The following is a 54,933-nucleotide window of genomic DNA, read 5'->3' as shown; positions in this document are numbered from 1 at the left end:
TACTCCCGACTTGTTTACTCTTAAGAATGGTTTGTTCCAAGGTATGAGGGATAACAGATACTAAAAAGTTTACTTTGGAGACTTTAGCGACAGTCAGACTAATGCCGTCAATTGTAATAGATCCTTTTTCAACTATTAAATCTAAAATTTCTTTTTGTGTGTTGATTTGATACCATACAGCATTATCATCTTTTTTTATTGACGAGATTTTTCCTGTACCATCAATGTGTCCTGTAACGACGTGACCCCCAAGTCGACCGTTGACAGATAAGGCTCTTTCTAGATTCACCTCACTTCCATGTTTTAATAGAGTAAGAGCTGTTCGACTCCATGTTTCATTCATTACATCAACTGTAAAGGATTGATGATTGAAATGAGTAACTGTAAGACAGATACCATTTACTGCTATACTATCGCCTAAATGGATATCCGTTAATATTTTTGAGGCTTTAATTGATAGTTTACAATTACGAGAGTCTTTCTGTATTCTTTCAACTTTTCCGATTTCTTCAATTATTCCTGTGAACATGGATAAATCACTTCACTTTCTATGAGATAGTCATTTCCTATTTGAGAAAAAGCATAAGGTTTCAATCTAATAGCGTCATTTGGCAAAGAAATGCCTTCACCTCCGACAGGAAACTTGGCACTGCCTCCAAAAATTTTTGGTGCAATATATATTTTCAGCTCATCAACAATTTGTTGTTCCAAAGTACTCCAATTCATTAGACTGCCCCCTTCTAGAACTAGGCTATCAATCTGCATGTTTCCTAGATGTTGCATTAAACTCGATAAGTCTATATGATTGCCTTTTTTCTTTATGGAAAGTATTTCACAGCCATGATTTTGATATAGCTTCATTTTATTTTTGTCTTCAGAGGAAGTGGCAATGTAAGTTTTAATATCATTTGCTGTTTTTACGATTTTAGAGGTAAGAGGAGTTCGTAAATGTGTATCGCATATGATACGGATAGGATTTTTCCCTTCCTCCAATCTACATGTCAGCAAAGGATCGTCTTGAATAACAGTATTGACTCCCACCATAATTGCACTAACATGGTGTCGTAACTGATGCACATGCTTTCTTGCTTCTTCTTCAGTAATCCATTTGGATTGATTTGTTTTAGTGGCTATTTTTCCATCCATTGACATTGCATATTTCATAAAAACATAGGGTACATGCTGGGTAATATACTTTCTAAAACTTTTTATTAAGTTAAGACACTCATTTTCTAAAATTCCAACAGTAACTTGAAGATTATTTTCCTCAAGTATCTTTACTCCTTTTCCAGATACAATAGGATTACAGTCTAGGTTTCCAATGACTACTCTTGTAATACCACTATCGATTATAGCATCTATACAGGGAGGTGTTTTCCCGAAGTGACAACAGGGTTCAAGTGTTACATAAAGCGTCGCTCCGACAGGGGATTCTCTACAGTTTTTAAGAGCATTTCTCTCAGCATGTGGGCCACCAAAAAACTCATGATAACCTTGTCCGATGATGTGATTATCTTTTACAATAACTGCGCCGACCATAGGATTGGGATTGACGTAACCAGCCCCTTTTTGTGCCAGTTTTATTGCTAATTTCATATATTTTGAATCGCTCATCTCACTACCTCCAAAAAAAATATACCTTGAATAGGGGACTACTCAAGGCATACAAAAGAAAACTTATGCGATTAACAAAAATACTCTGAAATGACAAGTAATCATTTCAGAGCACGCAAAAAGCACAAATATACTTTTATCTTCTTTCATCCAGACTATACTGTCGGCTTTGGAATTTCACCAAATCATGCCTTTCGGCTCGTGGGCTATACCACCGGTAGGGAATTGCACCCTGCCCTGAAGATAGTTATTCAATTACAGATGATTATAGTACTTAATTTTGAATATGTCAACAGATAAATACCGATTGTTTTTGATATACTGTATTTGTGATAATCGATTCTCGCTCCTCGGATAAAGAAAATATGATATACTAGATAAACGAAATAAGAGAGAAGGAATACTATGTACGCATATTTAAAAGGAATCATTACCAAAATTACTGCCAAATACATTGTTCTTGAAACCAATGGTATTGGTTATATCCTGCATGTGGCCAATCCTTATGCCTATTCAGGTCAGGTTAATCAGGAGGCTCAGATTTATGTGCATCAGGTTGTGCGTGAGGACGCCCATTTGCTTTATGGATTTCTCTCAGAAGATGAGAAAAAGCTCTTTCTCAGTCTGATTTCGGTATCTGGGATTGGTCCTGTATCAGCTCTTGCTATCATCGCTGCCGATGACAATTCTGGCTTGGTTCAAGCCATCGAAACCAAGAACATCACTTACTTGACCAAATTCCCTAAAATTGGCAAGAAAACAGCCCAGCAGATGGTGCTGGACTTGGAAGGCAAGGTAGTAGTTGCAGGAGATGACCTTCCTGCTAAGGTAGCAGTGCAAGCTAGCGCTGAAAACCAAGAATTGGAAGAAGCCATGGAAGCCATGTTGGCTCTGGGCTACAAGGCAACAGAGCTCAAGAAAATCAAGAAATTCTTTGAAGGAACGACAGATACAGCTGAGAACTATATCAAGTCGGCCCTTAAAATGTTGGTCAAATAGGAGCAGAGCATGACAAAACGTTGTTCGTGGGTCAAGATGACCAATCCGCTCTACATCGCCTATCATGATGAGGAGTGGGGGCAGCCCCTCCATGATGACCAAGCATTGTTTGAGTTGTTGTGTATGGAAACCTATCAGGCAGGCCTGTCTTGGGAAACGGTGCTCAACAAACGTCAAGCTTTCCGAGAAGCCTTTCATGGCTATCAAATTCAAGCAGTCGCAGAGATGACCGATACCGAATTGGAAGCCTTGTTAGACAATCCAGCCATCATCCGAAATAGAGCCAAGATTTTTGCTACACGCGCTAACGCCCAAGCCTTTCTACGACTACAGGAAGAATATGGCTCTTTTGATGCCTATCTTTGGTCTTTTGTTGTGGGGAAAACGATCGTTAATGATGTTCCCGATTACCACCAAGCCCCAGCTAAAACACCCTTGTCTGAGAAATTAGCCAAAGATTTCAAAAAACGAGGCTTCAAGTTCACAGGCCCAGTCGCTGTTTTGTCCTTTATGCAGGCTTCAGGGTTGGTTGATGACCACGAGAACGATTGTGAGTGGAAGGGGCTTAAATGATGTCTAACAAAAATAAGGGAATTCTGATTTTTGCGATTCTCTATACAGTTCTCTTTGTATTTGATGGCGTTAAATTGCTGTCTTTCTTGATGCCATCTGCCATTGCAAATTATCTAGTTTATGTAGTTTTAGCTCTATATGGTTCTTTTTTATTTAAGGATAGATTGATCAAACAATGGAATGAGATTAGAAAGACTAAAAGGAAATTCTTCTTTGGCGTCTTAACAGGATGGCTTTTTCTCTTTCTGATGACTGTTGTCTTTGAATTTGTATCAGAGATGTTGAAGCAGTTTTTTGGGCTAGTCGGACAAGGTCTAAACCAGTCGAATATTCAAAGCACTTTTCAAGAGCAACCAATACTGATAGCTGTTTTTGCTTGTGTTATTGGACCTCTGGTAGAAGAATTAATTTTCCGTCAAACTCTATTGAGATATTTGAGAAAAAGTCTGCCAACTTGGCTGAGTATCTTTATAGCCGGCCTTGCTTTTGCCTTAACTCATATGCACAGCTTGGATCTATCCGAGTGGGTCGGTGCAGTCGGTTATCTAGGTGCTGGCCTTGCCCTTTCTATTACTTATGTGAAAGAAAAGGAGAATATCTACTATCCTCTACTTATTCACATGTTAAGCAACAGCCTCTCCTTGATCATTTTAGCTATCAGTAGTATGTGATGAAAATACCAGTAATGATACTGAGAAAAAGCTGAGAAACTTTTCCCAGCTTTATTTGTTATAGTCAAAGCGAATGACTTGTTCCTGTGTATCTACATGAGCATGGACTCCGAAGGGAACAATGGCTCTTGGAGTTGCGTGGCCGACATTTAGATTATAGATAATCGGGATATTGCTGTCAATAATATCCAATAGTGCCTCTTTATAGTCGTCATAGAAAGTTTCATCCATAGGTTTTCCGACCAGGAGTCCACTGATGACCGCGAATATGCCAGTGTTCTTTAAAGTCTGCAACATCTTTTTGAAGTCTCCTGGATCAGGCTTTTCTTCGCTTGTCTCTAGCAAGAGGATCTTTCCTTTCCAGTCTGACAAGTCAGGGAAAAGTTTGTATTGTTGGCAGAGCTCCGTGCTGTCTGCGTATCGAGAGTTGTCAAAGATATCGTAGAGGGATTCTAGGCAACCACCGAGGATTTTCCCCTCGAACTGGGCATTTCCTTGCAACAACTCAAAACCGGTATTTGCATGACTGACACGAGGTGTCCCCAGAGCCTTGGGACTAAAATCAGTTCGTTCATCATACCAAACGTCACTAGGGCGGATTTCTGAGATTCTTCCCGTATCAATCAATTCTTTGAAGTAGTGAAGGCTATAGGCTAGCATTTCTTTGTCTAATTCACAAATGTCTGCTAAGAAGGATTGACCATAAAAAGTTTTGATTCCTAGTTTATGCAACATGAGATGGTTCATGGTTGTATCTGAGAAGCCAAGAAAAATTTTTTGTTTGATAACCTTTTGTAGTTGGTCATTTTCAAAAAGATAAGGTAGTAAGCGATAGGTATCGTCTCCACCGATGGCACATAGGATCATATCGATGCTATCATCAGAAAAGGCATGAATCAAATCCTCTGCACGAGCTTCAGGATGGTTCTTGATAAAGTCTAATCCATTTAGCGAATGGGGCAAAAAGATAGGATTGAGTCTCAGGTCCTTGAGACGTTGGACACCCAAGTCCACTTCGTGTTTGACAAAATCCTCTCCGATAATGCCACTAGATAAACTAACAATACCAATAGTAGAAACCATATCTCATCCTCCTAGAAATAGATTGAGCCTATTTTATCACAAAATATAAGAGAAAGCTATGTGGGATTTCAGAAGAATACTTTTAATACTCTTCGAAAATCTCTTCAAACCACGTCAGTTTTATTTGCAACCTCAAAGCTGTGCTTTGAGCAACCTGCAGCTAGCTTCCTAGTTTGCTCTTTGATTTTCATTGAGTATGAGCCTATTTTATCACAAAAGATTAGATGGAGCTATGTGGATGTCAGAAGAATACTTTAAAATCAAAAAAGTAAGTGAAAAAGCAACCGCACCTGCAGTTGCTTTTATCGTTTTCTTATTCTTGATAGCGTGTTGGTCCTGCACTTGCACTACGGATATTCAAGCGTTTCTTGAGATAGAAGCGAAGGGCTAGGAGGGCTGCTCCAATAATAGCTAGTGGCAATGGATCCAGTACTGGGTTAAGGCTAGCTGGTAGGAAGCTTGTTGCAAAGAAGACAAGCAACCAAAGGAACATAGAAGCTAGGATAACTAGTACAGATTTCCAGAAAGGTGGACGTTGACTGCGATCCATATCTGGTCCATAGTATTGGTAAACAAAGTAGTACATCAAGTAGAAGGCAAATCCACCAACCAGTCCAACTAATAGAAGAGTAATCAATCCATAGCCGAAAGCTTGATCTGCCGCAAAGAAGGTTGTGAGGGCGCTGACAAGAGCAAAGAGGCTAGTGATGAAAAGAGCTGAGTCCATAATCATGAGTTTTGGATCATCATTTTCTTTTGGATGCTCTTTTTCGTACTGCTCTTTGACAGTGAAGCTATGAGCCCAATGAGTTGGTGCGCCGTATAGGGAACGGGCAGTTGTACCTTTAGATTGCTCCTCAAGGATTTGGGGAATGACTTCCTCAAAAATAGTCTGGATTTCAGCGTCTGTTTTCCCATCTTTGATGAATTGTTGGGTAGCAATGTGGACAAACTCTTGGTTTTTCTTAGTTAATTTTTGTAGATCAATCTGAGACATAGGAACTCCTCTTAGAACCATTTTTTATGGATGAGATAGAGAGTGAGCGAGACACTCATAGCAAAGGCGATAAAGACGATTAACCAGAAGGCATTTGGCTCTCCGTTTAGGGGGATTTCATTATCCTTAAAGTTCATCCCGTAGGCAGAAAAGACCATGGTTGGGATGGACATGACGATGGTCACAAGAGCCAAGGTTTTCATGATGTTGTTCTGGTTGTTAGAAATGATAGAGGCGAAGGTCTCTGTCATAGAATGCAAGACGTTTCCATAAATGTCTGCCATCTCGATGGCCTGTTGGGTTTCAATCAGGGTGTCTTCAAGCAGGTCTTCGTCCTCAAGGTATTTCTTGATATTGCTGGTTGAACTGGTCAATTTCTTAATCACGCGCTCATTTGTTTTGAGGGAGGCTTTGAAATAGACGATAGTTTTTTCCAATTCCATGAGCTCAATCAATTCTTCATTACGAGTTGATTGATGCAGTTGACTTTCGATTTGTTCACTCTTACGGTCAATCGAACGAAGGGCTGTTAGGTAAAGTTCTGCATTGCGATAGAGAATCTGGAAGATAAAACGTGAGCGCATGAAGGTATAGAAATTACGCAAACGACGGTTGATAAAGACATCAAGGACAGGTAGTGGTTCCAAACACGTAGTGATAATGGTTTCCTCAGTGATGATAATACCAAGCGGTATGGTTACGTAGTAGGTGCGGTTATTTCTTTCCTCCGTGACCGGCACGTCTACGATAATCAGGGTATACTCGTCTTCAATGGTAATACGAGACATTTCTTCCGCATCGAGCGGTGCTCGAAGGTCGGCAATATCAATATCGAAGGTGTTGGCGATTTCGAGTGATTCATTTTGAGTCGGATTGACGAGATTGATCCAAGTACCCGGTTCAAGCGTATCGATCTCTTTAAATTCAGTTGTTGTAGAGAGAAAAACTTGTTTCATATCCCTTATCCTTTCTCATTTTTCAGATTTTTTCACACCGTACTATTATACTACAAAATCGGCCTTTTGGGTAATAGAATCTCACTTTTTTTGGTATAATGGTAAGCAATAATGGACTAGAAAGAACAAAGATGCAAGATAAAATTGTCATTCATGGGGCGCGTGCCCATAATTTAAAAAATATTGATGTGGAGATTCCGCGAGACAAGTTGGTTGTCGTGACTGGCTTGTCAGGTTCAGGGAAGTCCAGTCTGGCTTTTGATACCCTCTATGCGGAGGGACAACGTCGCTATGTAGAGAGTTTGTCCGCCTACGCTCGTCAGTTCTTGGGAAATATGGAAAAACCAGATGTAGATGCTATTGATGGTCTCAGCCCAGCTATTTCCATCGACCAGAAAACGACTAGCAAAAACCCTCGTTCGACGGTGGGAACAACGACTGAAATCAATGACTATCTGCGTCTTCTCTACGCACGTGTGGGGACGCCTTACTGTATCAAGGGGCATGGAGCTATCAAGGCTTCTTCGGTGGAGCAAATCGTTGATAAGGTTTTGGAGTTACCTGAACGCCAGCGCTTGCAGATTTTGGCCCCTGTCATCCGCAAGAAAAAAGGTCAACATAAGAGTGTTATCGAGAAGGTTCAGAAAGATGGGTATGTCCGTGTCCGTGTGGATGGGGAAGTCTATGATGTGACCGAAGTGCCAGACTTGTCCAAGAGCAAGCAACACAATATCGATGTCGTGGTTGACCGTATTGTCATCAAGGAGGGCATTCGTAGTCGTCTCTTTGATTCCATTGAGGCTGCCCTTCGTATCGCAGAAGGCTATGTCATTATCGACACTATGGACGATTCGGAGTTGCTCTTCTCTGAGCATTATGCCTGCCCAGTTTGTGGATTTACTGTTCCAGAGTTAGAGCCACGTCTCTTCTCCTTCAATGCTCCTTTTGGCTCTTGTAGTGAGTGTGACGGTTTGGGCATCAAGTTGGAGGTGGATACTGATTTGGTAGTGCCAGACGCCAGCAAGACCTTACGTGAGGGAGCGCTAGCACCTTGGAATCCTATCTCATCCAACTACTATCCAAACATGCTAGAGCAGGCTATGACGACCTTTGGAGTGGATATGGATAAGCCTTTTGAGGACTTGTCAGAAGAAGATAAAAACTTGATTCTATACGGCTCAGATGGCAAGGAATTCCATTTCCACTATGAGAATGAATTTGGTGGCGTGCGCGATATCGACATTCCGTTTGAGGGAGTTATCAATAATATCAAACGTCGTTACCATGAAACCAATAGCGATTACACTCGCACTCAGATGCGTCTCTACATGAATGAGCTGACCTGCGGAACCTGTCAAGGCTATCGTCTCAATGACCAGGCCTTGTCTGTCCGTGTGGGCGGCCAGCAAGGGCCACATATTGGAGAAATCTCAGACCTGTCTATCGCTGACCACTTGGACTTGGTGAGCCAGCTGACCTTGTCTGAAAATGAAGCCATCATTGCTCGTCCCATTCTCAAGGAAATCAAGGATCGTTTGACCTTCCTTAATAATGTGGGTCTTAACTATCTAACCCTGTCACGTTCAGCAGGAACCCTTTCAGGTGGGGAAAGTCAGCGCATTCGTTTGGCAACCCAGATTGGTTCCAACCTATCAGGCGTCCTCTATATCCTAGACGAGCCGTCAATCGGTCTTCACCAGAGGGACAATGATTGCCTGATTGCCAGTCTGAAAAAGATGCGTGACTTGGGCAATACTCTTATCGTGGTGGAACACGACGAAGATACCATGCGTGAGGCTGATTATCTGATTGACGTTGGTCCTGGTGCCGGTGTTTTTGGTGGTGAGATTGTTGCAGCAGGTACACCTAAGCAAGTGGCTCGCAACAGCAAGTCTATCACAGGTCAGTACTTGTCAGGCAAACGTGTCATCCCAGTACCAGAAGAGCGCCGTGTCGGAAATGGTCGTTTTATTGAAGTGATAGGAGCGCGTGAGAACAACTTGCAAAATGTCACGGCTCGCTTTCCACTAGGAAAATTTATCGCAGTGACAGGTGTGTCGGGTTCAGGGAAATCGACTCTAATCAACAGCATTCTCAAAAAAGCCATTGCCCAGAAGCTCAATCGTAATTCAGACAAACCTGGTAAGTTTAAGACTATTACAGGTATTGAGCATGTCGACCGTTTGATTGATATTGACCAGAGCCCTATCGGACGGACGCCGAGGTCTAACCCAGCTACCTATACAGGAGTTTTTGACGATATACGTGACCTTTTTGCTCAGACAAATGAAGCCAAGATTCGAGGCTACAAGAAGGGGCGCTTCAGTTTCAACGTCAAGGGAGGTCGCTGTGAAGCTTGCTCAGGTGACGGGATTATCAAGATTGAGATGCACTTCTTGCCAGATGTTTATGTGGCTTGTGAAGTTTGCCACGGAACCCGCTATAACAGTGAAACCCTAGAAGTTCACTACAAGGAAAAGAATATTTCGCAGGTCTTGGATATGACGGTCAACGATGCGGTAGAATTTTTCCAACACATTCCGAAAATTCAACGCAAACTCCAGACCATCAAGGATGTAGGTCTAGGCTATGTGACCTTGGGACAGCCAGCTACCACCCTTTCTGGGGGAGAAGCCCAACGTATGAAGTTAGCTAGCGAACTCCACAAACGCTCGACAGGAAAATCTTTCTACATTCTGGATGAGCCGACGACAGGGCTTCATACAGAGGACATTGCTCGCCTGCTCAAGGTTTTAGCTCGCTTTGTAGACGATGGCAATACAGTCCTCGTCATCGAGCACAATCTGGATGTTATCAAGACGGCAGACCATATCATTGACTTGGGACCTGAGGGCGGTGTCGGTGGTGGAACCATCATCGTAACAGGAACTCCAGAAGAAGTAGCTGCCAACGAAGCCAGCTATACAGGACACTATTTGAAAGGAAAGTTACATCATGAATAAACGCGTACAAGCATTTCTAGCTAAAATGCAAGAAAAAGAACTAGATGGTATCATCATCAACAATCTTAAAAACGTCTATTATTTGACTGGTTTTTGGGGCTCAAACGGAACAGTCTTTATCAGCCGTGACCGTCAGGTCTTAGTGACAGACTCTCGCTATATCATCGCAGCTAAGCAAGAAACCAGTGGTTTTGAGATTGTGGCTGATCGTGATGAATTGGCTGTCATTGCAGGAATTGTTAAGGACATGGGCTTGACTCGTATCGGTTTTGAAGATGAGATTTCAGTGTCTTATTACCACCGTATGCAGGCAGCTTTTGCAGGTTTGGACTTGCTTCCACAAACTCAGTTTGTGGAAGGTCTTCGTATGATTAAGGATGAGGCAGAGATTGCAGCGATTCGCAAGGCTTGTTCTATCTCAGACCAAGCTTTCCGCGATGCGCTTGACTTTATCAAACCAGGAAAAACTGAAATTGAGATTGCCAACTTCCTTGACTTCCGCATGCGTGAGTTGGGAGCATCTGGCTTATCTTTTGATACGATCCTAGCTAGCGGTATCAATTCTTCTAAACCCCATGCCCATCCAATGCACAAACCAGTGGAGTTGGGAGAAGCCATTACCATGGACTTCGGCTGTCTCTATGACCACTATGTCAGTGATATGACCCGGACTATCTATCTAGGGCATGTTAGCGATGAGCAGGCAGAGATTTACAATACGGTTCTAAAAGCTAACCAAGCCTTGATTGACCAAGCTAAGGCAGGCTTAGGTTTCCGTGACTTTGACAAAATCCCTCGTGATATTATCATTGAGGCAGGTTATGGCGACTACTTTACTCACGGCATTGGCCACGGTATTGGTCTGGATATCCATGAGGAACCCTACTTTAGCCAGACTTCTACAGAAACTATTAAGACAGGTATGACCTTGACCGATGAACCAGGTATCTATATCGAAGGCAAATATGGCGTTCGTATCGAGGATGATATCCTGATTACAGAGGCAGGTTGTGAATTATTGACCCTAGCTCCAAAAGAGTTGATAGTCATTTAGTTGTTTGTCAAGAAAAAAGTACGAAAATGACGAAAAAAGTCAAAAAAAATTAAAAATAGGTCGCAAGTCGGATGTTTTTTATGGTATAATAGACTAAACTGATAGTAACATGTAGCGAAAGGGGTAGGTACATGATTAAAATTTATACAGTCTCAAGTTGTACTAGCTGTAAAAAAGCAAAAACCTGGCTTAATGCCCACCAGTTAAGTTATAAAGAACAAAACCTTGGTAAAGAAGGAATTACGCGAGAAGAATTACTGGATATTCTAACCAAAACAGATAACGGAATAGCCAGTATCGTCTCATCTAAAAATCGCTATGCCAAAGCCCTTGGAGTGGATATTGAAGATTTGAGTGTTAACGAAGTCCTCAATCTGATTATGGAAACACCTAGAATTTTAAAGAGCCCAATCCTTGTAGATGAAAAACGCCTGCAAGTTGGCTATAAGGAAGACGATATTCGTGCCTTCCTACCACGCTCTGTCCGTAATGTAGAAAATGCAGAAGCACGTTTGCGTGCAGCTCTATAAACATCAAGGCTGGGAGCAATTCCCAGTCTTATTCTATTTTAATTTCAAAAAGAAAGAAGAAAGAAATGAAAAAAATAGTTCTTGTTAGTCTAGCTTTCCTTTTTGTCCTGGTTGGTTGCGGACAGAAAAAAGAAACTGGACCAGCTACAAAAACAGAAAAAGATACGCTTCAGTCGGCATTGCCAGTTATTGAAAATGCTGAGAAGAATACAGTTGTAACCAAGACTTTGGTCTTGCCCAAGTCAGATGATGGTAGCCAGCAGACCCAAACCATTACTTACAAAGACAAGATTTTTTTGAGTCTAACTATCCAACAAAAGCGTCCAGTCTCAGATGAGCTGAAGGCCTACATTGACCAACATGGAGTGGAGGAAACTCAAAAAGCTCTTCTCGAGGCGGAAGAGAAAGACGACTCCATCATAGAAGCTCGTAAATTAGCAGGATTTAAGCTTGAAACCAAACTATTGAGCGCAACAGAACTTCAAACAACGACTAGTTTTGATTTTCAAGTTCTGGATGTCAAGAAGGCTTCTCAGTTAGAATATTTGAAGAATATTGGCTTAGAAAATCTTTTGAAGAATGAACCAAGCAAATATATTTCAGACAGATTGGCAAATGGTGCGACAGAACAATAGAAAATCCAAATAAATAAACTGCCTGAATTGTAGAAGGTAAGGAATTATGCTATAATGGTACTATTCTAAGGAAAGAGGGTGTTAGAATGGGATTTACTGAAGAAACCGTACGTTTTAAATTGGACGATTCCAATAAAAAAGAAATTAGCGAAACTTTGACAGATGTTTATGCTTCGTTGAACGATAAGGGCTACAACCCAATTAACCAAATCGTAGGTTACGTATTGAGTGGAGACCCTGCCTACGTTCCTCGTTATAATAATGCACGAAATCAAATCCGTAAGTATGAGCGTGATGAAATCGTTGAGGAATTGGTTCGCTACTACCTTAAAGGACAAGGAGTCGATCTGTAACCTATGAGAATTATGGGATTGGACGTCGGTTCAAAAACGGTAGGGGTGGCCATTAGCGATCCGCTCGGTTTTACAGCTCAAGGGCTTGAAATCATCCAAATCAATGAGGAGCAAGGCCAATTTGGTTTTGACCGCGTTAAGGAGCTGGTTGATACTTACAAGGTGGAACGATTTGTAGTGGGCCTGCCTAAAAACATGAACAATACAAGCGGACCGCGCGTAGAAGCTAGTCAAGCCTACGGAGCAAAGCTAGAAGAGTTTTTTGGTTTACCAGTAGACTATCAGGATGAACGCTTGACAACAGTGGCTGCTGAGCGTATGTTGATTGAACAAGCAGATATCAGTCGCAATAAGCGCAAGAAAGTCATTGATAAGTTAGCAGCTCAGCTGATTTTACAAAATTATTTAGATAGAAAATTTTAATATAAAGGAGAGGATATGTCACACGATCATAACCACGACCACGAAGAACGTGAACTAATCACACTAGTAGATGAGCAAGGAAATGAAACCTTGTTTGAAATCCTTTTGACAATTGATGGAAAAGAAGAATTTGGTAAAAACTATGTTCTTCTAGTACCAGTTAACGCAGAAGAAGACGAAGACGGACAAGTTGAAATCCAAGCTTACTCATTCATCGAAAACGAAGATGGAACAGAAGGCGAATTGCAACCAATCCCAGAAGACTCAGAAGACGAATGGAACATGATTGAAGAAGTCTTCAATAGTTTTATGGAGGAGTAAAAATGTTCAGTGAACATTTTTACCCTTATGCTAAAAATAAAGACCATAAGTAAGTCTGGGAGACTGTATCAGCCCAACTCCCAGAAATGGGGAAGAGTTGGAACGTCCTGTGGACGTTTTTAGCCCAAGTTAATATTCATAGTTGTTAGTGATTAGCTAACCAGGTGAGAGGTCGGGACGAAAATCCTGACCTCATTTTTTGTTATCTACGGAATTTTGCTAGATAATTGATTAGACTTTTGTCAAGGAGATGTGTATGTTTGAAGTAGGAGAATGGCTTTATAGTCGGATTGGTTTGAATTTTCGATCAGGTTTAGGCCGAATACAGCAAGCGGTGGATTTGTTAGGGAATCCAGAGAAGTCTTATCCTATTATCCATGTAACAGGGACTAATGGGAAAGGATCTACCATTGCTTTTATGAGGGAGTTATTTATGGGGCATGGCAAAAAAGTCGCGACCTTTACCTCCCCTCATATCGTCTCTATCAATGATCGAATCTGCATTAATGGGCAACCTATAGCAGACACAGACTTCATCCGTTTGGCTGAGCAGGTCAAGGAGATGGAAAAAACGCTTCTGCAAACCCATGACCAGTTGTCCTTTTTTGAATTGCTGACCTTGATTGCTTTCCTCTACTTTAGGGAGCAAGAGGTGGATTGGGTTTTACTAGAAGTGGGAATTGGTGGCTTACTTGACACGACCAATGTGGTAACTGGAGAGCTTGCTGTCATTACCTCCATCGGGCTCGATCATCAGGAGACTCTGGGTGATAGTCTGGAAGCAATCGCAGAGCAGAAAGCTGGTATTTTCAAGGCTGGTAAGAAGGCAGTGATTGCAAAATTGCCTTCAGAAGCTAGGCTTGTCTGTCAGAAAAAAGCCGAATCTTTAACTGTTAACCTTTATCAGGCAGGTCAAGATTTTTTAATGCTGAATGGTGATTTTTCAAGCTCTTTACTAAATCTTTCACAGCTGGACATAGGCTTAGAAGGAGTCTATCAGCAGGAGAATGCAGCCTTGGCGTTGCAAACTTTTCTTCTTTTTATGGGAGAAGGAAAGGAAGCTGTTGATGAACAGGCTGTAAGAAAGGCCTTGGAACAGACCCATTGGGCTGGTCGCTTGGAGCGTATTCGCCCACAGATTTATTTGGATGGTGCTCATAACCTCCCTGCCTTGACTCGCTTGGTTGAGTTTATCAAAGAAAAAGAGCAGGAAGGCTATCGACCTCAAATCCTCTTTGGATCCTTGAAACGTAAGGATTATCAAGGGATGTTGGGTTATCTGACTGAAAATTTACCTCAAGTGGAACTCAAGATGACTGGCTTTGACTATCAAGGGTCTTTGGACGAGACAGATGTAACAGGTTACCATGTAATTCCCTCTTACCGAGAATTTATCAGCAGTTTCGAAGAAAGGGCAGACGCTCAAGACTTGCTGTTCGTTACAGGGTCTCTCTATTTTATCTCAGAAGTACGGGGCTACCTGCTGGACCGTGAGCAGATAAATTGACCTCCTTTTTTGAACTTGTTATACTAGGGGAATTGCTGGTTAGAGAAAATTTCTCTAAATTGGTAGCAGAAAGGAAATCCATCATGAAATTAACAAGATTCACACTTTCTCTTGCTTCTCTAGCAAGTCTTAGTCTCTTAGTAGCTTGTTCACAAAGAGCTCAACAGATTCAACAACCAGCAGCTCAAGCGCAAACACAACAAACTCAGCAATCACAACCTACTGCTTCATCGTCTACAGAAAATACAAACCAGGTAGCAATAAGTTCTTCATAAAATGCACCTGAGGCTCAACCGACTGATATTGATGGGACTTATACAGGCCAAGATGACGGAGACCGTATCACTTTAGTGGTAACTGGAACGACTGGTACATGGACTGAGCTCGAATCTGACGGGGATCAGAAAGTCAAACAGGTCACATTTGATGCAGCAAATCAACGCATGATTATTGGCGATGATGTCAAAATTTACACTGTAAACGGTAATCAAATCGTCGTAGACGATATGGATAGAGACCCATCGGACCAAATCGTTTTAACTAAATAAGACTATGCAAGTAGAAAATAATCATAAATACTTGCCTTCTGTCGAATACCTGAGTTATACTAGTATCAATTACTTGTTTTTAGCATTCAAAATATCAAGGAGGAGATATGAAATATAGAAAATTTCAATTATTGATGTCCAAGTATGGCTTTAGTCTTTCGATTATGCTACTTGAACTTTGTCTGGCTTTTGGTCTCTTTCTTTATTTAGGACGCATGGCTCCCATTTTATGGATTACTGTTCTCATTCTACTGAGTATCATCACAATTATTTCGATAGTCAACCGTAATACGACTCCTGAGAATAAGGTAACCTGGTTATTAGTAGCCTTTGTGCCAGTATTTGGCCCCTTGCTCTATCTGATGTTTGGTGAGAGGAGATTGTCCAAAAAAGAAATCAAACAACTGAAGAAGCTAGACTCCATGCATTTCCAAGAAGCAAATAGCCAGCTACTAAAAGAGGAATTAAAAGAAAGTGACAAGGCGGCATATGGCGTCATCAAGTCCTTATTGAGTATGGATACCAATGCCGATGTCTATGATCAAACTGCCTCTACATTTTTTCCTAACGGAGAAGCTATGTGGAAAAAGATGGTAGAAGATCTTAAAAAGGCTGAAAAATTTATTTTCTTGGAATATTACATTATAGAAGAAGGTTTGATGTGGAATCGCATACTAGATATACTAGAGCAAAAGGTCGCTCAAGGAGTTGAGGTTAAACTGCTCTATGATGATATCGGCTGTATGGCTACTTTAACAGGAGATTATGCACATCGACTTCGTCAGCTGGGCATCGAGGCCCATAAATTCAATAAAGTTATTCCTCGTTTGACAGTGGCCTATAATAACAGAGATCATAGAAAAATATTGATTGTTGATGGTCAGATAGCTTATACAGGAGGCATTAACTTAGCCGATGAGTACATTAACCATGTCGAGAGATTTGGTTATTGGAAGGATAGTGGAATTCGCTTAGACGGACTAGCAGTAAAAGCCCTGACACGCTTGTTTTTAACCACTTGGTACATCAATCGAGGAGAGATTAGTGATTTTGATCAATATCATTTAGAAAATCATTCTATCCCAAGTGACGGTTTAACCATTCCATACGGAAGTGGACCCAAGCCAATTTTTCGAACGCAGGTAGGGAAAAAGGTTTATCAGAGTTTGATCAATCAAGCAACTGAATCGGTTTATATTACTACACCTTATTTGATCATAGATTATGATTTAACGGAGACAATCAAAAATGCTGCTATGAGAGGGGTCGATGTTCGGATTGTCACCCCTTACATACCAGATAAGAAGTTCATTCAGTTAGTCACAAGAGGGGCTTATCCAGACCTTCTTTCTGCTGGAGTTCGGATTTATGAGTATAGTCCAGGTTTTATTCATAGTAAGCAGATGTTGGTAGACGAAGATTTTGCGGTGGTGGGGACAATCAATCTCGACTACCGAAGCTTGGTGCACCATTATGAAAATGCAGTCTTACTCTATAAAACTCCTTCTATAATGGAAATAGCCCGAGATTTTCAAAATATATTTGCAGATTCTCAGGAAGTCTATCCTCATTCTATCAAAACGAGCTGGTATCAAAAGCTTGTAAAAGAAATCGCCCAGTTATTCGCCCCAATCTTATAAGAAATCTAGGACTTAGGAAATGACCGAGTCCTCTTTTTCTTGCTTTTTACGAATAAGAAGATGTAGGAGGAACGATGCTGACTCAGAAAGAAATAAACTATATCCTGACATTCAAACAGACACATTTACACCGCTTTCGGGAAATTGAAACCTTTGTGAAACTATGCAAAAAATCACTCAAACAGCCATCGCAAGCTGACAATCCTAGGACTTTTTGATATACTAAGACAGATAAATTGAATAGGAGAAACGATATGAGTGTGTATGGTAGAGTAAAAGAAGTTCATAAGGAGAATCGTGAACCTCTAGAATACCAAATCGAACAAGAATCGCATCATCGTGAATCAAGTCGTCTTCCTTTGGTGAAAATTTTACTATGGAGTACGCTTGTAACGGGGATAACTCTAGGAGTACCGCTATTACTTGATTTAATGAGTGCACAAGAAGTGCAGGATTTTTATGCAGGTTGGGCGCTTCATCAGACAGGGAAGATTTACAGCGACTATTATGGAAGTCAAGGTTTACTTTATTATTTGCTGACTTACGTGACTCAGGGCGGATTTTTCTTTGCCATCTTTGAGTGGTTAGCCTTGGTAGCAGGAGGATTTTTCCTTTTTAGATCAGCGGACACCTTGACAGAGCAAGGAGACCAAGCTGGACATCTGGTGACTATTTTTTACATGCTAGTTACAGGTCTTGCTTTTGGTGGAGGCTATGCGACTCTTTTAGCGCTTCCTTTCTTATTCGCAGCCTTTAGTTTAGTTGCGGCTTACCTAAGCAATCCAAGTCATGATAAGGGATTTGTACGGATTGGGCTAGCTTTGGCAGGCGGATTTTTCTTTGCTCCCTTATCATCGCTCCTGTTTATTGCTGTAGTGAGTTTAGGCTTGTTGGTCTTTAACCTTGGGCATAGACGCTTTGTGCATGGGTTTTATCAGTTTCTTGCAGTGGCTTTAGGTTTTTCACTTGTCTTTTATCCAACTGCCTACTATAGTGTTGCAACAGGAAGTTTTGGGGATGCCATTAGTGGTATTCGCTATCCCATTGACAGTATTCGCTTTGATTTCACTTCTAAAATTTTAGAGAATATGGCTTTTTATGGCTTGTTGTCCCTTGGTTTGGGATTTGTGGTTTGTATCTTTTTAGGTCTCTTTCAATCCAAACCCTCTAAACTATACGTCATTTCGGTTCCTGCAAGTCTTGTGACAATTTTAGGTTTGATTTTACTTTTCTTTTCACAAGAGCCTCTGCACGCTTCTTATTTGATGGTCGTCTTTCCTGTTTTTCTACTTTTATTGGTAACCAATATTAAGAGTCAACAGAGGGGGCGTAGTGTTAGACGAAGACGAAGAGAAACGCCAGTTAGTCTATGGAGTCGTTTCTTCAAAGGAAATCTATATCTGCCAGTTTTAGGGCTTGTCTATCTTTTGTCTATTCCTTTTTTGATGAAGTTAGTCCTTTATCCGGTACCTTATCAAGAACGTAATCGTCTTGCTGATTTGGTAAAAGAGGAGACAAATACGGAAGATGCTATCTATGCATGGGATGATACTGCGACTCTTTATCGTAAGAGTGAGCGCTTGTCGCCATCGGCGATTTTGTCTCCCGTGCACTATACAGCAACTGAGGAAAACCGGAATAAGCTACTCAATGACTTGAAAGAGAAACAACCCAAGGTGATTGTGGTGAATGACAAGGTGCCAGTCTGGTCTGAAGTAGAAACAATCTTGAAAGAAAATTACCAACAAGTAAAGACGGATTACTCAGAGTTTAAAGTCTATAAAATCAAATAACCAAATCAATATCTTGTGTATTTTTAAAAATTTTATGATTTTTACCACAAGATATTGATTTTTCTTTTTAGAGTGGTATAATACTTTTTAGAAAGAACATTTTAGAAAAGAGCATGCATATGATTGCACTAGAAGAAAAAATTACAATTTTGCCAACTCTCTTCGTCGAGAAACGAGATGGGAGACGTGTTGTATTTGATGTGGACAAGATTGACAAGGCTCTCCACAAGGCGGCAGACAAGGTTATGGATGTGACACCCTTGGTCGAAAAACGCCTCAATGCTCTGACCGAGCGAATTGTCACAGAAATTCATAGTCGCTTTCCAAAGGGAGTGAAGATTTATGAAATTCAAAATATCGTAGAACATGAACTCCTTGAAGCCAAAGAATATGCGCTGGCTGAGGAGTATATTACTTATCGGACGCAGAGGGATTTTGAGCGATCAAAAGCTACAGATATCAACTTTAGTATTCATAAGCTTCTTAATAAAGATCAGGCAGTTGTCAATGAAAATGCCAATAAAGACAGCGATGTCTTTAATACCCAGCGTGATTTGACAGCAGGCATTGTTGGGAAATCAATCGGACTGCAAATGCTTCCCAAGCACGTAGGCAATGCCCACCAAAAGGGGGATATTCACTATCACGATTTGGACTACAGTCCCTATACCCCTATGACCAACTGCTGTTTGATTGATTTCAAGGGGATGTTGGAAAATGGTTTTAAGATTGGAAATGCAGAGGTAGAAAGTCCCAAGTCTATCCAGACTGCGACAGCACAGATTTCTCAAATCATCGCCAACGTTGCTTCTAGCCAGTACGGTGGCTGTTCAGCTGACCGTATCGATGAAATCCTGGCGCCTTATGCAGAGAAGAACTATCAAAAACATCTCAAAGATGCAGAAGAGTGGGTCTTGCCTGAAAAACGGGAAGATTACGCTTGGAAGAAAACGCAAAAGGACATCTACGATGCCATGCAATCTCTTGAGTATGAAATCAACACCCTCTTCACTTCAAATGGACAAACACCTTTTACTTCGCTCGGTTTTGGTCTAGGAACCAATCGTTTTGAGCGGGAAATTCAAAAAGCTATCTTGAACATCCGAATCAAGGGACTTGGTTCAGAACACCGCACAGCTATCTTCCCTAAACTTATCTTCACGCTTAAAAGAGGACTCAACTTAGAAGAAGGGACTCCCAACTACGACATTAAGCAGTTGGCTCTTGAGTGTGCAACCAAGCGGATGTACCCAGATGTCTTGTCTTACGATAAGATTATCGAGTTGACAGGTTCTTTCAAGGTTCCTATGGGTTGCCGCTCCTTCCTTCAAGGATGGAAGGATGAAAATGGTGTAGAAGTCAATTCAGGTCGCATGAACCTTGGTGTTGTGACAGTTAACCTACCTCGTATTGCTCTTGAGTCTGAGGGCGACATGAATAAGTTCTGGGAAATCTTCAACGAGCGAATGAATATCGCAGAAGATGCTCTTGTTTACCGTGTCGAACGCACTAAAGAGGCGACACCAGCGAATGCTCCTATCCTTTATCAGTACGGTGCTTTTGGCCATCGTCTAGGTAAAGAAGAAAGTGTTGACCAGCTCTTTAAGAATCGTCGTGCGACCGTTTCGCTGGGCTATATCGGCTTGTATGAAGTAGCGACAGTTTTCTTTGGTAACAGCTGGGAAAGTAATCCAGATGCTAAGGAATTCACGCTAGACATCATTCACGATATGAAACGCCGTGTAGAAGAGTGGTCAGACCAATATGGCTACCATTTCTCTATCTACTCAACACCATCCGAAAGTCTGACAGACCGTTTCTGCCGACTAGATATAGACAAGTTTGGCTCTATTCCTGATATCACAGACAAGGAATACTACACCAACTCTTTCCACTACGATGTTCGTAAAAATCCAACACCGTTTGAAAAATTGGACTTTGAGAAAGTCTATCCAGAAGCAGGTGCGTCAGGTGGTTTCATCCATTATTGTGAGTATCCAGTCCTTCAGCAAAATCCAAAGGCCTTGGAAGCTGTCTGGGATTATGCTTATGACCGTGTAGGCTATCTAGGCACCAATACTCCGATTGACCGTTGCTACAAGTGTGACTTTGAAGGGGATTTTGAACCAACTGAGAGAGGGTTTGCTTGTCCAAACTGTGGCAATAGCGACCCTAAAACAGTAGATGTGGTGAAGCGAACTTGTGGCTACCTAGGTAATCCTCAAGCAAGACCGATGGTCAACGGGCGTCACAAGGAAATCGCTGCGCGTGTCAAACATATGAATGGTTCAACGATTAAAATAGCTGGGCATCAAGTAACAAATTAGAAAGAAATGAAATGGGAAAATATCAACTAGACGATAAGGGGCGCGCACAAGTGACCCGTTATCACGAGAAACACTCTAAAGATGGAGCTGGTAAGAAAGAACGCTTGCTTAGCTTCAGAGAACAATTTTTAAACAAGAACAAGAAAAAATAAAAGTGAGAGCCAGCTCTCGCTTTTCTCATAGTGGGAGGTAAGGATGGAATTACGCAGACCAAGATTAGCGGATAAGAAAGCTGTTTTAGATATGATGACAGAGTTTGAAAAATTTCAGTCGCCTCACGACGGCGGTTTCTGGGATACAGAGAACTTTGTGTATGAAGACTGGTTAGAAAGCAATCAGGAACAGGAAATGGGGATTAATCTGCCTGAAGGATGGGTTCCTGCAATTCAGTTAGTGGCTTTTTCTGAGAAAGGTCAAGCAGTTGGATTTCTTAATCTCCGGTTGCGCCTCAGTAACTTTCTACTAGAAGAAGGTGGCCACATTGGCTACTCCATTCGTCCATCTGAAAGAGGCAAGGGTTATGCAAAAGAGACTCTCCGTCAGGGCTTGCAAGTTGCTAAGGAAAAGAACATCAAGAAAGCTCTGGTGACCTGTAGCGTGAATAATCCTGCTAGCAGAGCAGTCATTCTAGCAAATGGTGGAATATTTGAGGATGCTCACAATGGAGTCGAGCGTTATTGGATAGAGGTAGCGAATGAATAATCCAAAACCACAAGAATGGAAAAGCGAGGAACTTAGTCAAGGTCGTATCATTGACTACAAGGCCTTTAACTTTGTTGATGGCGAAGGCGTGCGTAACTCTCTCTATGTATCAGGCTGTATGTTTCACTGCGAGGGATGTTATAATGTTGCGACTTGGTCTTTTAATGCTGGCATTCCCTATACAGCAGAATTAGAAGAGCAGATTATGGCAGACCTTGCCCAACCCTATGTTCAAGGCTTGACTTTGCTGGGAGGGGAGCCTTTTCTTAATACTGGCATTCTCTTGCCTCTAGTTAAACGCATCCGAAAGGAATTGCCAGACAAGGACATTTGGTCCTGGACCGGCTACACTTGGGAAGAAATGATGTTGGAAACTCCAGATAAACTGGAACTCTTGTCACTGATTGACATTCTTGTCGATGGAAGATATGATCGAACTAAGAGAAATCTTATGCTCCAGTTTCGAGGTTCGTCTAACCAACGAATTATCGATGTGCAAAAATCGCTCAAAAGTGGGCAAGTAGTGATTTGGGACAAGCTCAATGACGGAAAAGAAAGCTATGAACAGGTGAAGAGAGAATGAAGAAAAAGGACTTAGTAGACCAACTAGTCTCAGAGATCGAGACGGGGAAAGTCAGGACACTGGGAATATACGGTCATGGAGCTTCAGGTAAATCAACCTTTGCACAGGAATTGTACCAAGCTTTAGATTCTACTACAGTAAATTTGCTAGAGACAGATCCTTATATCACCTCAGGACGCCATCTGGTAGTACCCAAGGACGCGCCGAATCAAAAGGTGACAGCCAGTCTGCCAGTGGCGCATGAACTGGAGAGTTTGCAGAGAGATATCCTTGCCTTGCAGGCGGGTATGGATGTCTTGACAATTGAAGAACCTTGGAAGGCTAGTGAGGTCTTGTCTGGAGTCAAACCAATTTTGATTGTCGAAGGGATGTCTGTTGGCTTTCTACCCAAGGAACTCTTTGAAAAAACCATCTGTTTCTACACGGATGAGGAGACCGAATTAAAGCGACGCCTTGCTAGAGATACGACTGTGAGAAATCGTGATGCATCCTTTATATTGGCTAGCCATCAGATGAGACGGGAGCAGTATCTGCGATACTATAAAGAAACTGAGTCAAGGGCGGACATTCTAGTGGACCAATCAGAAGGTAAATTTGATGTCAAGAGGACTTAACTTATATGGAAGAAAATCCCTAATTTTAAAAAGAAAAAATAGGAAAACAGTTTCATCGTAAAAAAACGAAAAAACAGCAACAAATCCCTTGCAATCGCAGGGGCTTTGTGTTATTCTATTATGGTGCTGTAAATTACAGCTTTAGCTTTGATGCAAGAGGTTGCGACACGCTCGGTTGCATTGCCACGCAACACCGCGTCGGTTTTCTTGTGGAGCTAGCCTATTATCTTAAATAGACGAAAAGGAGAAAAAGATGGCAAACAAAAAAATCCGTATCCGTTTGAAAGCTTACGAACACCGTACGCTTGATACAGCGGCTGCAAAAATCGTAGAATCAGCTACTCGTACAGGTGCACAAGTTGCGGGTCCAATCCCACTTCCAACTGAACGTAGCCTCTACACAATCATTCGTGCGACTCACAAATATAAAGACTCTCGCGAACAATTTGAAATGCGTACACACAAACGTTTGATCGATATCGTTAACCCAACTCAAAAAACAGTTGATGCTTTGATGAAATTGGATCTTCCAAGTGGTGTAAACGTAGAAATCAAACTTTAATCTAAAATATAAAAGAGCAGAGGCTGGTGTTTCAATCTAATTGAACACGGGCTAAACTCGGTGTGAAAAAGATAAACTTCCTAGTGTCTGCTAGACACTGCGTCAGTTTCCTATTTTCACTTTGAGTTTGACGCCCTTTGTATCTTAGACCTGAGCATAAAAAACGCTCGTTAAAAACTTTTTGAATAAAAAATATAGAAAAGGAACTATTTTCTCATGACAAAAGGAATCTTAGGGAAAAAAGTGGGAATGACTCAAATCTTCACTGAAGCTGGCGAATTGATCCCTGTAACAGTTATTGAAGCAACTCCAAACGTTGTTCTTCAAGTTAAAACTGTTGAAACAGACGGATACAACGCTATCCAAGTTGGTTTTGGTGACAAACGCGAAGTATTGAGCAACAAACCTGCTAAAGGACATGTAGCGAAAGCTAACACGGCTCCTAAGCGCTTCATTCGTGAATTCAAAAACGTTGAAGGCTTGGAAGTTGGTGCTGAAATCACAGTTGAAACATTCGCAGCTGGAGACGTTGTTGACGTAACGGGTACTTCTAAAGGTAAAGGTTTCCAAGGTGTTATCAAACGCCACGGACAATCACGTGGACCAATGGCTCACGGTTCTCGTTACCACCGTCGTCCAGGTTCTATGGGACCTGTTGCACCTAACCGCGTATTCAAAGGTAAAAACCTTGCAGGGCGTATGGGTGGCGACCGCGTAACAATTCAAAACCTTGAAGTTGTACAAGTTGTTCCAGAAAAGAACGTTATCCTTATCAAAGGTAACGTACCAGGTGCTAAGAAATCTCTTATCACTATCAAATCAGCAGTTAAAGCTGGTAAATAATAAAGAAAGGGGAAATCAGTCACAATGGCAAACGTAACATTATTTGACCAAACTGGTAAAGAAGCTGGCCAAGTTGTTCTTAGCGATGCAGTATTTGGTATCGAACCAAATGAATCAGTTGTGTTTGATGTAATCATCAGCCAACGCGCAAGCCTTCGTCAAGGAACACACGCTGTTAAAAACCGCTCTGCAGTATCAGGTGGTGGACGCAAACCATGGCGTCAAAAAGGAACTGGACGTGCTCGTCAAGGTTCTATCCGCTCACCACAATGGCGTGGTGGTGGTGTTGTCTTCGGACCAACTCCACGTTCATACGGCTACAAACTTCCACAAAAAGTTCGTCGCCTAGCTCTTAAATCAGTTTACTCTGAAAAAGTTGCTGAAAACAAATTCGTAGCTGTAGACGCTCTTTCATTTACAGCTCCAAAAACTGCTGAATTTGCAAAAGTTCTTGCAGCATTGAGCATCGATTCTAAAGTTCTTGTTATCCTTGAAGAAGGAAATGAATTCGCAGCTCTTTCAGCTCGTAACCTTCCAAACGTGAAAGTTGCAACTGCTACAACTGCAAGTGTTCTTGACATCGCAAATAGCGACAAACTTCTTGTCACACAAGCAGCTATCTCTAAAATCGAGGAGGTTCTTGCATAATGAATTTGTATGATGTTATCAAAAAACCTGTCATCACTGAAAGCTCAATGGCTCAACTTGAAGCAGGGAAATATGTATTTGAAGTTGACACTCGTGCACACAAACTTTTGATCAAGCAAGCTGTTGAAGCTGCTTTCGAAGGTGTTAAAGTTGCCAATGTTAACACAATCAACGTAAAACCAAAAGCTAAACGTGTTGGACGTTACACTGGTTTTACTAACAAAACTAAAAAAGCTATCATCACACTTACAGCTGATTCTAAAGCAATCGAGTTGTTTGCTGCTGAAGCTGAATAATCTAAGGAGGAAATATCGTGGGAATTCGTGTTTATAAACCAACAACAAACGGTCGCCGTAATATGACTTCTTTGGATTTCGCTGAAATCACAACAAGCACTCCTGAAAAATCATTGCTTGTTGCATTGAAGAGCAAGGCTGGTCGTAACAACAACGGTCGTATCACTGTTCGTCACCAAGGTGGTGGACACAAACGTTTCTACCGTTTGGTTGACTTCAAACGTAACAAAGACAACGTTGAAGCGGTTGTTAAAACAATCGAGTACGATCCAAACCGTTCTGCAAACATCGCTCTTGTACACTACACTGACGGTGTGAAAGCATACATCATCGCTCCAAAAGGTCTTGAAGTAGGTCAACGTATCGTTTCAGGTCCAGAAGCAGATATCAAAGTCGGAAACGCTCTTCCACTTGCTAACATCCCAGTTGGTACTTTGATCCACAACATCGAATTGAAACCAGGTCGTGGTGGTGAATTGGTACGTGCTGCTGGAGCATCTGCTCAAGTATTGGGTCAAGAAGGTAAATACGTTCTTGTTCGTCTTCAATCAGGTGAAGTTCGTATGATTCTTGGAACTTGCCGTGCTACAGTTGGTGTTGTCGGAAACGAACAACACGGACTTGTAAACCTTGGTAAAGCAGGACGTAGCCGTTGGAAAGGTATCCGCCCAACAGTTCGTGGTTCTGTAATGAACCCTAACGATCACCCACACGGTGGTGGTGAAGGTAAAGCACCAGTTGGTCGTAAAGCACCATCTACTCCATGGGGCAAACCTGCTCTTGGTCTTAAAACTCGTAACAAGAAAGCGAAATCTGACAAACTTATCGTTCGTCGTCGCAACGAGAAATAATATTAAACTAGTCGCTTAAGCAACTAGTAAATCCGCCAGCTCGGTAGCGCTCCATGTGAGCGCAAGCCGCTGTGGTACAACATTTAAAGGAGAAAATATAAAAATGGGACGCAGTCTTAAAAAAGGACCTTTCGTCGATGAGCATTTGATGAAAAAAGTTGAAGCTCAAGCTAACGACGAAAAGAAAAAAGTTATTAAAACTTGGTCACGTCGTTCAACGATCTTCCCAAGTTTCATTGGTTACACTATCGCAGTTTATGACGGACGTAAACACGTACCTGTTTACATCCAAGAAGACATGGTAGGTCACAAACTTGGTGAATTTGCACCAACTCGTACTTACAAAGGTCACGCTGCAGACGACAAGAAAACACGTAGAAAATAAGGAGAACATAAATGGCAGAAATTACTTCAGCTAAAGCAATGGCTCGTACAGTACGTGTTTCACCTCGTAAATCACGTCTTGTTCTTGATAACATCCGTGGTAAAAGCGTAGCCGATGCAATCGCAATCTTGACATTCACTCCAAACAAAGCTGCTGAAATCATCTTGAAAGTTTTGAACTCAGCTGTAGCTAACGCTGAAAACAACTTTGGTTTGGATAAAGCTAACTTGGTAGTATCTGAAGCATTCGCAAACGAAGGACCAACTATGAAACGTTTCCGTCCACGTGCGAAAGGTTCAGCTTCACCAATCAACAAACGTACAGCTCACATCACTGTAGCTGTTGCAGAAAAATAAGGAGGTAAAATCGTGGGTCAAAAAGTACATCCAATTGGTATGCGTGTCGGCATCATCCGTGATTGGGATGCCAAATGGTATGCTGAAAAAGAATACGCGGATTACCTTCATGAAGATCTTGCAATCCGTAAATTCGTTCAAAAAGAACTTGCTGACGCAGCAGTTTCAACTATTGAAATCGAACGCGCAGTAAACAAAGTTAACGTTTCACTTCACACTGCTAAACCAGGAATGGTTATCGGTAAAGGTGGTGCTAACGTTGATGCACTCCGTGCAAAACTTAACAAATTGACTGGAAAACAAGTACACATCAACATCATCGAAATCAAACAACCTGATTTGGATGCTCACCTTGTAGGTGAAGGAATTGCTCGTCAATTGGAGCAACGTGTTGCTTTCCGTCGTGCACAAAAACAAGCAATCCAACGTGCAATGCGTGCTGGAGCTAAAGGAATCAAAACTCAAGTATCAGGTCGTTTGAACGGTGCAGATATCGCCCGTGCTGAAGGATACTCTGAAGGAACTGTTCCACTTCACACACTTCGTGCAGATATCGATTACGCTTGGGAAGAAGCAGATACTACATACGGTAAACTTGGTGTTAAAGTATGGATCTACCGTGGTGAAGTTCTTCCAGCTCGCAAAAACACTAAAGGAGGTAAATAACCAATGTTAGTACCTAAACGTGTTAAACACCGTCGTGAATTCCGTGGAAAAATGCGCGGTGAAGCAAAAGGTGGAAAAGAAGTAGCATTCGGTGAATACGGTCTTCAAGCTACAACTAGCCACTGGATCACTAACCGCCAAATCGAAGCTGCTCGTATCGCCATGACTCGTTACATGAAACGTGGTGGTAAAGTTTGGATTAAAATCTTCCCACACAAATCATACACTGCTAAAGCTATCGGTGTGCGTATGGGATCTGGTAAAGGGGCACCTGAAGGTTGGGTCGCACCAGTTAAACGTGGTAAAGTGATGTTCGAAATCGCTGGTGTATCTGAAGAGATCGCTCGTGAAGCGCTTCGTCTTGCTAGCCACAAATTGCCAGTTAAATGTAAATTCGTAAAACGTGAAGCAGAATAAGGAGAAGGCATGAAACTTAATGAAGTAAAAGAATTTGTTAAAGAACTTCGTGGTCTTTCTCAAGAAGAACTCGCGAAGCGCGAAAACGAATTGAAAAAAGAATTGTTTGAACTTCGTTTCCAAGCTGCTACTGGTCAATTGGAACAAACAGCTCGCTTGAAAGAAGTTAAAAAACAAATCGCTCGTATCAAAACAGTTCAATCTGAAGCGAAATAATAGACTAGGGAAGGAGAAATTTCAATGGAACGCAATAATCGTAAAGTTCTTGTTGGACGTGTTGTATCTGACAAAATGGACAAGACAATCACAGTTGTAGTTGAAACAAAACGTAACCACCCAGTCTATGGTAAACGTATTAACTACTCTAAAAAATACAAAGCTCATGATGAAAACAATGTTGCCAAAGAAGGCGATATCGTACGTATCATGGAAACTCGCCCGCTTTCAGCTACAAAACGTTTCCGTCTTGTAGAAGTTGTTGAAGAAGCGGTCATCATCTAATCAAACCTGAAAGGAGAAAACTGAAATGATTCAAACAGAAACTCGTTTGAAAGTCGCAGACAACAGCGGTGCTCGCGAAATCTTGACTATCAAAGTTCTTGGTGGTTCAGGACGTAAATTTGCAAACATCGGTGATGTTATCGTGGCATCTGTAAAACAAGCTACTCCTGGTGGTGCGGTTAAAAAAGGTGACGTTGTTAAAGCAGTTATCGTTCGTACTAAATCAGGTGCTCGTCGTGCTGATGGTTCATACATCAAATTTGACGAAAACGCAGCAGTTATCATCCGTGAAGATAAAACTCCTCGCGGAACACGTATCTTTGGCCCAGTTGCACGTGAATTGCGTGAAGGTGGCTTCATGAAGATCGTGTCACTTGCTCCAGAAGTACTTTAATTGGTTGCTCAAAGAAAATTAAAACAAGTCTAGGAAGTAAAACGAAAGCATAACTTAAGTTAGGTGAGTTGAAACTGACGAAGGATTGCTTTGATTTTCGAAGAGCAAAAACAAACAAACTAGTCCCCTAGCTTCAAGCTAGGGTGCCCTTATGGGCGTAAGAAAAATCAAGGAGAAACCTAATGTTTGTAAAAAAAGGCGACAAAGTTCGCGTAATCGCTGGTAAAGATAAGGGAACAGAAGCTGTTGTCCTTACTGCCCTTCCAAAAGTAAACAAAGTTATCGTTGAAGGTGTTAACATCGTTAAGAAACACCAACGTCCAACTAACGAGCTTCCTCAAGGTGGTATCATCGAGAAGGAAGCAGCTATCCACGTATCAAACGTTCAAGTTTTGGACAAAAATGGTGTAGCTGGTCGTGTTGGTTACAAATTTGTAGACGGTAAAAAAGTTCGCTACAACAAAAAATCAGGCGAAGTGCTTGATTAATCACGAAGGAAAGGAGAAGTATAATGGCAAATCGTTTAAAAGAAAAATATCTTAATGAAGTAGTTCCTGCTTTGACAGAACAATTCAACTACTCATCAGTGATGGCTGTGCCTAAAGTAGATAAGATCGTTTTGAACATGGGTGTTGGTGAAGCTGTATCAAACGCTAAAAGCCTTGAAAAAGCTGCTGAAGAATTGGCACTTATCTCAGGTCAAAAACCACTTATCACTAAAGCTAAAAAATCAATCGCCGGCTTCCGTCTTCGTGAAGGTGTTGCGATTGGTGCAAAAGTTACCCTTCGTGGTGAACGGATGTACGAATTCTTGGATAAATTGGTTTCAGTTTCACTTCCACGTGTACGTGACTTCCACGGTGTTCCAACAAAATCATTTGATGGACGCGGAAACTATACACTTGGTGTGAAAGAACAATTGATTTTCCCAGAAATCAACTTCGATGACGTTGACAAAACTCGTGGTCTTGACATTGTTATCGTAACAACTGCTAACACTGACGAAGAGTCACGTGCATTGCTTACAGGCCTTGGAATGCCTTTTGCAAAATAATATAGGAGGTAAATCTAATGGCTAAAAAATCAATGGTAGCTAGAGAGGCTAAACGCCAAAAAATTGTTGACCGTTATGCTGAAAAACGTGCTGCATTAAAGGCAGCAGGGGACTATGAAGGTTTATCTAAATTACCTCGCAACGCCTCACCGACTCGTTTACATAATCGTTGTAGAGTTACGGGGCGCCCACATTCAGTTTACCGCAAATTTGGTCTGAGTCGTATCGCTTTTCGCGAACTTGCGCATAAAGGTCAAATTCCTGGTGTAACAAAAGCATCTTGGTAATTTAAGATATCAAGGGCGTCAAAACTCTAAGTGAAAATAGGAAACTTGACGAAGAAACTGAGGTTTCTAGGAAAGTTTATCTTTTTCACACAGAGTTTAGCCCGTGTTCAGTTGGGCTAGCCAATTTGAACACGAGCTACAGCTTTGGCAAAAAAAGACCAATTTTCTTTGGAGCATCGCTCCTGCATCAAATTGCCTATTTTTGCTCTTGCTGTTACGCTCTTTGTATCATGTATTAACTAGCAAGTGCAACTTGCAAACTACTAGTAAGAGGAGAAAAACAAAATGGTTATGACTGACCCAATCGCAGACTTCCTAACTCGTATTCGTAACGCTAACCAAGCTAAACACGAAGTACTTGAAGTACCTGCATCAAACATCAAAAAAGGGATTGCTGAAATCCTTAAACGCGAAGGTTTTGTAAAAAACGTTGAAATCATCGAAGATGACAAACAAGGCATCATCCGTGTATTTCTTAAATACGGACCAAACGGTGAAAAAGTTATCACTAACTTGAAACGTATTTCTAAACCAGGACTTCGTGTCTACAAAAAACGTGAAGACCTTCCAAAAGTTCTTAACGGACTTGGAATTGCTATCCTTTCAACTTCTGAAGGTTTGCTTACTGATAAAGAAGCACGCCAAAAGAATGTTGGTGGTGAGGTTATCGCTTACGTTTGGTAATTGATGATGTGAGAGCGTTAAAAGAATGCAGTGAAAATAGGAAGTTTGTAGCAGGAGCGATGCTCCAAGACAAACTTATCTTTTTCACCAAATTCTTAGCTCGAACTCAAATCAAGATACAAAGCTCGTTAGAGCGTGTTCAGTTCAGCTCTTGAACTAAATAAGTATCTGAACCCCGTGAAAACTGGCCGTTCTGGCCTGACAATTTAACAGGAGAAAATAAACATGTCACGTATTGGTAATAAAGTTATCGTGTTGCCTGCTGGTGTTGAACTCACTAACAATGACAACCTTGTAACTGTAAAAGGACCTAAAGGAGAACTTACTCGTGAGTTCTCAAAAGATATTGAAATCCGTGTGGAAGGTACTGAAGTAACCCTTCACCGTCCAAACGATTCAAAAGAAATGAAAACTATCCACGGAACTACTCGTGCCCTTTTGAACAACATGGTTGTTGGTGTATCAGAAGGATTCAAGAAAGAACTTGAAATGCGTGGGGTTGGTTACCGTGCACAACTTCAAGGATCTAAACTTGTTTTGGCTGTTGGTAAATCTCACCCAGACGAAGTTGAAGCTCCAGAAGGAATTACTTTTGAACTTCCAAACCCAACAACAATCGTTGTTAGCGGAATTTCAAAAGAAGTAGTTGGACAAACAGCTGCTTACGTACGTAGCCTTCGTTCACCAGAACCATATAAAGGTAAAGGTATCCGTTACGTTGGTGAATTCGTTCGCCGTAAAGAAGGTAAAACAGGTAAATAATGTTGAGTGGTTGATTCTCAACCACCAACCTATTTTCCAACTTTGTGCATAGCACACGATTTAAAACTAAAGAGGTGAAAACTGTGATTTCAAAACCAGATAAAAACAAACTCCGCCAAAAACGCCACCGTCGCGTTCGCGGAAAACTCTCTGGAACTGCTGATCGCCCACGTTTGAACGTATTCCGTTCTAATACAGGCATCTACGCTCAAGTGATTGATGACGTAGCGGGTGTAACGCTCGCAAGTGCTTCAACTCTTGACAAAGAAGTTTCAAAAGGAACTAAAACTGAACAAGCTGTTGCTGTCGGTAAACTCGTTGCAGAACGTGCAAACGCTAAAGGTATTTCAGAAGTGGTGTTCGACCGCGGTGGATATCTATATCACGGACGTGTGAAAGCTTTGGCTGATGCAGCTCGTGAAAACGGATTGAAATTCTAATAGGAGGACACTAGAAAATGGCATTTAAAGACAATGCAGTTGAATTAGAAGAACGCGTAGTTGCTGTCAATCGTGTTACAAAAGTTGTTAAAGGTGGACGTCGTCTTCGTTTCGCAGCTCTTGTTGTTGTTGGTGACCACAACGGTCGCGTAGGATTTGGTACTGGTAAAGCTCAAGAAGTTCCAGAAGCAATCCGTAAAGCAGTAGATGATGCTAAGAAAAACTTGATCGAAGTTCCTATGGTTGGAACAACAATCCCACACGAAGTTCTTTCAGAATTCGGTGGAGCTAAAGTATTGTTGAAACCTGCTGTAGAAGGTTCTGGAGTTGCCGCTGGTGGTGCAGTTCGTGCCGTTGTGGAATTGGCAGGTGTGGCAGATATTACATCTAAATCACTTGGTTCTAACACTCCAATCAACATTGTTCGTGCAACTGTTGAAGGTTTGAAACAATTGAAACGCGCTGAAGAAGTTGCTGCCCTTCGTGGTATTTCAGTTTCTGATTTGGCATAAGAAAGGGGATAAAATGGCTCAAATTAAAATTACTTTGACTAAGTCTCCAATCGGACGCATTCCATCACAACGTAAAACTGTTGTAGCACTTGGACTTGGCAAATTGAACAGCTCTGTTATTAAAGAAGATAACGCTGCTATCCGTGGTATGATCACTGCAGTATCTCACTTGGTAACAGTTGAAGAAGTAAACTAATGAATTTTTAGGGGATGTGCACTATACCATCCCCTAAAACTAGATATAGTCATCTATGATGACGTCGTATAGGCGAGTTGATGGGGGAGACAACCTTTTCTCCCTTATCGGCGCTAGCATTTTACAAAAGAGGAGAAAATAAAAATGAAACTTCATGAATTGAAACCTGCAGAAGGTTCTCGTAAAGTACGTAACCGCGTTGGTCGTGGTACTTCATCAGGTAACGGTAAAACATCTGGTCGTGGTCAAAAAGGTCAAAAAGCTCGTAGCGGTGGCGGAGTTCGCCTTGGTTTTGAAGGTGGACAAACTCCATTGTTCCGTCGTCTTCCAAAACGTGGATTCACTAACATCAACGCTAAAGAATACGCAATTGTGAACCTTGACCAATTGAACGTCTTTGAAGATGGTGCTGAAGTAACTCCAGTTGTTCTTATCGAAGCAGGAATTGTTAAAGCTGAAAAGTCAGGTATTAAAATTCTTGGTAACGGTGAGTTGATTAAGAAATTGACTGTGAAAGCAGCTAAATTCTCTAAATCAGCTGAAGAAGCTATCACTGCTAAAGGTGGTTCAGTAGAAGTCATCTAAGAGAGGTGACCTATGTTTTTTAAATTATTAAGAGAAGCTCTTAAAGTCAAGCAGGTTCGATCAAAAATTTTATTTACAATTTTTATCGTTTTGGTCTTTCGTATCGGAACTAGCATTACAGTTCCTGGTGTGAATGCCAATAGCTTGAATGCTTTAAGTGGATTATCCTTCTTAAACATGTTGAGCTTGGTGTCGGGGAATGCCCTAAAAAACTTTTCGATTTTTGCCCTAGGAGTTAGTCCCTATATTACTGCTTCTATCGTTGTCCAACTCTTACAAATGGATATTTTACCGAAATTTGTAGAGTGGGGAAAACAAGGGGAAGTAGGTCGAAGAAAATTGAACCAAGCTACTCGTTATATTGCCCTTGGTCTAGCCTTTGTGCAATCTATCGGGATTACAGCTGGTTTTAATACCTTGGCTGGAGCTCAATTGATTAAAACTGCTTTAACTCCCCAAGTTTTTCTGACGATTGGTATCATCTTAACAGCTGGTAGTATGATTGTCACTTGGTTGGGAGAGCAAATTACAGATAAGGGATACGGAAATGGTGTTTCTATGATTATCTTTGCCGGGATTGTTGCCTCAATTCCAGAGATGATTCAGGGCATCTATGTGGACTACTTTGTGAACGTCCCAAGTAGCCGTATCACTTCATCTATCATTTTCGTAATCATTTTGATTATTACTGTATTGTTGATCATTTACTTTACAACTTATGTTCAACAAGCAGAATACAAAATTCCAATCCAATATACTAAGGTTGCACAAGGTGCTCCATCTAGCTCTTACCTTCCATTGAAGGTAAACCCTGCTGGAGTTATCCCTGTTATCTTTGCCAGTTCCATTACTGCAGCGCCTGCGGCTATTCTTCAGTTTTTGAGCGCCACAGGTCATGATTGGGCTTGGGTAAGGGTAGCACAAGAGATGTTGGCAACCACTTCTCCAACTGGTATTGCTATGTATGCTTTATTGATTATTCTCTTTACATTCTTCTATACGTTTGTACAGATTAATCCTGAAAAAGCGGCAGAGAACCTACAAAAGAGCGGTGCCTATATCCATGGAGTTCGTCCTGGTAAAGGTACAGAAGAATATATGTCTAAACTTCTTCGTCGTCTTGCAACGGTTGGTTCCCTCTTCCTTGGTGTGATTTCCATTTTGCCGATTGCAGCTAAAGATGTATTTGGTCTTTCTGATGTTGTTGCCTTTGGTGGAACAAGTCTCTTGATCATTATCTCTACAGGTATCGAAGGAATCAAGCAATTGGAAGGTTACCTATTGAAACGTAAGTATGTTGGTTTCATGGATAGAACAGAATAAAAGTATTTACTGATACTCTTCGAANNGATTTTCATTGAGTATGAAGCAGTAAATGCTGAGGGAGTGGAGGTTTAACTCTAACATTAGTGAGAGTTTGGTCTCCCCTCTTCTATTTTGTTTTTAAATAGGGGTGAAAAGACTTTTTGCTTCTATTTAAAAATAAAATAAGGAGATCAGATCATGAATCTTTTGATTATGGGCTTACCTGGTGCAGGTAAGGGAACTCAAGCAGCAAAAATCGTAGAACAATTCCATGTTGCACATATCTCAACAGGTGATATGTTCCGCGCTGCAATAGCAAATCAAACTGAAATGGGTGTTCTTGCTAAGTCATACATTGACAAGGGTGAATTGGTTCCTGATGAAGTTACAAATGGGATCGTAAAAGAACGTCTTTCACAAGATGATATTAAAGAAACAGGATTCTTGTTGGATGGTTACCCACGTACAATCGAACAAGCTCATGCCTTGGACAAAACATTGGCTGAACTTGGCATTGAACTAGAAGGTGTCATCAACATTGAAGTAAATCCAGATAGCCTCTTGGAACGTTTGAGTGGCCGTATCATCCACCGCGTAACTGGAGAAACTTTCCACAAGGTCTTTAACCCACCAGCTGACTATAAAGAAGAAGATTACTACCAACGTGAAGATGATAAGCCTGAGACAGTCAAACGTCGTTTGGATGTGAATATTGCTCAAGGGGAACCAATCATTGCTCACTATCGTGCCAAAGGTTTGGTTCATGACATCGAAGGTAATCAAGATATCAATGATGTCTTCTCAGATATCGAAAAAGTATTGACAAATTTGAAATAAAGCGCTTTTCACACTTGCAAAAATCCGCTACAAATGTTATACTGAGATAGTCTGACTTATAATTGTTGTCTCTGTGTCTAGAGGCATCGAATCGAAATTTATGGAGGTGCTTTTGCGTGGCAAAAGACGATGTGATTGAAGTTGAAGGCAAAGTAGTTGATACAATGCCGAATGCAATGTTTACGGTTGAACTTGAAAATGGACATCAGATTTTAGCAACAGTTTCTGGTAAAATTCGTAAAAACTATATTCGTATTTTAGCGGGAGATCGTGTTACTGTCGAAATGAGTCCATATGACTTGACACGTGGACGTATCACTTACCGCTTTAAATAATCGAAAAACTTGGAGGGATAAGAAATGAAAGTAAGACCATCGGTCAAACCAATTTGCGAATACTGTAAAGTTATTCGTCGTAATGGTCGTGTTATGGTAATTTGCCCAGCAAATCCAAAACACAAACAACGTCAAGGATAAGATAGAAAGGAGAAAACATGGCTCGTATTGCTGGAGTTGACATTCCAAATGACAAACGTGTAGTAATCTCATTGACTTATGTTTATGGTATCGGACTTGCAACATCTAAGAAAATTTTGGCTGCTGCTGGAATCTCAGAAGATGTTCGTGTACGTGATCTTACATCAGATCAAGAAGATGCTATCCGTCGTGAAGTGGATGCAATCAAAGTTGAAGGTGACCTTCGTCGTGAAGTAAACTTGAACATCAAACGTTTGATGGAAATCGGTTCATACCGTGGTATCCGTCACCGTCGTGGACTTCCTGTCCGTGGACAAAACACTAAAAACAACGCTCGCACTCGTAAAGGTAAAGCTGTTGCGATTGCTGGTAAGAAAAAATAATATAGGAGGTAAAAGTCTTGGCTAAACCAACACGTAAACGTCGTGTGAAAAAGAATATCGAATCTGGTATTGCTCATATTCACGCTACATTTAATAACACTATTGTTATGATTACTGATGTGCATGGTAATGCAATTGCTTGGTCATCAGCTGGTGCTCTTGGTTTCAAAGGTTCTCGTAAATCTACACCATTCGCTGCTCAAATGGCTTCTGAAGCTGCTGCTAAATCTGCACAAGAACACGGTCTTAAATCAGTTGAAGTTACTGTAAAAGGTCCAGGTTCTGGTCGTGAGTCAGCTATTCGTGCGCTTGCTGCCGCTGGTCTTGAAGTAACAGCAATTCGTGATGTGACTCCAGTGCCACACAATGGTGCTCGTCCTCCAAAACGTCGCCGTGTATAATCATCGCATTACACTGCTTTTCGTTTAAGAGGGAGTAACTAAATGATCGAGTTTGAAAAACCAAATATAACAAAAATTGATGAAAATAAAGATTATGGCAAGTTTGTAATTGAACCACTTGAACGTGGCTACGGTACAACTCTTGGTAACTCTCTTCGTCGTGTACTTCTAGCTTCTCTACCAGGAGCAGCTGTGACATCTATCAATATTGATGGTGTGTTACATGAGTTTGACACAGTTCCAGGTGTTCGTGAAGACGTGATGCAAATCATTCTGAACATTAAAGGAATTGCAGTGAAATCGTACGTTGAAGACGAAAAAATCATCGAACTAGATGTTGAAGGTCCTGCTGAAGTAACAGCTGGTGACATTTTGACAGATAGCGATATTGAAATTGTAAATCCAGATCATTATCTCTTTACAATCGGTGAAGGTTCTTCCCTAAAAGCGACTATGACTGTTAACAGTGGTCGTGGATATGTACCTGCTGATGAAAATAAAAAAGATAATGCACCAGTTGGAACACTTGCTGTAGATTCTATTTATACACCAGTTACAAAAGTCAACTATCAAGTGGAACCTGCTCGTGTAGGTAGCAATGATGGATTTGACAAACTAACCCTTGAAATCTTGACAAATGGAACAATTATTCCAGAAGATGCTTTAGGGCTTTCAGCACGTATTTTGACAGAACATCTTGATTTGTTTACAAATCTTACTGAGATTGCTAAGTCAACTGAAGTGATGAAAGAAGCTGATACTGAATCTGACGACCGTATTTTGGATCGTACGATTGAGGAACTGGACTTGTCTGTGCGTTCATACAACTGTTTGAAACGTGCCGGTATCAATACTGTGCATGATTTGACAGAAAAATCTGAAGCAGAGATGATGAAAGTACGAAATCTTGGACGCAAGAGTTTGGAAGAAGTGAAACTCAAACTCATTGATTTGGGTCTTGGATTAAAAGATAAATAAAGGAGGAATACATGGCTTACCGTAAACTAGGACGCACTAGCTCACAACGTAAAGCAATGCTTCGCGATTTGACAACTGACCTTTTGATCAACGAATCAATCGTGACAACTGAAGCTCGTGCTAAAGAAATCCGTAAAACTGTTGAAAAAATGATTACTCTAGGTAAACGTGGTGATTTGCATGCACGTCGTCAAGCAGCTGCTTTCGTACGTAATGAAATCGCATCTGAAAACTATGATGAAGCAACTGACAAGTACACTTCTACTACAGCACTTCAAAAATTGTTCTCAGAAATCGCACCTCGTTATGCTGAACGTAACGGTGGATACACTCGTATCCTTAAAACTGAACCACGTCGTGGTGATGCAGCACCAATGGCGATCATCGAATTAGTATAAAATCATCAATTTTGTTGAGTGTTATGATGATGGAGTCTTGTGCTCTTAGTCTAGCTCTGGTCTACCGCTAGGATTTCGGTCCTAGCGGGAACACTCATCATAAGTTGGGATAGTAGACGCTTGTTTACGAAATTGTTTTTTTCTTAAGAACAACTTCGTAAGCAGGCGTTTTTGAGTATTTTCGTTAGAATTATGCTATACTAATTGAAAAGAATCCTGTTTAATGTTCAGGTTTCCTATTAAAAGAAGAATTGGAGTTTGCTTATGAAAGCGATTATAACTGTTGTTGGTAAAGATAAATCTGGAATTGTTGCAGGTGTTTCTAGTAAAATTGCAGAATTGGGTTTGAACATAGACGATATTTCTCAAACTGTTTTGGATGAATATTTTACGATGATGGCTGTCGTCTCTAGCGATGAAAAGCAAGATTTTACCTATCTTCGTAATGAATTTGAAGCTTTTGGGCAAACTTTGAATGTGAAAATCAATATTCAGAGTGCAGCGATTTTCGAAGCTATGTATAATATCTAGGAGGTGCACATGGATATTAGACAAGTTACTGAAACCATCGCCATGATTGAGGAGCAGAACTTCGATATCAGAACCATTACCATGGGGATTTCCCTTTTGGACTGTATCGATCCAGATATCAATCGTGCTGCGGAGAAAATTTATCAAAAGATTACGACCAAGGCGGCTAATTTAGTGGCTGTGGGGGATGAAATTGCAGCTGAGTTGGGAATTCCTATCGTTAATAAGCGTGTATCGGTGACTCCCATTTCTCTGATTGGGGCAGCGACAGATGCCGCAGACTATGTAGTTTTGGCAAAAGCGCTTGATAAGGCTGCGAAAGAAATCGGTGTGGATTTTATTGGTGGTTTCTCTGCCTTGGTACAAAAAGGTTATCAAAAGGGAGATGAGATTCTCATCAATTCTATTCCTCGTGCTTTGGCTGAAACGGACAAGGTCTGCTCGTCAGTCAATATCGGCTCAACCAAGTCTGGTATCAATATGACGGCTGTCGCAGATATGGGACGAGTTATCAAGGAAACGGCAAATCTTTCAGATATGGGGGTAGCTAAGCTGGTTGTATTTGCTAATGCGGTTGAGGACAATCCATTTATGGCGGGTGCCTTCCATGGTGTTGGGGAAGCAGATGTTATCATCAATGTTGGAGTTTCCGGTCCTGGTGTGGTGAAACGTGCCTTGGAAAAAGTTCGTGGACAGAGCTTTGATGTAGTAGCCGAAACAGTTAAGAAAACTGCCTTTAAAATCACTCGTATCGGTCAATTGGTTGGCCAAATGGCCAGTGAGAGACTGGGTGTGGAATTTGGTATTGTGGACTTGAGTTTGGCGCCAACTCCTGCGGTTGGAGATTCTGTAGCACGTGTCCTTGAGGAAATGGGGCTAGAAACAGTTGGTACGCATGGAACAACGGCTGCCTTGGCTCTTTTGAATGACCAAGTTAAGAAGGGCGGAGTGATGGCCTGCAACCAAGTCGGTGGTTTGTCTGGTGCCTTTATCCCTGTTTCAGAGGATGAAGGAATGATTGCTGCAGTGCAAAATGGCTCTCTTAATCTGGAAAAACTAGAAGCTATGACGGCTATCTGTTCCGTTGGTTTGGATATGATTGCCATTCCGGAGGATACACCTGCTGAAACCATTGCGGCTATGATTGCAGATGAAGCTGCAATTGGTGTCATTAACATGAAAACAACAGCTGTTCGTATCATTCCCAAAGGAAAAGAAGGCGATATGATTGAGTTTGGTGGCCTATTAGGAACTGCACCTGTTATGAAGGTAAATGGAGCTTCGTCTGTTGATTTCATTTCTCGTGGGGGACAAATCCCAGCACCAATTCATAGCTTTAAAAATTAAGAAAATAGGAGAAAATGATGAAAAAAGAAATGAAACATGCTTTAGTAGCTTTAGGACTGTCGACTTTACTAGTCCCAACTTTTACCAGTCAAGTAGTTTTTGCGCAGGAAAATGATACGAATTCCAGAAATGAAAGTTTTTATAAGACAAATTTGGATGTTGAAAAAGCTGCTAGAGACCATTCAGAAGAAATTAAGAGTAAGTTATTAAAAGAAATTGATAATATAGATTGGACTATACTTCGTTTTCAAGATAGTGATATTTTAAAACTAAAAAATGCTATAGTTGAAAAAATGAATGAGATAACAGAGAAAAATATGAGTAATATTTCAAAAAAAGATTATTATTTGAACTATCTATATTTGCAAGATTTAGAAAAAGTCATTATGATTATGGATAGTGAGAAGCCTAACTTTTTAGGATATGTTTTTGATATGGCTAGAATAAAAAAATATGACTTACTACTTCAGCAAGTAGAAAAAGATAGTAACTTATACTCATCTGAAGAAAAGGAAAAAATAATTAGCGATTTAAAAATGTTTTACGGACCATTAACAGTCTGGTCGATACCTCGGGACCGTAATTATTTTGGTGATTACGATCCAGAAAATAATACTAATTTAACATTAAAAGATTATGTTCAAAATTTATCAACTTTTTATAAAAATGTTGATAAATCGAGTCCTAGTTTAATTCCTACGCAAAAAAACATTGAAAAGTTGAATGATGTAGCTTTTATTCAAAGAGAAGATATAAGAAGTGATGCTGGTCTTTCAGGTGCAGACAAGCTTAAATTATTCAAAGAAATAGCTCAGATAGTTAAAGAAGCGGAATACAAAATTAATAAAGAAGCAGGTCTAATATATAAGGAAGAACCTGAAATAAGACATATGCTATCCCCTGAAGAGTTATCTGTATTTACTAAGCGTATTGAAGATGTTTACCAAGGAAAAGCTAAACCTAAGGTGACAAAAGAAGAAGCTATTCAAGCAGTTTCTATTGGGACTTCATCCTCAGTTTCAACTTCATCTCAATCTACGGTTACATCTAATGAAGAGACTAAGAAAGATCATCAAGCAAGTAAGTGGTTTAAAGAGTCTGGTAAATGGTACTACAATGACCTTTCTGGTAATCTTGTAAGAAGCAGTTGGGTAGGCCGTTATTATCTAAAAGCAGATGCTTCAATGGCTGCTAGTGAATGGATTTATGATGAAGATTATAAGAGCTGGTTTTATGTAGATTCAACTGGTAGTTATGTGGAGAAAGCTTGGCAGAGCGAATACTACCTAAAACGTGGCGGTTACATGGCTAAGAGTGAGTGGGTATTTGATTCTCAGTATGATAGTTGGTATTATCTGAACCAAGACGGTAAGTACGCTCGTAACCAATGGATTAAGGATGGGGATAAGTGGTATTACTTGTTAGCTGATGGGAAATTGGCAAAAAATATGACCATTAACGGCTATAAAGTAAACGAAAAAGGTGAGTGGGTATAATTTTTTAAGTTCTATTTAAGGTTAGCTGTGTATACTATAATCATTAAATAAAGACCTCCTAATATTATTTGAAACAGATAACTCTGATTTAGTTTGAATTTGATTTTCATCTAATATCTTTATTTAATAGAACTCCTAAACTTTTTCATAATAATCTCCTGCAAAAGTCGCCTGTATGGGTGGCTTTTGTTTTATCATCCATGATATAATAGAAGCAAACGGAGGACGGAAAATGGTAAAAGTACGATTGTATTTGGTACGTCATGGCAAGACCATGTTTAACACGATTGGTCGAGCGCAAGGTTGGAGCGATACTCCCTTAACAGCTGAAGGTGAGCGAGGGATTCAAGAATTAGGAATCGGTTTGCGAGAATCTGGTCTACAGTTTGAGCGTGCTTATTCGAGTGATTCTGGGCGCACCATTCAGACCATGGGAATTATCCTTGATGAACTTGGCTTGCAGGGAAAAATCCCTTATCGCATGGACAAGCGTATCAGAGAATGGTGTTTCGGTAGTTTTGATGGAGCCTATGATGGCGATCTTTTCATGGGCATTATTCCTCGTATCTTTAATGTGGATCATGTTCATCAATTGTCTTATGCTGAACTGGCTGAGGGCTTGGTAGAGGTTGATACAGCTGGTTGGGCTGAGGGCTGGGAAAAACTCAGTGGCCGAATTAAGGAAGGTTTTGAAGCGATTGCCAAAGAAATGGAAGAACAAGGCGGGGGCAATGCCCTTGTCGTCAGCCACGGAATGACCATCGGAACCATTGTTTATCTGATTAATGGTATGCATCCGCATGGTCTAGATAATGGTAGCGTGACGATCCTTGAATATGAGAACGGCCAGTTTAGCGTTGAGGTTATCGGCGATCGTAGTTACCGAGAACTAGGACGGGAGAAGATGGAGGAAGTCTCTATTTAATCAGTCTAGACTTGCTTGCTCTGAACTAGGGATTTGATAGGAATATCAAGATAAGAAAAAACAGCTGAAGGTAATCCTTTCGGCTGTTTTTGATGGGGAAACTAAAGTGTAATGCTATTGCTTTTAGAGATTTTCATAAACAAGAGCAAGGAAGCTACTGTTAGAATAGTCAAGATAGTTGACAAGGCTGCGGCTACACCGTAATTCCCTCTGAGAACCTCTGTATAAATGGCTACAGTCATTGTTCTTGTTTTGACATTGTAGAGGAGGATAGAAGTAGAGAGTTCTGAAATCATTGTGACCCAAGATAAGATGGCTCCAGAAATAATACCAGATAGCATCATTGGAGTTGTAATCTTGGCAAAGGTATTGAGACGACTACTTCCTAAGCTCTCAGCGGCTTCTTCAATACTTGGTGCTATTTGTTGCAAGCTAGCAACAGATGAGCGAATAGTATACGGTAATCTTCTGACAGATAGAGACATAATCAAGATGAAAGCAGTTCCTGTAATCATAAGAAATCCACTTCCAAATAGGCCAGTATTGAAGGAAGAAATGAAGGCAATCCCTAGAACGGTTCCTGGTACAATATAAGGAACCATACTGAGGCTGTCAATTAAGTTTGTAAACAAATTCCGTTTTCTAACGGCTAGGTAGGAGATAAATGTTGCAAATAGAACAACTAGTACTAAGGCAATCAAAGGGATACGAATGGTATTGAAAATAGCAGATCCCATACGATTGAAAGCTACCTTGTAACTGTTTAGAGAATAGCCTTTGACAAATACCATACCTGATGTTTTTAGGAAAGAGGTATAAATCAAGTAGATTTGAGGTAAAACAGATATAAAGATAATTCCGTAGACTGTTGCATAAATGGCAGCCATTTTTCCTTTTGTAGTTTTTTTAGGCTCAATTGGATGGAGCGAATTCATGCTAAAACTGTAGCGGTTTGCAATGTGTTTTTGGATAAGGAAAATTGCCAAGGCAATGATAATCGCCATAATTGCTAAAGCAGATGCAAAAGCAGAATTTCCTCCAACCTCGCTAATAAATTGGGTATAAATCAAGACTGGGAAAGTCCGATATCCTTCACCAATTAACATAGGTGTTCCAAAGTCTGAGAATGCTCTCATAAATACAAGCAAGGCAGCAGCTAGTAAGGTTGGAACTAGGAGAGGTAAAACAACCGTTACGATACGCTTAAATCCGAAGGACCCCATACTTTCAGCTGCTTCAAGTAGAGAATTGTCAATACTCTTCATTGTTCCAGCAACGTATAGAAATACCAGTGGGAATAGTTGCAGTGTAAAGACAAGTACAATTCCTTTGAATCCATAAATATCAATAGCTGGAAGATGAAGGGTATTTGTCAGGAATTTAGTAATGACCCCATTTCGTCCCAGCAAGAGAATCCAGGAGTAGGCTCCCACGAAAGGAGCTGACATGGAAGCAATGATAATCAATATTTGTAGAAATTTCTTTCCCTTGAAATCATACATGGAAAAGAGATAAGCTAATAAGGTTCCTACGACTAAGGAAGTGACAGTAGCGGTAATGGAAACCTTGAAACTGTTGACAAGTGTCTCAGAGTAGTAGGCTTTACTAAAGAAAGTGACAAAATTAGCTAGTGAAAATTGTCCCTCATGTATGAGTGCTTGCTTGAGCACGGTAACGATAGGATAAACCAGAAAGACAAGATAGGTAAGAAAGATGAAGAAAGAGGAGGCTGTCCAAATATTTAGTTTTTTACGTTCCATGGTTGACTCCTTTTATCAGGTTTTGGGAACCATCTGCAGAAAAGACGTTTAATTTTTGAGTATTGATTCGTAGACGAATACGATCGCCTTTTTGTAGATCTTCTTCAAAAGTTGATTCTTCGCTAACTTGAATTTTTGAGGCAAAACCTGTCTCAATGAAATACTCCGTATTTAGTCCAAGATAGACGCTATCGCTAATAGTTCCTTCAATATCTCCAGATTCATCTTTGATAAACTCTTCAGGACGGATGCTTACATGAATAGCTTGTGCCTCAGCCTGATCAAGGGCTGGCATTCGAAGAGCATAGCCATCTGAAAAAACGATATAAGCGCCGTCACTCCGTTTTTCAAGAGTGGCAGGGATAATATTTGTACGTCCGATAAAGGTTGCTACAAACTCATTAGCTGGTTTATGATAGAGTTCTTTTGGCCGACCGATTTGTTGGATGACTCCGTCTTTCATAACAGCAATTTGGTCTGAAATAGCCATAGCTTCTTCTTGGTCGTGGGTCACATAAACAGTTGTAATTCCCACTTCGTGTTGGATTTCTCGAATGGCTTGACGCATATCCAAGCGAAGTTTGGCATCCAGATTACTAAGTGGCTCGTCCATGAGGAGAACACTTGGATTAACCGCTAAGGCACGTGCCAAGGCGACACGTTGTTGTTGTCCACCACTGAGTTTATCGGGCTTCCGATCCGCATATTGAGCAATTTGCATGAGTTCAAGATACTTGTTGGTCTGTTGAATCAATTCTTCTTTTGGAACCTTCTTTTGCTTGAGACCAAAAGCGACATTATCTCGGACAGTCAAATGTGGGAAAATAGCGTAGTTTTGGAAAACCATGCCGATATTGCGTTTGCTGGGTTCCATATTATTGATTTTTGTATCATCGAAGTAAAATTCTCCGCCTTCGATACTGTTGAAACCTGCAATCATACGAAGAAGGGTCGTTTTCCCACACCCTGAAGGCCCAAGAAGGGTAAAGAGACTTCCTTTTGGAATTGTAATGTTCAAATTCTCAATAACAGGGACATCGTGGTAGATTTTTTTGGCGTTAATAATTTTGATCTCACTCATAGTGAACCTCTTTTACTGTTTAGATTGGATATCTGTAAAGACTTCGTTGTATTTCTTAACAATATCTGATTTATTCTTGATGACATAATCATAATCTTCAGTGAGTGTTTTGATTTTGTCAATTGGTTTCATATTTTCGCTTGTTTTAGCATTTTTACGAACAGGACGGTTAGTAGTGGTTGTACCAAGTGTATCTTGTACTTCTTGAGAGATAATAAAATCGATAAATTTCTTGGCATTTTCCATATTTTTTGCTTTTTTAACGATAGCAGCACTAGCAGGTAGGAAGACGGTTCCTTCTTTTGGATAGACTACCTTGATATTAGCTCCGTCATTTAAGAGTTTAACTGCTGGATCTTCATAAGAGAGACCAACAGCCATTTCTCCGTCAGCGACTGCTTTATAGACACCAGATGAGCTTGAACCGATTTTCCCATCAATAAGTGTGAAGAGATCTTTTACATAAGACCAGGCTTTATCGTCTTTGTAACCACCTTGAGCTTGTAGCATATTTGTTAATTGAGCAAAGGCGCTAGAAGAGTTTGCTGGGTCAGCAGTTGCAATTTTTCCTTTTAGTTCAGGTTTGAGAAGGTCGCTATATCCTTCGATGTTCATGCCTTTTGTTAAATCAGGATTGACGATTAAAACACTACCATCTAGTGTATAAGGTGTAGAGTAGCCAGTTGTGTTTTGATATTCTTTGATGACATTATCATTTTCTTTTGAAGTATAGTTTTCAAAGAGTTCTCCGTGGGTAGCATATTGTGTATAAGAACCACCAAAGATGACATCAGCTACAGGAGCTTCTTTTTCTGACTCTAGTTTTTTGAAAAGTTCTCCAGTACCAGCTTGAATTAGTTCTACTTTGATACCATATTTTTCTTCAAAGGCAGGAATAGTTGCTCCGATTAAGCCCTCGGAGTTTGGTGAATAAACGACTAGCGAACCGCCGTCTCCTTTATCAGATGAACCGCCATCGGCAGATTCATTAGAAGAACAAGCAGCAAGACCAAAAAGAGCTAGTCCGCAAGCAGCATAATACATCCATTTCTTTTTCATGATGGATACCTCCGTTGTGTTATTTAAGTTTATTTTAAAACAATGTAAGCGTTTTTAAAACCGATAATTCTATTCTATTAGAGTAAAATTCTCTACAAAAAGAAGAATAGCTTATTTTACTATTCTTCCGAGTGATTTCAATTCCTTTGGGGAAATATGGAGATACTTTTTAAATACTTTGGCAAAATATTTATAGTCTGAAAATCCAACTTGGTCAGAAATGTCGCTTAGAGGGGAGTTGGGAGATTCAGCCATCTTATCTATAGCTTGTTTCAGACGATATTGTAAGATATATTCATTTAGAGTCATGGGGAAGTCTTCTTTGATAACCTTATATAGATAGCTTTCGCTATAGTTTAAAGCTTCAGCAATAGTCGCAATCGTAAAATGCTCTGCATAATGCTTGTGGACAAAGGAAATAATTTGTTGAATGATTTGGTTTTGTGTATCAACCTGTTGGATAGAGGTGAGTAAAGTTTGATATTCTTCTAAAAAAGGAGTTTCTTGATAGGTGCTACCTTGTAATCGCAAAACAATGTTTTGAAGACATTCTGTCAATTCCTTGGTATCAATTGGCTTGGATAAGAAATCAACTGCTCCATATTGCATGGCTTTTTTGGCGTTTTGAAAATCGTTATAACCTGATAAGATAACTTTTTCATAGGAGAGGGTACGAGTGGCTTCAAACATCATAAAAGCATCCATAATTGGCATTGTGATGTCTGTTAAGACAATATGAGGTTCTTTTTCTTGGATGAGTTTCGTTCCCTCTTGACCGTGACTGGCAGTTCCTACGACTTGGATACCCAAGGCAGAGTAGTCTACGGCAATCTCTAGCCATTTTCGAATGAGGTGTTCGTCTTCTACGATAATGAGCTTAAACATGAGTTAGTCCTTTCGTTATAAATTTGACCCAAGTTTCTCCTTGGCGATTGACTCCTAGATCTAGCTGGACATCAGAAAAGAAATTGCTCAATCGTTTGTAGCTGTTCACGATGCCATGCTGGGTATGAGGACTTTTTAAAGAGTCTAAAATAGCGAGTCGCTCTTGTTTTGTGAGCCCTCCGGCATTATCCTTGACTAAAAAAGTTAGAGAATCTGCTTTTAAGGTAATTTGGATATCTATATGAAGATCAATACGGTATTGCATCCCATATTTTATAGCATTTTCTACTAGAGGAAGCAAGAAAAGTTTAGGTATAGGCTGATTATCGACAGTTTCTGGGCAGACAATATCATAGGAAAAGTGCTCGAAACGAATCTTATGAATCATCAGGTAATCCTCTATAATCTTTAAATCCTGACAAATGGTTGTTTCTTTTTCTAAATCGGTGATACTGTAGCGAAGAATGCGCGTGAGATTTTGAATTAAGTCTTGTGTGAGGGCGGCATCCATTAAAGAAGTGATTTTAATCGTCTCAAGTGTATTGTAGAGAAAATGAGGATTGAACTGAGCTTCCAGCATTTTTCTTTCAAAAATCCACTTTTCTTTTTCTATAGTTAGCATTTTTTGATGAAGTTGATCTAATTCGTACAACATATTGTTAATTTTTTCGGCCATAAATTCAAACTCATCACCTGTTTGTAGAGAAAGCCTTTTTTCTGCTTGTTTAGGAATTTCTTGAAGTTGGTAAACCAAACTTTCAATAGGAACAGCGTTGTGTGTAGCAATCTTATGAGCAATTCGTCTTGCTTGCCAGAAGTAGAGGAAGAATATACATAAGGTGAGGACGGAGGCTAGGCCGAGTAAGCTAGGAATGGGAAAGAAGGATTGAAAAGTATAGATTGAAAAAATAGCACCGACTTTTTCTTTTTGAACAATAAGCGGTTCATTCGCATACCAGTGGGTGCGAGAGTGTAGGAGTTTTTCATCCAATTTTTCAAGAGTGGAACGAGTAAACTGATTTGTATTGTTGGAAAACATATTTCCAAAGCTATCGGTAATGATGTATTTAGAATTTATCATTGGGAAACTTGAGATGAAATCATTCTCATTTACGAAAGCAATAGTATAGGCCTTAACTTGTTGGTTTTGAAGTAGTGGTTTGATAAAGAGTGTGTAGTGTTGCTTGTCTGAAGAAAGTGCAATTTTTTCTGTAACTTTATCTTGAGAAGGATTTTGAATGAGCAGTTTTAGATAGTAGGGTGATAAAATACTTTCTTGATGATTGCGATTGGTACTGAATAGTAATTCACCTGTATCGCTTAGGATAATGAGGTCAGAACTAAGTTTTAATTTAGCTTTTGTCTCGTAAAATAAGCTAAAGACTTCTCTCTCTGTGTGTTTGCCGTCCAAAAATCCAAGAATCATTTTATGGTTCATGGTAGTCAGGAGCTCATTATTTGCTTCTTTCATTTCTCGAACCTGTTTGACAATCTGTCTCGTATCTTTGGAGAGTTGTTGTTTTTGTAAAACATAGGAAAAACCAAAAAGTAAAATGAGTAGTAAAAGAGAGGTCACAAAGGCTGCGATAGAGCTTCTATGCAGAATTTCTTTTTGGAGAGATTTTTTAAAGGAATGAGACATCCGCTACCTCCTTGGAAGGGTTTTCTGTTATAAGTATAGCAGTTTAAAAATTTTAGAGCAAGGTAAAATAGAAAAGTATAGAATAGAACGAGACCAAATTCCATCAAAAATGGTATAATAGTAACATCACAAAATTGGAGAGAGACCATGAGTTTTTACAATCATAAAGAAATTGAGCCTAAGTGGCAGGGCTACTGGGCAGAACATCATACATTTAAGACAGGAACAGATGCATCAAAACCTAAGTTTTATGCTCTTGATATGTTTCCTTATCCGTCTGGAGCGGGTCTACATGTAGGGCACCCAGAAGGTTACACTGCAACAGATATTCTCAGCCGCTACAAACGTGCGCAAGGCTACAATGTTCTTCACCCAATGGGCTGGGATGCTTTTGGTTTGCCAGCTGAACAGTATGCTATGGATACAGGTAATGACCCAGCAGAATTTACAGCGGAAAACATTGCCAACTTTAAACGTCAAATCAATGCGCTTGGATTTTCTTACGACTGGGATCGTGAAGTCAATACAACAGATCCAAACTACTACAAGTGGACGCAATGGATTTTCACTAAGCTTTACGAAAAAGGCTTGGCCTATGAAGCTGAAGTGCCAGTAAACTGGGTTGAAGAGTTGGGAACAGCCATCGCCAACGAAGAGGTCCTTCCTGATGGAACTTCTGAGCGTGGAGGCTATCCAGTTGTCCGCAAACCAATGCGCCAATGGATGCTCAAAATCACGGCCTATGCGGAGCGCTTGCTTAATGACTTAGATGAACTTGATTGGCCAGAGTCTATCAAGGACATGCAACGCAACTGGATTGGGAAGTCAACTGGTGCCAATGTAACCTTCAAGGTTAAGGGAACTGATAAGGAATTCACTGTCTTTACTACTCGTCCTGATACTCTTTTCGGTGCGACTTTCACTGTTTTGGCTCCTGAACATGAATTAGTAGATGCCATCACAAGCACAGAGCAAGCAGAGGCAGTAGCAGACTACAAACATCAAGCTAGCCTCAAATCTGACTTGGCTCGTACAGACCTTGCCAAAGAAAAAACTGGTGTCTGGACAGGTGCTTATGCCATCAACCCTGTCAATGGTAAAGAAATCCCAATCTGGATTGCGGACTATGTTCTTGCTAGCTATGGTACAGGTGCGGTAATGGCTGTTCCTGCCCACGACCAACGTGACTGGGAATTTGCCAAACAATTTAGCCTTCCAATCGTAGAAGTCCTTGAAGGTGGAAACGTAGCAGAAGCTGCCTACACAGAAGATGGACTTCATGTCAATTCAGACTTCCTAGATGGATTCAACAAAGAAGACGCTATTACCAAGATTGTGGCTTGGTTGGAAGAAAAAGGCTGTGGTCAGGAGAAGGTTACCTACCGTCTCCGCGACTGGCTCTTTAGCCGTCAACGTTACTGGGGTGAGCCGATTCCAATCATTCATTGGGAAGACGGAACTTCAACAGCTGTCCCTGAAAGTGAATTGCCACTTGTCTTGCCTGTAACCAAGGATATCCGCCCTTCAGGTACTGGTGAAAGTCCACTAGCTAACTTGACAGACTGGCTTGAAGTGACTCGTGAAGATGGTGTCAAAGGTCGTCGTGAAACTAACACCATGCCACAATGGGCAGGTTCAAGCTGGTACTACCTCCGCTATATTGACCCACACAATACTGAGAAATTGGCCGATGAGGATCTTCTCAAACAATGGTTGCCAGTAGATATCTACGTGGGTGGTGCAGAGCATGCTGTTCTTCACTTGCTTTACGCTCGTTTCTGGCATAAATTCCTCTATGACCTCGGTGTTGTTCCAACTAAGGAACCATTCCAAAAACTCTTTAACCAAGGAATGATTTTGGGAACAAGCTACCGTGACCACCGTGGCGCTCTTGTGGCAACCGATAAGGTTGAAAAACGTGATGGTTCTTTCTTCCATGTGGAAACAGGGGAAGAGTTGGAGCAAGCACCAGCTAAGATGTCTAAATCGCTTAAGAACGTTGTCAACCCAGACGACGTAGTGGAACAATACGGTGCCGATACCCTTCGTGTCTATGAAATGTTCATGGGACCACTTGATGCTTCGATTGCTTGGTCAGAAGAAGGTCTGGAAGGAAGCCGTAAGTTCCTTGACCGTGTTTACCGCTTGATTACAAGTAAAGAAATCCTTGCGGAAAACAATGGCGCTCTTGACAAGGTCTACAACGAAACAGTCAAATCTGTAACAGAGCAGATCGAGTCCCTCAAATTCAACACAGCTATTGCCCAACTCATGGTCTTTGTCAACGCTGCTAACAAGGAAGACAAGCTCTATGTGGACTACGCTAAAGGCTTTATCCAATTGATTGCCCCATTTGCGCCTCACTTGGCAGAAGAACTCTGGCAAACTGTTGCAGTAACAGGTGAATCTATCTCTTATGTAGCTTGGCCAACTTGGGATGAAAGCAAATTAGTTGAAGACGAAATCGAAATCGTTGTCCAAATCAAAGGTAAAGTACGTGCCAAACTCATGGTCGCTAAAGACCTATCACGCGAAGAATTGCAAGAAATTGCTCTCGCTGATGAAAAAGTCAAAGCAGAAATTGACGGTAAGGACATCGTGAAAGTGATTAGTGTACCGAATAAATTGGTTAACATTGTTGTGAAATAAAAAGAAGTAACTCTAGAGTATGAACTTTAGAATAGGTCAGAATGAATAGATTAGTGAACGATAGCAGGAAGTGTGAAATTTTATTATTTAAGATTTCTATTATTGTAGTGTCAGTTATAGTATTAGTAATGTCAATAGTGGGTGCATATTATTTTAAAAATTGTCTTTGGGACAAGGAAAGTTTAAATTTGACACTCACTTTAGACACTCTCTTTGCAGTTTTTATTACTTTCTTTAGTTTTTCAAATGATAAATCAAGCAATATTTTTGGAATATCTCCAAATGAAATTATAAGGACACAGTCTGAAGTGTATCAATTTTTATTTACAAAATCTTTTGCAACTCTATTAATAGTGACAAATTTGTTATCCATTATTCATTATTTTGGAGCCAAAAATTTAATAGTTTCTTTTAATGAAACTTATCCTCGTATTCAATCCAGTGTTGGTATCATGTGGCTACCACTGTTTGGTATTCTGATAATCTATTTTATTTGGCTCTTAATAGAGGGATTAAAATATATCAGAAAAATAAATTATATTATTCAAAATAGGGAAATAATCTATTTTTATTCGCAGGTAAAAGTTGTAGATAAACTTACTGATTCTGAATCGAAAAAATACGGTGAATATATTGATTTGTACGAATCGTGTCGTCAGAACAATTTAAGTGTTCTACTTAACTTTCTTCAAAATTCGGATGATAAACGAGGAGTTATTGCTAGTAACTCAGTGAGAATTATGTTTGAATCTTTGGATAAAGCAGACCAAATTGCGGCCCTGAATATTTGTAGAAACTATGTAGCACGAGAAAATGTTTTAAATAAAGAAGATGCAGAAAAATTGTTAAATGAAATTGATAAAAAACTTGAAATTAGCAGATAGGACAATTCAAATAGAGTTGAGTAAAAAGTTTGAAAAGTGAAACAAGGAGAAAGCTATGCCAGTAAATGAATATGGTCAGATGATTGGTGAGTCAATGGAAGGTTATACACCCGGTGCACTGCCTTCTATTGATTTCTTAGAAGGGCGTTATGCTAGGATAGAGGCTCTCTCGGTAGAAAAACATGCGGAGGATTTGCTAGCTGTTTATGGCCCGGATACTCCTCGGGAGATGTGGACCTATCTTTTTCAGGAGCCAGTAGCAGATATGGGGGAGCTGGTTAGCCTTTTAAATCAGATGTTGGCTCGTAAGGACCGTTTTTACTATGCAATCATAGACAAGGCGACTGGTAAGGCTTTGGGAACTTTTTCTCTCATGCGCATTGACCAGAATAACCGAGTAATAGAAGTCGGAGCAGTCACTTTTTCTCCAGAGCTAAGGGGTACACGGATAGGAACTGAGGCTCAGTATCTCCTAGCTCGCTATATTTTTGAGGAGCTAAACTATCGTCGCTATGAGTGGAAATGCGATGCTCTTAACCTGCCATCCAGACGAGTTGCGGAGCGTTTGGGATTTGTCTATGAAGGAACCTTCCGCCAGGCGGTGGTTTATAAGGGACGGACGAGGGATACGGATTGGTTGTCTATGATTGATAAGGACTGGCCTCAAGTCAAAGATCGTTTGGAAACATGGCTGCGTCCTGAAAATTTTGATAAAAATGGACAGCAGTACAAGAGCTTGAGAGAACTTTAAGAGGTGTTGAGATGATTACTATTAAAAAGCAAGAAATTGTCAAGCTAGAGGATGTTTTGCATCTCTATCAGGCTGTCGGTTGGACAAATTATACCCATCAACCAGAGATGCTGGAGCAGGCCTTATCGCATTCATTAGTAATTTATCTGGCACTTGATGGTGATGCTGTGGTGGGCTTGATTCGTTTGGTTGGAGATGGATTCTCATCAGTTTTTGTACAGGATTTGATTGTTTTACCAATCTATCAGCGTCAAGGGATTGGTAGTGCCCTAATGAAAGAGGCCTTAAAAGATTACAAAGATGCTTATCAAGTCCAGCTGGTGACAGAAGAGACAGAAAAAAACGTGGGATTTTATCGTTCTATGGGCTTTGAAATCTTATCCACCTATAATTGTATAGGGATGACTTGGGCGAATCGAGAAAAATAACAAAACTTGTTTTTTCTTAAGCAAAGTTTAAGGATGGTCTAGTATTATATAGTCATTAAATAAAGACCTCCTAACTTTATTTAATGAAATCCTAAAACTTTTTTTCATCATAATCTCCTAATGAAGTCACCTAATCAGGTGGCTTTTTGTGAGGTGATAGTGATAGTGATTTTCTGCAAAATGGTAGAATCTGAGAAAAGTTAAGCTAGTTTTAAGCTTCGTCTTGTATCATATAGTTATTAAATAAAGACCTCCTAACTTTATTTAATAAAATCCTAAACTTTTCTTTTTCATAATAATCTCCCTTAACTCCACCCGATCAGGTGGAGTTTTTTGGCTCTATTTCAGGCTTTTGGGGACTATTCTAAAAATCATTTTTCGATATTTTTCGGATTTTGGTCGGGGAATTGGCGGGGGCTTTTTTAGCGAATATGATTAAGAAATAGGTCTGTTGTACCTTCAGCTACTTCAACCTCACTTTGAATGTAAGTGACTGTTAATTGAAGGACTAGAACTACTGTAATAATGATTTTGCTTGTCCAGTAGTGGCGTATTAAATGAGGAGTGACATATAAGATTGTCTCTTCGTTTACTAAATCAAAATTTCTATGAAATTGATAGAATCCCTAATTTTCTCTTAAACTTGAAAGTCTTGTTGTAAAGTGGTTAAAGCTTGAGAAGCTGAGGATGTAAAGTTTTGACAAATTTTGTGAACTGTGAGATAATGGAGAGGAATTAAGGATTAGTTCTATATCATGGACTAGAAAAGACCCCAAGCTAACTTCCACATTAAGCTTGGGGTCTTTTTTGACACTATCTATCTTTGTTTAGCCATTTATCGACTAAGCGAAGGATGACACCGACCACAATCGGTCCGATGATAGTTTTAAGGATTAGTTCCATCATGGGCTATCTCACCTCCTTTCGCAGGCGGTGTAGCAGTGCCGTAGAATATTATACCATAAAGTAATCTACTCTCTCATATTATACTAAAGTCAAAAAACATCTTATAATAGTAGTTATGAAACTCACAAACGAAGAAACACAAAAAATTGAAAAACTCCTAAGAGATTCATCGTACGCCGAATACCACAAACGTCTATAGATTATATTTTATTCAAAAGAGTTATAAGGAAATCATGGATCTGCTAGATTGCAATAAAACAACTGTTTGGAGGAATTTGAAAAATATAAGGAGTTTGTATGCTCTTCTTCAAGAGACTCGTGGTGGACGTCATAGAGAATATAGGACTTACGAAGAAGAACAAGCATTTCTAAAACGTCATATAGAAACTGCTCAAGCTGGGGAATTTGTAACTGTCAATCAGTTATTTGAAGCCTATCAAAAAGAGATTGGTCGCACTTCCACACGTGATGGTTTCTATTATCTCC

At 40.4% G+C, this 54,933-nt stretch carries 66 protein-coding genes, 2 pseudogenes and 1 riboswitch (1 of these 69 only partly in view); of the genes and pseudogenes, 57 read left to right on the top strand and 11 right to left on the bottom strand.

Annotated elements, in window-relative coordinates:
- Positions 1-529: the 5' portion of a riboflavin synthase gene (gene ribE, locus HT723_RS01040; protein WP_172924243.1), read on the bottom strand. It extends 107 nt beyond the left edge of the window; only the first 529 of its 636 coding nucleotides appear in the window; it begins with the start codon at positions 527-529; its stop codon lies beyond the left edge, outside the window.
- Positions 514-1,614, bottom strand: coding sequence for a bifunctional diaminohydroxyphosphoribosylaminopyrimidine deaminase/5-amino-6-(5-phosphoribosylamino)uracil reductase RibD (gene ribD, locus HT723_RS01035; protein ID WP_172934456.1), 1,101 nt, complete (start codon positions 1,612-1,614; stop codon positions 514-516). Before ribD ends, ribE begins: the two co-directional genes overlap by 16 nt.
- Positions 1,615-1,748: 134 nt before the next feature.
- A riboswitch (FMN riboswitch) is annotated at positions 1,749-1,863 on the bottom strand.
- A gap of 156 nt (positions 1,864-2,019) precedes the next feature.
- Between ribD and ruvA the strand changes: the two genes are divergently transcribed.
- The 3 genes from ruvA to HT723_RS01020 are packed head-to-tail and all read left to right on the top strand — an operon-like array spanning position 2,020 to position 3,857.
- Complete coding sequence (gene ruvA, locus HT723_RS01030; protein WP_172934455.1) at positions 2,020-2,613, top strand: Holliday junction branch migration protein RuvA; 594 nt, start codon at positions 2,020-2,022, stop codon at positions 2,611-2,613.
- Between the two features lie 9 nt (positions 2,614-2,622).
- Positions 2,623-3,186, top strand: a complete 564-nt coding sequence (locus tag HT723_RS01025; RefSeq protein ID WP_172923449.1) for a DNA-3-methyladenine glycosylase I — start codon at positions 2,623-2,625, stop codon at positions 3,184-3,186.
- A complete protein-coding gene (locus HT723_RS01020) occupies positions 3,183-3,857 on the top strand; it encodes a type II CAAX endopeptidase family protein (protein ID WP_172923450.1) in 675 nt (224 codons plus the stop codon). The genes HT723_RS01025 and HT723_RS01020 overlap by 4 nt, the downstream gene beginning before the upstream one ends.
- A 51-nt stretch (positions 3,858-3,908) precedes the next feature.
- Here HT723_RS01020 and HT723_RS01015 read toward each other — a convergent pair whose 3' ends face one another.
- The 3 genes from HT723_RS01015 to HT723_RS01005 form a co-directional block, all read right to left on the bottom strand.
- Positions 3,909-4,940, bottom strand: coding sequence for a S66 peptidase family protein (locus HT723_RS01015; protein WP_172923452.1), 1,032 nt, complete (start codon positions 4,938-4,940; stop codon positions 3,909-3,911).
- Between the two features lie 313 nt (positions 4,941-5,253).
- Entirely contained in the window at positions 5,254-5,937 is a 684-nt protein-coding gene (locus tag HT723_RS01010) for a DUF1129 domain-containing protein (RefSeq protein WP_000078022.1), read from the bottom strand.
- A gap of 11 nt (positions 5,938-5,948) precedes the next feature.
- A complete protein-coding gene (locus HT723_RS01005; protein ID WP_000815629.1) occupies positions 5,949-6,893 on the bottom strand; it encodes a magnesium transporter CorA family protein in 945 nt (314 codons plus the stop codon).
- A gap of 131 nt (positions 6,894-7,024) precedes the next feature.
- Between HT723_RS01005 and uvrA the strand changes: the two genes are divergently transcribed.
- The 49 genes and pseudogenes from uvrA (at position 7,025) to HT723_RS00760 (ending at position 42,402) form a co-directional block, all read left to right on the top strand.
- On the top strand, positions 7,025-9,856 hold the full coding sequence (gene uvrA, locus HT723_RS01000; protein ID WP_172934454.1) for an excinuclease ABC subunit UvrA: 2,832 nt from the start codon (positions 7,025-7,027) through the stop codon (positions 9,854-9,856).
- A complete protein-coding gene (locus HT723_RS00995; protein ID WP_172934453.1) occupies positions 9,849-10,910 on the top strand; it encodes a Xaa-Pro peptidase family protein in 1,062 nt (353 codons plus the stop codon). Before uvrA ends, HT723_RS00995 begins: the two co-directional genes overlap by 8 nt.
- A 131-nt stretch (positions 10,911-11,041) precedes the next feature.
- Positions 11,042-11,440, top strand: a complete 399-nt coding sequence (gene spx / locus HT723_RS00990; protein ID WP_000591165.1) for a transcriptional regulator Spx — start codon at positions 11,042-11,044, stop codon at positions 11,438-11,440.
- Between the two features lie 65 nt (positions 11,441-11,505).
- Entirely contained in the window at positions 11,506-12,075 is a 570-nt protein-coding gene (locus tag HT723_RS00985; RefSeq protein WP_172934452.1) for an SP0191 family lipoprotein, read from the top strand.
- Positions 12,076-12,161: 86 nt separating this feature from the next.
- Complete coding sequence (locus HT723_RS00980) at positions 12,162-12,428, top strand: IreB family regulatory phosphoprotein (RefSeq protein WP_000507059.1); 267 nt, start codon at positions 12,162-12,164, stop codon at positions 12,426-12,428.
- Between the two features lie 3 nt (positions 12,429-12,431).
- Entirely contained in the window at positions 12,432-12,851 is a 420-nt protein-coding gene (gene ruvX / locus HT723_RS00975) for a Holliday junction resolvase RuvX (protein ID WP_001808830.1), read from the top strand.
- Positions 12,852-12,866: 15 nt separating this feature from the next.
- Complete coding sequence (locus HT723_RS00970; RefSeq protein ID WP_000017620.1) at positions 12,867-13,172, top strand: DUF1292 domain-containing protein; 306 nt, start codon at positions 12,867-12,869, stop codon at positions 13,170-13,172.
- Between the two features lie 256 nt (positions 13,173-13,428).
- A complete protein-coding gene (locus HT723_RS00965; protein ID WP_172934451.1) occupies positions 13,429-14,679 on the top strand; it encodes a folylpolyglutamate synthase/dihydrofolate synthase family protein in 1,251 nt (416 codons plus the stop codon).
- An 83-nt stretch (positions 14,680-14,762) separates the two neighbouring features.
- Positions 14,763-15,227 (top strand): annotated as a pseudogene (locus HT723_RS00960) (SP_0198 family lipoprotein).
- Positions 15,228-15,334: 107 nt separating this feature from the next.
- Positions 15,335-16,867: a cardiolipin synthase gene (cls, locus tag HT723_RS00955; RefSeq protein ID WP_166736637.1), complete on the top strand. Its 1,533-nt coding sequence runs from the start codon at positions 15,335-15,337 to the stop codon at positions 16,865-16,867.
- 254 nt (positions 16,868-17,121) lie between these two features.
- A complete protein-coding gene (locus HT723_RS00950; RefSeq protein WP_172934450.1) occupies positions 17,122-18,660 on the top strand; it encodes a damage-inducible protein CinA in 1,539 nt (512 codons plus the stop codon).
- Between the two features lie 119 nt (positions 18,661-18,779).
- Positions 18,780-20,987 (top strand): anaerobic ribonucleoside-triphosphate reductase, encoded by a 2,208-nt coding sequence (gene nrdD / locus HT723_RS00945; protein ID WP_172934449.1) that lies wholly within the window; start codon positions 18,780-18,782, stop codon positions 20,985-20,987.
- Positions 20,988-20,998: 11 nt separating this feature from the next.
- Entirely contained in the window at positions 20,999-21,139 is a 141-nt protein-coding gene (locus HT723_RS00940) for a hypothetical protein (RefSeq protein ID WP_172934448.1), read from the top strand.
- Between the two features lie 43 nt (positions 21,140-21,182).
- Positions 21,183-21,689, top strand: a complete 507-nt coding sequence (locus HT723_RS00935) for a GNAT family N-acetyltransferase (protein WP_000423413.1) — start codon at positions 21,183-21,185, stop codon at positions 21,687-21,689.
- Positions 21,682-22,272, top strand: a complete 591-nt coding sequence (gene nrdG / locus HT723_RS00930; RefSeq protein ID WP_001064217.1) for an anaerobic ribonucleoside-triphosphate reductase activating protein — start codon at positions 21,682-21,684, stop codon at positions 22,270-22,272. Before HT723_RS00935 ends, nrdG begins: the two co-directional genes overlap by 8 nt.
- Positions 22,269-22,886, top strand: a complete 618-nt coding sequence (locus tag HT723_RS00925; RefSeq protein WP_000725989.1) for a phosphoribulokinase — start codon at positions 22,269-22,271, stop codon at positions 22,884-22,886. The genes nrdG and HT723_RS00925 overlap by 4 nt, the downstream gene beginning before the upstream one ends.
- Positions 22,887-23,139: 253 nt before the next feature.
- On the top strand, positions 23,140-23,448 hold the full coding sequence (rpsJ, locus tag HT723_RS00920) for a 30S ribosomal protein S10 (RefSeq protein ID WP_001284513.1): 309 nt from the start codon (positions 23,140-23,142) through the stop codon (positions 23,446-23,448).
- Positions 23,449-23,664: 216 nt separating this feature from the next.
- Positions 23,665-24,291 carry a 50S ribosomal protein L3 gene (rplC, locus tag HT723_RS00915; RefSeq protein ID WP_000160201.1) on the top strand — a complete coding sequence of 209 codons (627 nt, stop codon included), beginning with the start codon at positions 23,665-23,667 and terminating at the stop codon, positions 24,289-24,291.
- Between the two features lie 24 nt (positions 24,292-24,315).
- Entirely contained in the window at positions 24,316-24,939 is a 624-nt protein-coding gene (gene rplD, locus HT723_RS00910) for a 50S ribosomal protein L4 (RefSeq protein WP_000024543.1), read from the top strand.
- On the top strand, positions 24,939-25,235 hold the full coding sequence (locus tag HT723_RS00905) for a 50S ribosomal protein L23 (RefSeq protein WP_001055347.1): 297 nt from the start codon (positions 24,939-24,941) through the stop codon (positions 25,233-25,235). Before rplD ends, HT723_RS00905 begins: the two co-directional genes overlap by 1 nt.
- Before the next feature lie 17 nt (positions 25,236-25,252).
- Positions 25,253-26,086 carry a 50S ribosomal protein L2 gene (rplB, locus tag HT723_RS00900; protein WP_000512910.1) on the top strand — a complete coding sequence of 278 codons (834 nt, stop codon included), beginning with the start codon at positions 25,253-25,255 and terminating at the stop codon, positions 26,084-26,086.
- Between the two features lie 103 nt (positions 26,087-26,189).
- Positions 26,190-26,471 (top strand): 30S ribosomal protein S19, encoded by a 282-nt coding sequence (rpsS, locus tag HT723_RS00895; protein WP_000533766.1) that lies wholly within the window; start codon positions 26,190-26,192, stop codon positions 26,469-26,471.
- Positions 26,472-26,482: 11 nt separating this feature from the next.
- Positions 26,483-26,827: a 50S ribosomal protein L22 gene (rplV, locus tag HT723_RS00890; protein ID WP_000818137.1), complete on the top strand. Its 345-nt coding sequence runs from the start codon at positions 26,483-26,485 to the stop codon at positions 26,825-26,827.
- Positions 26,828-26,839: 12 nt separating this feature from the next.
- Complete coding sequence (gene rpsC / locus HT723_RS00885; RefSeq protein WP_000529936.1) at positions 26,840-27,493, top strand: 30S ribosomal protein S3; 654 nt, start codon at positions 26,840-26,842, stop codon at positions 27,491-27,493.
- A gap of 3 nt (positions 27,494-27,496) precedes the next feature.
- Positions 27,497-27,910 (top strand): 50S ribosomal protein L16, encoded by a 414-nt coding sequence (gene rplP / locus HT723_RS00880; protein ID WP_000960946.1) that lies wholly within the window; start codon positions 27,497-27,499, stop codon positions 27,908-27,910.
- A gap of 9 nt (positions 27,911-27,919) precedes the next feature.
- Positions 27,920-28,126: a 50S ribosomal protein L29 gene (gene rpmC, locus HT723_RS00875; protein WP_000772918.1), complete on the top strand. Its 207-nt coding sequence runs from the start codon at positions 27,920-27,922 to the stop codon at positions 28,124-28,126.
- Positions 28,127-28,150: 24 nt separating this feature from the next.
- Positions 28,151-28,411: a 30S ribosomal protein S17 gene (gene rpsQ / locus HT723_RS00870; RefSeq protein ID WP_000440801.1), complete on the top strand. Its 261-nt coding sequence runs from the start codon at positions 28,151-28,153 to the stop codon at positions 28,409-28,411.
- A 25-nt stretch (positions 28,412-28,436) separates the two neighbouring features.
- Entirely contained in the window at positions 28,437-28,805 is a 369-nt protein-coding gene (gene rplN / locus HT723_RS00865; RefSeq protein ID WP_000616545.1) for a 50S ribosomal protein L14, read from the top strand.
- A gap of 182 nt (positions 28,806-28,987) precedes the next feature.
- Positions 28,988-29,293: a 50S ribosomal protein L24 gene (gene rplX / locus HT723_RS00860; RefSeq protein ID WP_000497691.1), complete on the top strand. Its 306-nt coding sequence runs from the start codon at positions 28,988-28,990 to the stop codon at positions 29,291-29,293.
- A 23-nt stretch (positions 29,294-29,316) separates the two neighbouring features.
- Entirely contained in the window at positions 29,317-29,859 is a 543-nt protein-coding gene (gene rplE / locus HT723_RS00855; RefSeq protein ID WP_000013542.1) for a 50S ribosomal protein L5, read from the top strand.
- A 17-nt stretch (positions 29,860-29,876) separates the two neighbouring features.
- Positions 29,877-30,146, top strand: coding sequence for a 30S ribosomal protein S14 (rpsN, locus tag HT723_RS00850; protein WP_001085703.1), 270 nt, complete (start codon positions 29,877-29,879; stop codon positions 30,144-30,146).
- Positions 30,147-30,431: 285 nt separating this feature from the next.
- Complete coding sequence (gene rpsH / locus HT723_RS00845) at positions 30,432-30,830, top strand: 30S ribosomal protein S8 (RefSeq protein ID WP_000245503.1); 399 nt, start codon at positions 30,432-30,434, stop codon at positions 30,828-30,830.
- Between the two features lie 225 nt (positions 30,831-31,055).
- Complete coding sequence (gene rplF / locus HT723_RS00840) at positions 31,056-31,592, top strand: 50S ribosomal protein L6 (RefSeq protein ID WP_000086635.1); 537 nt, start codon at positions 31,056-31,058, stop codon at positions 31,590-31,592.
- 83 nt (positions 31,593-31,675) lie between these two features.
- Positions 31,676-32,032 carry a 50S ribosomal protein L18 gene (rplR, locus tag HT723_RS00835; RefSeq protein ID WP_000624044.1) on the top strand — a complete coding sequence of 119 codons (357 nt, stop codon included), beginning with the start codon at positions 31,676-31,678 and terminating at the stop codon, positions 32,030-32,032.
- Between the two features lie 17 nt (positions 32,033-32,049).
- The gene (gene rpsE / locus HT723_RS00830; protein WP_000874202.1) at positions 32,050-32,544 is read left to right on the top strand and encodes a 30S ribosomal protein S5; all 495 of its coding nucleotides are present in this window, start codon (positions 32,050-32,052) and stop codon (positions 32,542-32,544) included.
- A gap of 13 nt (positions 32,545-32,557) precedes the next feature.
- Positions 32,558-32,740: a 50S ribosomal protein L30 gene (gene rpmD / locus HT723_RS00825; RefSeq protein ID WP_000057241.1), complete on the top strand. Its 183-nt coding sequence runs from the start codon at positions 32,558-32,560 to the stop codon at positions 32,738-32,740.
- Positions 32,741-32,884: 144 nt separating this feature from the next.
- The gene (rplO, locus tag HT723_RS00820; protein WP_000766086.1) at positions 32,885-33,325 is read left to right on the top strand and encodes a 50S ribosomal protein L15; all 441 of its coding nucleotides are present in this window, start codon (positions 32,885-32,887) and stop codon (positions 33,323-33,325) included.
- Positions 33,326-33,337: 12 nt separating this feature from the next.
- A complete protein-coding gene (gene secY / locus HT723_RS00815) occupies positions 33,338-34,648 on the top strand; it encodes a preprotein translocase subunit SecY (protein ID WP_000465393.1) in 1,311 nt (436 codons plus the stop codon).
- Positions 34,649-34,828: 180 nt separating this feature from the next.
- A complete protein-coding gene (locus tag HT723_RS00810; RefSeq protein ID WP_054392574.1) occupies positions 34,829-35,467 on the top strand; it encodes an adenylate kinase in 639 nt (212 codons plus the stop codon).
- A 116-nt stretch (positions 35,468-35,583) separates the two neighbouring features.
- Complete coding sequence (infA, locus tag HT723_RS00805) at positions 35,584-35,802, top strand: translation initiation factor IF-1 (RefSeq protein ID WP_001029883.1); 219 nt, start codon at positions 35,584-35,586, stop codon at positions 35,800-35,802.
- 24 nt (positions 35,803-35,826) lie between these two features.
- Positions 35,827-35,943 (top strand): 50S ribosomal protein L36, encoded by a 117-nt coding sequence (rpmJ, locus tag HT723_RS00800; protein WP_001808836.1) that lies wholly within the window; start codon positions 35,827-35,829, stop codon positions 35,941-35,943.
- A 17-nt stretch (positions 35,944-35,960) separates the two neighbouring features.
- A complete protein-coding gene (rpsM, locus tag HT723_RS00795; RefSeq protein ID WP_000090781.1) occupies positions 35,961-36,326 on the top strand; it encodes a 30S ribosomal protein S13 in 366 nt (121 codons plus the stop codon).
- Positions 36,327-36,343: 17 nt separating this feature from the next.
- Positions 36,344-36,727 carry a 30S ribosomal protein S11 gene (rpsK, locus tag HT723_RS00790; RefSeq protein ID WP_001118385.1) on the top strand — a complete coding sequence of 128 codons (384 nt, stop codon included), beginning with the start codon at positions 36,344-36,346 and terminating at the stop codon, positions 36,725-36,727.
- Positions 36,728-36,769: 42 nt separating this feature from the next.
- Positions 36,770-37,705, top strand: coding sequence for a DNA-directed RNA polymerase subunit alpha (locus tag HT723_RS00785; RefSeq protein WP_000568988.1), 936 nt, complete (start codon positions 36,770-36,772; stop codon positions 37,703-37,705).
- A gap of 11 nt (positions 37,706-37,716) precedes the next feature.
- A complete protein-coding gene (rplQ, locus tag HT723_RS00780; RefSeq protein ID WP_000331493.1) occupies positions 37,717-38,103 on the top strand; it encodes a 50S ribosomal protein L17 in 387 nt (128 codons plus the stop codon).
- 264 nt (positions 38,104-38,367) lie between these two features.
- Positions 38,368-38,634 (top strand): ACT domain-containing protein, encoded by a 267-nt coding sequence (locus HT723_RS00775; RefSeq protein WP_031233450.1) that lies wholly within the window; start codon positions 38,368-38,370, stop codon positions 38,632-38,634.
- Positions 38,635-38,643: 9 nt separating this feature from the next.
- Positions 38,644-39,981, top strand: coding sequence for a PFL family protein (locus tag HT723_RS00770; protein ID WP_054392575.1), 1,338 nt, complete (start codon positions 38,644-38,646; stop codon positions 39,979-39,981).
- A gap of 17 nt (positions 39,982-39,998) precedes the next feature.
- Positions 39,999-41,477, top strand: a complete 1,479-nt coding sequence (locus tag HT723_RS00765; protein WP_172934447.1) for an N-acetylmuramoyl-L-alanine amidase family protein — start codon at positions 39,999-40,001, stop codon at positions 41,475-41,477.
- Between the two features lie 232 nt (positions 41,478-41,709).
- On the top strand, positions 41,710-42,402 hold the full coding sequence (locus HT723_RS00760) for a histidine phosphatase family protein (RefSeq protein WP_166736240.1): 693 nt from the start codon (positions 41,710-41,712) through the stop codon (positions 42,400-42,402).
- Positions 42,403-42,503: 101 nt separating this feature from the next.
- On the opposite strand, the gene HT723_RS00755 is transcribed toward HT723_RS00760, so the two are convergent.
- The 5 genes from HT723_RS00755 to HT723_RS00735 all read right to left on the bottom strand — a co-directional run bounded on the left by HT723_RS00755 (position 42,504) and on the right by HT723_RS00735 (position 48,829).
- Positions 42,504-44,162, bottom strand: coding sequence for an iron ABC transporter permease (locus HT723_RS00755; RefSeq protein ID WP_023932506.1), 1,659 nt, complete (start codon positions 44,160-44,162; stop codon positions 42,504-42,506).
- Positions 44,152-45,243, bottom strand: coding sequence for an ABC transporter ATP-binding protein (locus tag HT723_RS00750; RefSeq protein ID WP_023939666.1), 1,092 nt, complete (start codon positions 45,241-45,243; stop codon positions 44,152-44,154). The genes HT723_RS00755 and HT723_RS00750 overlap by 11 nt, the downstream gene beginning before the upstream one ends.
- Positions 45,244-45,255: 12 nt before the next feature.
- Entirely contained in the window at positions 45,256-46,302 is a 1,047-nt protein-coding gene (locus HT723_RS00745; protein ID WP_000731166.1) for an ABC transporter substrate-binding protein, read from the bottom strand.
- 111 nt (positions 46,303-46,413) lie between these two features.
- Positions 46,414-47,187 (bottom strand): response regulator, encoded by a 774-nt coding sequence (locus HT723_RS00740; protein WP_000475414.1) that lies wholly within the window; start codon positions 47,185-47,187, stop codon positions 46,414-46,416.
- Positions 47,180-48,829, bottom strand: coding sequence for a histidine kinase (locus HT723_RS00735; protein WP_172934446.1), 1,650 nt, complete (start codon positions 48,827-48,829; stop codon positions 47,180-47,182). Before HT723_RS00735 ends, HT723_RS00740 begins: the two co-directional genes overlap by 8 nt.
- Positions 48,830-48,976: 147 nt before the next feature.
- Here HT723_RS00735 and leuS point away from each other — a divergent pair, with 147 nt between their 5' ends.
- From leuS to HT723_RS00715, 4 genes are read left to right on the top strand one after another with little or no spacing between them, the layout of a single operon-like run.
- Positions 48,977-51,478 (top strand): leucine--tRNA ligase, encoded by a 2,502-nt coding sequence (leuS, locus tag HT723_RS00730; RefSeq protein ID WP_172934445.1) that lies wholly within the window; start codon positions 48,977-48,979, stop codon positions 51,476-51,478.
- Positions 51,479-51,519: 41 nt separating this feature from the next.
- Positions 51,520-52,362, top strand: coding sequence for a hypothetical protein (locus tag HT723_RS00725; RefSeq protein ID WP_001081167.1), 843 nt, complete (start codon positions 51,520-51,522; stop codon positions 52,360-52,362).
- A 55-nt stretch (positions 52,363-52,417) separates the two neighbouring features.
- A complete protein-coding gene (locus HT723_RS00720; RefSeq protein ID WP_001144903.1) occupies positions 52,418-53,113 on the top strand; it encodes a GNAT family protein in 696 nt (231 codons plus the stop codon).
- Positions 53,114-53,124: 11 nt separating this feature from the next.
- Positions 53,125-53,541 carry a GNAT family N-acetyltransferase gene (locus HT723_RS00715; protein WP_000628388.1) on the top strand — a complete coding sequence of 139 codons (417 nt, stop codon included), beginning with the start codon at positions 53,125-53,127 and terminating at the stop codon, positions 53,539-53,541.
- 813 nt (positions 53,542-54,354) lie between these two features.
- On the opposite strand, the gene HT723_RS00710 is transcribed toward HT723_RS00715, so the two are convergent.
- Complete coding sequence (locus tag HT723_RS00710) at positions 54,355-54,447, bottom strand: type I toxin-antitoxin system Fst family toxin (RefSeq protein ID WP_000970294.1); 93 nt, start codon at positions 54,445-54,447, stop codon at positions 54,355-54,357.
- A 233-nt stretch (positions 54,448-54,680) separates the two neighbouring features.
- Here HT723_RS00710 and HT723_RS00705 point away from each other — a divergent pair.
- Positions 54,681-54,933 (top strand): annotated as a pseudogene (locus tag HT723_RS00705) (IS630 family transposase); the annotation flags it as partial.

Origin of the sequence: Streptococcus sp. 2106 (assembly GCF_013277315.1) — a bacterium.
Lineage (GTDB): Bacteria > Bacillota > Bacilli > Lactobacillales > Streptococcaceae > Streptococcus > Streptococcus pseudopneumoniae.
Note: the sequence above shows the minus strand (reverse complement) of the source record. Positions and strands in the feature narration are given on the sequence as shown.

Excerpts from the sequence above, each read along its gene's own strand:
- ribD (WP_172934456.1), bottom strand. The coding sequence starts at position 1,614 with ATGAGCGATTCAAAATATATGAAATTAGCAATAAAACTGGCACAAAAA.
- ruvA (WP_172934455.1), top strand. The coding sequence starts at position 2,020 with ATGTACGCATATTTAAAAGGAATCATTACCAAAATTACTGCCAAATAC.
- HT723_RS01025 (WP_172923449.1), top strand. The coding sequence starts at position 2,623 with ATGACAAAACGTTGTTCGTGGGTCAAGATGACCAATCCGCTCTACATC.
- HT723_RS01020 (WP_172923450.1), top strand. The coding sequence starts at position 3,183 with ATGATGTCTAACAAAAATAAGGGAATTCTGATTTTTGCGATTCTCTAT.
- HT723_RS01015 (WP_172923452.1), bottom strand. The coding sequence starts at position 4,940 with ATGGTTTCTACTATTGGTATTGTTAGTTTATCTAGTGGCATTATCGGA.
- HT723_RS01010 (WP_000078022.1), bottom strand. The coding sequence starts at position 5,937 with ATGTCTCAGATTGATCTACAAAAATTAACTAAGAAAAACCAAGAGTTT.
- HT723_RS01005 (WP_000815629.1), bottom strand. The coding sequence starts at position 6,893 with ATGAAACAAGTTTTTCTCTCTACAACAACTGAATTTAAAGAGATCGAT.
- uvrA (WP_172934454.1), top strand. The coding sequence starts at position 7,025 with ATGCAAGATAAAATTGTCATTCATGGGGCGCGTGCCCATAATTTAAAA.
- HT723_RS00995 (WP_172934453.1), top strand. The coding sequence starts at position 9,849 with ATGAATAAACGCGTACAAGCATTTCTAGCTAAAATGCAAGAAAAAGAA.
- spx (WP_000591165.1), top strand. The coding sequence starts at position 11,042 with ATGATTAAAATTTATACAGTCTCAAGTTGTACTAGCTGTAAAAAAGCA.
- HT723_RS00985 (WP_172934452.1), top strand. The coding sequence starts at position 11,506 with ATGAAAAAAATAGTTCTTGTTAGTCTAGCTTTCCTTTTTGTCCTGGTT.
- HT723_RS00980 (WP_000507059.1), top strand. The coding sequence starts at position 12,162 with ATGGGATTTACTGAAGAAACCGTACGTTTTAAATTGGACGATTCCAAT.
- ruvX (WP_001808830.1), top strand. The coding sequence starts at position 12,432 with ATGAGAATTATGGGATTGGACGTCGGTTCAAAAACGGTAGGGGTGGCC.
- HT723_RS00970 (WP_000017620.1), top strand. The coding sequence starts at position 12,867 with ATGTCACACGATCATAACCACGACCACGAAGAACGTGAACTAATCACA.
- HT723_RS00965 (WP_172934451.1), top strand. The coding sequence starts at position 13,429 with ATGTTTGAAGTAGGAGAATGGCTTTATAGTCGGATTGGTTTGAATTTT.
- cls (WP_166736637.1), top strand. The coding sequence starts at position 15,335 with ATGAAATATAGAAAATTTCAATTATTGATGTCCAAGTATGGCTTTAGT.
- HT723_RS00950 (WP_172934450.1), top strand. The coding sequence starts at position 17,122 with ATGAGTGTGTATGGTAGAGTAAAAGAAGTTCATAAGGAGAATCGTGAA.
- nrdD (WP_172934449.1), top strand. The coding sequence starts at position 18,780 with ATGATTGCACTAGAAGAAAAAATTACAATTTTGCCAACTCTCTTCGTC.
- HT723_RS00940 (WP_172934448.1), top strand. The coding sequence starts at position 20,999 with ATGGGAAAATATCAACTAGACGATAAGGGGCGCGCACAAGTGACCCGT.
- HT723_RS00935 (WP_000423413.1), top strand. The coding sequence starts at position 21,183 with ATGGAATTACGCAGACCAAGATTAGCGGATAAGAAAGCTGTTTTAGAT.
- nrdG (WP_001064217.1), top strand. The coding sequence starts at position 21,682 with ATGAATAATCCAAAACCACAAGAATGGAAAAGCGAGGAACTTAGTCAA.
- HT723_RS00925 (WP_000725989.1), top strand. The coding sequence starts at position 22,269 with ATGAAGAAAAAGGACTTAGTAGACCAACTAGTCTCAGAGATCGAGACG.
- rpsJ (WP_001284513.1), top strand. The coding sequence starts at position 23,140 with ATGGCAAACAAAAAAATCCGTATCCGTTTGAAAGCTTACGAACACCGT.
- rplC (WP_000160201.1), top strand. The coding sequence starts at position 23,665 with ATGACAAAAGGAATCTTAGGGAAAAAAGTGGGAATGACTCAAATCTTC.
- rplD (WP_000024543.1), top strand. The coding sequence starts at position 24,316 with ATGGCAAACGTAACATTATTTGACCAAACTGGTAAAGAAGCTGGCCAA.
- HT723_RS00905 (WP_001055347.1), top strand. The coding sequence starts at position 24,939 with ATGAATTTGTATGATGTTATCAAAAAACCTGTCATCACTGAAAGCTCA.
- rpsS (WP_000533766.1), top strand. The coding sequence starts at position 26,190 with ATGGGACGCAGTCTTAAAAAAGGACCTTTCGTCGATGAGCATTTGATG.
- rplV (WP_000818137.1), top strand. The coding sequence starts at position 26,483 with ATGGCAGAAATTACTTCAGCTAAAGCAATGGCTCGTACAGTACGTGTT.
- rplP (WP_000960946.1), top strand. The coding sequence starts at position 27,497 with ATGTTAGTACCTAAACGTGTTAAACACCGTCGTGAATTCCGTGGAAAA.
- rpmC (WP_000772918.1), top strand. The coding sequence starts at position 27,920 with ATGAAACTTAATGAAGTAAAAGAATTTGTTAAAGAACTTCGTGGTCTT.
- rpsQ (WP_000440801.1), top strand. The coding sequence starts at position 28,151 with ATGGAACGCAATAATCGTAAAGTTCTTGTTGGACGTGTTGTATCTGAC.
- rplN (WP_000616545.1), top strand. The coding sequence starts at position 28,437 with ATGATTCAAACAGAAACTCGTTTGAAAGTCGCAGACAACAGCGGTGCT.
- rplX (WP_000497691.1), top strand. The coding sequence starts at position 28,988 with ATGTTTGTAAAAAAAGGCGACAAAGTTCGCGTAATCGCTGGTAAAGAT.
- rplE (WP_000013542.1), top strand. The coding sequence starts at position 29,317 with ATGGCAAATCGTTTAAAAGAAAAATATCTTAATGAAGTAGTTCCTGCT.
- rpsN (WP_001085703.1), top strand. The coding sequence starts at position 29,877 with ATGGCTAAAAAATCAATGGTAGCTAGAGAGGCTAAACGCCAAAAAATT.
- rpsH (WP_000245503.1), top strand. The coding sequence starts at position 30,432 with ATGGTTATGACTGACCCAATCGCAGACTTCCTAACTCGTATTCGTAAC.
- rplF (WP_000086635.1), top strand. The coding sequence starts at position 31,056 with ATGTCACGTATTGGTAATAAAGTTATCGTGTTGCCTGCTGGTGTTGAA.
- rpsE (WP_000874202.1), top strand. The coding sequence starts at position 32,050 with ATGGCATTTAAAGACAATGCAGTTGAATTAGAAGAACGCGTAGTTGCT.
- rpmD (WP_000057241.1), top strand. The coding sequence starts at position 32,558 with ATGGCTCAAATTAAAATTACTTTGACTAAGTCTCCAATCGGACGCATT.
- rplO (WP_000766086.1), top strand. The coding sequence starts at position 32,885 with ATGAAACTTCATGAATTGAAACCTGCAGAAGGTTCTCGTAAAGTACGT.
- secY (WP_000465393.1), top strand. The coding sequence starts at position 33,338 with ATGTTTTTTAAATTATTAAGAGAAGCTCTTAAAGTCAAGCAGGTTCGA.
- HT723_RS00810 (WP_054392574.1), top strand. The coding sequence starts at position 34,829 with ATGAATCTTTTGATTATGGGCTTACCTGGTGCAGGTAAGGGAACTCAA.
- rpmJ (WP_001808836.1), top strand. The coding sequence starts at position 35,827 with ATGAAAGTAAGACCATCGGTCAAACCAATTTGCGAATACTGTAAAGTT.
- rpsM (WP_000090781.1), top strand. The coding sequence starts at position 35,961 with ATGGCTCGTATTGCTGGAGTTGACATTCCAAATGACAAACGTGTAGTA.
- HT723_RS00785 (WP_000568988.1), top strand. The coding sequence starts at position 36,770 with ATGATCGAGTTTGAAAAACCAAATATAACAAAAATTGATGAAAATAAA.
- rplQ (WP_000331493.1), top strand. The coding sequence starts at position 37,717 with ATGGCTTACCGTAAACTAGGACGCACTAGCTCACAACGTAAAGCAATG.
- HT723_RS00775 (WP_031233450.1), top strand. The coding sequence starts at position 38,368 with ATGAAAGCGATTATAACTGTTGTTGGTAAAGATAAATCTGGAATTGTT.
- HT723_RS00770 (WP_054392575.1), top strand. The coding sequence starts at position 38,644 with ATGGATATTAGACAAGTTACTGAAACCATCGCCATGATTGAGGAGCAG.
- HT723_RS00765 (WP_172934447.1), top strand. The coding sequence starts at position 39,999 with ATGAAAAAAGAAATGAAACATGCTTTAGTAGCTTTAGGACTGTCGACT.
- HT723_RS00760 (WP_166736240.1), top strand. The coding sequence starts at position 41,710 with ATGGTAAAAGTACGATTGTATTTGGTACGTCATGGCAAGACCATGTTT.
- HT723_RS00755 (WP_023932506.1), bottom strand. The coding sequence starts at position 44,162 with ATGGAACGTAAAAAACTAAATATTTGGACAGCCTCCTCTTTCTTCATC.
- HT723_RS00750 (WP_023939666.1), bottom strand. The coding sequence starts at position 45,243 with ATGAGTGAGATCAAAATTATTAACGCCAAAAAAATCTACCACGATGTC.
- HT723_RS00745 (WP_000731166.1), bottom strand. The coding sequence starts at position 46,302 with ATGAAAAAGAAATGGATGTATTATGCTGCTTGCGGACTAGCTCTTTTT.
- HT723_RS00740 (WP_000475414.1), bottom strand. The coding sequence starts at position 47,187 with ATGTTTAAGCTCATTATCGTAGAAGACGAACACCTCATTCGAAAATGG.
- HT723_RS00735 (WP_172934446.1), bottom strand. The coding sequence starts at position 48,829 with ATGTCTCATTCCTTTAAAAAATCTCTCCAAAAAGAAATTCTGCATAGA.
- leuS (WP_172934445.1), top strand. The coding sequence starts at position 48,977 with ATGAGTTTTTACAATCATAAAGAAATTGAGCCTAAGTGGCAGGGCTAC.
- HT723_RS00725 (WP_001081167.1), top strand. The coding sequence starts at position 51,520 with ATGAATAGATTAGTGAACGATAGCAGGAAGTGTGAAATTTTATTATTT.
- HT723_RS00720 (WP_001144903.1), top strand. The coding sequence starts at position 52,418 with ATGCCAGTAAATGAATATGGTCAGATGATTGGTGAGTCAATGGAAGGT.
- HT723_RS00715 (WP_000628388.1), top strand. The coding sequence starts at position 53,125 with ATGATTACTATTAAAAAGCAAGAAATTGTCAAGCTAGAGGATGTTTTG.
- HT723_RS00710 (WP_000970294.1), bottom strand. The coding sequence starts at position 54,447 with ATGATGGAACTAATCCTTAAAACTATCATCGGACCGATTGTGGTCGGT.